The 57,671-nt window shown below is 38.8% G+C and carries 59 protein-coding genes and 1 pseudogene (2 of these 60 cut by a window edge); 20 read left to right on the top strand and 40 right to left on the bottom strand.

Translation table 11 applies throughout. From position 1 onward, the window contains the following. From ACEN4I_RS03360 to ACEN4I_RS03340, 5 genes are all read right to left on the bottom strand, one after another. Positions 1-655 carry the 5' portion of a DUF1186 domain-containing protein gene (locus ACEN4I_RS03360; RefSeq protein ID WP_407102119.1) on the bottom strand. 524 nt of this gene lie to the left of the window's left edge, so the window shows 655 of its 1,179 coding nt (coding positions 1-655); the start codon lies at positions 653-655; its stop codon lies off the left edge, out of view. An 85-nt stretch (positions 656-740) separates the two neighbouring features. Further along, positions 741-881 carry a hypothetical protein gene (locus tag ACEN4I_RS03355; protein ID WP_407102118.1) on the bottom strand — a complete coding sequence of 47 codons (141 nt, stop codon included), beginning with the start codon at positions 879-881 and terminating at the stop codon, positions 741-743. A 581-nt stretch (positions 882-1,462) separates the two neighbouring features. Beyond that, positions 1,463-1,747 carry a hypothetical protein gene (locus ACEN4I_RS03350; protein WP_407127516.1) on the bottom strand — a complete coding sequence of 95 codons (285 nt, stop codon included), beginning with the start codon at positions 1,745-1,747 and terminating at the stop codon, positions 1,463-1,465. 73 nt (positions 1,748-1,820) lie between these two features. Then, positions 1,821-2,096: a hypothetical protein gene (locus tag ACEN4I_RS03345; protein WP_407102115.1), complete on the bottom strand. Its 276-nt coding sequence runs from the start codon at positions 2,094-2,096 to the stop codon at positions 1,821-1,823. Between the two features lie 174 nt (positions 2,097-2,270). Continuing rightward, positions 2,271-2,849 (bottom strand): alpha/beta hydrolase, encoded by a 579-nt coding sequence (locus ACEN4I_RS03340; RefSeq protein ID WP_407102114.1) that lies wholly within the window; start codon positions 2,847-2,849, stop codon positions 2,271-2,273. 46 nt (positions 2,850-2,895) lie between these two features. Between ACEN4I_RS03340 and ACEN4I_RS03335 the strand changes: the two genes are divergently transcribed. Then, on the top strand, positions 2,896-3,861 hold the full coding sequence (locus tag ACEN4I_RS03335) for a VOC family protein (RefSeq protein WP_407102113.1): 966 nt from the start codon (positions 2,896-2,898) through the stop codon (positions 3,859-3,861). 78 nt (positions 3,862-3,939) lie between these two features. On the opposite strand, the gene ACEN4I_RS03330 is transcribed toward ACEN4I_RS03335, so the two are convergent. From ACEN4I_RS03330 to ACEN4I_RS03280, 11 genes are all read right to left on the bottom strand, one after another. Then, the gene (locus tag ACEN4I_RS03330) at positions 3,940-4,653 is read right to left on the bottom strand and encodes a B3/4 domain-containing protein (protein ID WP_407102112.1); all 714 of its coding nucleotides are present in this window, start codon (positions 4,651-4,653) and stop codon (positions 3,940-3,942) included. A gap of 2 nt (positions 4,654-4,655) precedes the next feature. Further along, the gene (locus tag ACEN4I_RS03325) at positions 4,656-5,186 is read right to left on the bottom strand and encodes a GNAT family N-acetyltransferase (protein ID WP_407102111.1); all 531 of its coding nucleotides are present in this window, start codon (positions 5,184-5,186) and stop codon (positions 4,656-4,658) included. A 26-nt stretch (positions 5,187-5,212) separates the two neighbouring features. Continuing rightward, on the bottom strand, positions 5,213-5,665 hold the full coding sequence (locus ACEN4I_RS03320; RefSeq protein WP_407096583.1) for a MarR family transcriptional regulator: 453 nt from the start codon (positions 5,663-5,665) through the stop codon (positions 5,213-5,215). A 252-nt stretch (positions 5,666-5,917) separates the two neighbouring features. Further along, the gene (locus ACEN4I_RS03315) at positions 5,918-6,178 is read right to left on the bottom strand and encodes a metal-sensitive transcriptional regulator (RefSeq protein ID WP_407102110.1); all 261 of its coding nucleotides are present in this window, start codon (positions 6,176-6,178) and stop codon (positions 5,918-5,920) included. Beyond that, positions 6,178-6,474 (bottom strand): rhodanese-like domain-containing protein, encoded by a 297-nt coding sequence (locus tag ACEN4I_RS03310; protein ID WP_079650573.1) that lies wholly within the window; start codon positions 6,472-6,474, stop codon positions 6,178-6,180. Before ACEN4I_RS03310 ends, ACEN4I_RS03315 begins: the two co-directional genes overlap by 1 nt. Then, on the bottom strand, positions 6,474-8,126 hold the full coding sequence (locus ACEN4I_RS03305) for an FAD-dependent oxidoreductase (protein WP_407102109.1): 1,653 nt from the start codon (positions 8,124-8,126) through the stop codon (positions 6,474-6,476). Before ACEN4I_RS03305 ends, ACEN4I_RS03310 begins: the two co-directional genes overlap by 1 nt. Beyond that, positions 8,126-8,431 carry a rhodanese-like domain-containing protein gene (locus ACEN4I_RS03300; RefSeq protein WP_407102108.1) on the bottom strand — a complete coding sequence of 102 codons (306 nt, stop codon included), beginning with the start codon at positions 8,429-8,431 and terminating at the stop codon, positions 8,126-8,128. The genes ACEN4I_RS03305 and ACEN4I_RS03300 overlap by 1 nt, the downstream gene beginning before the upstream one ends. A gap of 16 nt (positions 8,432-8,447) precedes the next feature. Beyond that, positions 8,448-8,768 (bottom strand): thioredoxin, encoded by a 321-nt coding sequence (trxA, locus tag ACEN4I_RS03295; RefSeq protein WP_407102107.1) that lies wholly within the window; start codon positions 8,766-8,768, stop codon positions 8,448-8,450. Positions 8,769-8,794: 26 nt separating this feature from the next. Beyond that, the gene (yidD, locus tag ACEN4I_RS03290; RefSeq protein WP_407102106.1) at positions 8,795-9,034 is read right to left on the bottom strand and encodes a membrane protein insertion efficiency factor YidD; all 240 of its coding nucleotides are present in this window, start codon (positions 9,032-9,034) and stop codon (positions 8,795-8,797) included. A gap of 159 nt (positions 9,035-9,193) precedes the next feature. After that, the gene (rpsN, locus tag ACEN4I_RS03285) at positions 9,194-9,463 is read right to left on the bottom strand and encodes a 30S ribosomal protein S14 (RefSeq protein WP_407096588.1); all 270 of its coding nucleotides are present in this window, start codon (positions 9,461-9,463) and stop codon (positions 9,194-9,196) included. Between the two features lie 220 nt (positions 9,464-9,683). Then, positions 9,684-11,279: a CTP synthase gene (locus ACEN4I_RS03280; RefSeq protein ID WP_407096589.1), complete on the bottom strand. Its 1,596-nt coding sequence runs from the start codon at positions 11,277-11,279 to the stop codon at positions 9,684-9,686. A gap of 301 nt (positions 11,280-11,580) precedes the next feature. On the opposite strand from ACEN4I_RS03280, the gene ACEN4I_RS03275 reads away from it, so the two are divergent. Next, on the top strand, positions 11,581-12,348 hold the full coding sequence (locus ACEN4I_RS03275) for a glucose 1-dehydrogenase (RefSeq protein ID WP_407102105.1): 768 nt from the start codon (positions 11,581-11,583) through the stop codon (positions 12,346-12,348). A 79-nt stretch (positions 12,349-12,427) separates the two neighbouring features. Here the strand turns inward: ACEN4I_RS03275 and ACEN4I_RS03270 are convergent, their stop codons facing one another. Then, the gene (locus tag ACEN4I_RS03270; protein ID WP_407127515.1) at positions 12,428-12,799 is read right to left on the bottom strand and encodes an iron chaperone; all 372 of its coding nucleotides are present in this window, start codon (positions 12,797-12,799) and stop codon (positions 12,428-12,430) included. Between the two features lie 68 nt (positions 12,800-12,867). After that, positions 12,868-13,611 (bottom strand): metalloregulator ArsR/SmtB family transcription factor, encoded by a 744-nt coding sequence (locus tag ACEN4I_RS03265; protein WP_407102104.1) that lies wholly within the window; start codon positions 13,609-13,611, stop codon positions 12,868-12,870. A gap of 208 nt (positions 13,612-13,819) precedes the next feature. On the opposite strand from ACEN4I_RS03265, the gene ACEN4I_RS03260 reads away from it, so the two are divergent. Beyond that, positions 13,820-14,251 carry a VOC family protein gene (locus ACEN4I_RS03260; RefSeq protein ID WP_079650724.1) on the top strand — a complete coding sequence of 144 codons (432 nt, stop codon included), beginning with the start codon at positions 13,820-13,822 and terminating at the stop codon, positions 14,249-14,251. A gap of 224 nt (positions 14,252-14,475) precedes the next feature. On the opposite strand, the gene ACEN4I_RS03255 is transcribed toward ACEN4I_RS03260, so the two are convergent. Continuing rightward, positions 14,476-15,420 carry a 2-keto-3-deoxygluconate permease gene (locus ACEN4I_RS03255; protein ID WP_407127513.1) on the bottom strand — a complete coding sequence of 315 codons (945 nt, stop codon included), beginning with the start codon at positions 15,418-15,420 and terminating at the stop codon, positions 14,476-14,478. Between the two features lie 285 nt (positions 15,421-15,705). Here ACEN4I_RS03255 and ACEN4I_RS03250 point away from each other — a divergent pair, with 285 nt between their 5' ends. The 4 genes and pseudogenes from ACEN4I_RS03250 to ACEN4I_RS03235 form a co-directional block, all read left to right on the top strand. Next, entirely contained in the window at positions 15,706-16,833 is a 1,128-nt protein-coding gene (locus ACEN4I_RS03250; RefSeq protein WP_407096594.1) for an ArgE/DapE family deacylase, read from the top strand. Between the two features lie 312 nt (positions 16,834-17,145). Continuing rightward, positions 17,146-18,171: a N(5)-(carboxyethyl)ornithine synthase gene (locus ACEN4I_RS03245; RefSeq protein WP_407096595.1), complete on the top strand. Its 1,026-nt coding sequence runs from the start codon at positions 17,146-17,148 to the stop codon at positions 18,169-18,171. A 179-nt stretch (positions 18,172-18,350) separates the two neighbouring features. Beyond that, positions 18,351-18,797: a HEAT repeat domain-containing protein gene (locus ACEN4I_RS03240; RefSeq protein WP_407096596.1), complete on the top strand. Its 447-nt coding sequence runs from the start codon at positions 18,351-18,353 to the stop codon at positions 18,795-18,797. A 442-nt stretch (positions 18,798-19,239) separates the two neighbouring features. Next, positions 19,240-20,007, top strand: a pseudogene (locus ACEN4I_RS03235) (nuclease-related domain-containing protein); the annotation flags it as partial. 213 nt (positions 20,008-20,220) lie between these two features. On the opposite strand, the gene helD reads toward ACEN4I_RS03235, so the two are convergent. Further along, positions 20,221-22,380, bottom strand: coding sequence for an RNA polymerase recycling motor HelD (gene helD, locus ACEN4I_RS03230; RefSeq protein ID WP_407102102.1), 2,160 nt, complete (start codon positions 22,378-22,380; stop codon positions 20,221-20,223). 349 nt (positions 22,381-22,729) lie between these two features. Here helD and deoC point away from each other — a divergent pair, with 349 nt between their 5' ends. Further along, on the top strand, positions 22,730-23,413 hold the full coding sequence (gene deoC / locus ACEN4I_RS03225; RefSeq protein WP_407096598.1) for a deoxyribose-phosphate aldolase: 684 nt from the start codon (positions 22,730-22,732) through the stop codon (positions 23,411-23,413). A gap of 105 nt (positions 23,414-23,518) precedes the next feature. Here the strand turns inward: deoC and fghA are convergent, their stop codons facing one another. The 5 genes from fghA to ACEN4I_RS03200 form a co-directional block, all read right to left on the bottom strand. Next, positions 23,519-24,358, bottom strand: a complete 840-nt coding sequence (gene fghA / locus ACEN4I_RS03220; RefSeq protein WP_407096599.1) for an S-formylglutathione hydrolase — start codon at positions 24,356-24,358, stop codon at positions 23,519-23,521. 38 nt (positions 24,359-24,396) lie between these two features. Further along, complete coding sequence (locus tag ACEN4I_RS03215) at positions 24,397-25,506, bottom strand: S-(hydroxymethyl)glutathione dehydrogenase/class III alcohol dehydrogenase (protein WP_407102101.1); 1,110 nt, start codon at positions 25,504-25,506, stop codon at positions 24,397-24,399. 974 nt (positions 25,507-26,480) lie between these two features. After that, entirely contained in the window at positions 26,481-27,926 is a 1,446-nt protein-coding gene (locus ACEN4I_RS03210) for a PH domain-containing protein (protein WP_407102100.1), read from the bottom strand. Then, entirely contained in the window at positions 27,919-28,416 is a 498-nt protein-coding gene (locus tag ACEN4I_RS03205; RefSeq protein WP_407102099.1) for a PH domain-containing protein, read from the bottom strand. Before ACEN4I_RS03205 ends, ACEN4I_RS03210 begins: the two co-directional genes overlap by 8 nt. Positions 28,417-28,451: 35 nt before the next feature. After that, the gene (locus tag ACEN4I_RS03200) at positions 28,452-28,586 is read right to left on the bottom strand and encodes a hypothetical protein (protein ID WP_407102098.1); all 135 of its coding nucleotides are present in this window, start codon (positions 28,584-28,586) and stop codon (positions 28,452-28,454) included. 183 nt (positions 28,587-28,769) lie between these two features. Here ACEN4I_RS03200 and ACEN4I_RS03195 point away from each other — a divergent pair, with 183 nt between their 5' ends. Further along, the gene (locus ACEN4I_RS03195; RefSeq protein WP_407102097.1) at positions 28,770-29,114 is read left to right on the top strand and encodes a PadR family transcriptional regulator; all 345 of its coding nucleotides are present in this window, start codon (positions 28,770-28,772) and stop codon (positions 29,112-29,114) included. Continuing rightward, on the top strand, positions 29,104-29,925 hold the full coding sequence (locus tag ACEN4I_RS03190) for a hypothetical protein (protein WP_407102096.1): 822 nt from the start codon (positions 29,104-29,106) through the stop codon (positions 29,923-29,925). Before ACEN4I_RS03195 ends, ACEN4I_RS03190 begins: the two co-directional genes overlap by 11 nt. Before the next feature lie 58 nt (positions 29,926-29,983). Here the strand turns inward: ACEN4I_RS03190 and ACEN4I_RS03185 are convergent, their stop codons facing one another. The 3 genes from ACEN4I_RS03185 to ACEN4I_RS03175 all read right to left on the bottom strand — a co-directional run bounded on the left by ACEN4I_RS03185 (position 29,984) and on the right by ACEN4I_RS03175 (position 33,777). Then, positions 29,984-31,282 (bottom strand): M20 family metallo-hydrolase, encoded by a 1,299-nt coding sequence (locus ACEN4I_RS03185; protein WP_407102095.1) that lies wholly within the window; start codon positions 31,280-31,282, stop codon positions 29,984-29,986. Between the two features lie 157 nt (positions 31,283-31,439). Next, positions 31,440-32,279: a Cof-type HAD-IIB family hydrolase gene (locus ACEN4I_RS03180; RefSeq protein WP_407102094.1), complete on the bottom strand. Its 840-nt coding sequence runs from the start codon at positions 32,277-32,279 to the stop codon at positions 31,440-31,442. Positions 32,280-32,340: 61 nt separating this feature from the next. Next, positions 32,341-33,777, bottom strand: coding sequence for a 6-phospho-beta-glucosidase (locus ACEN4I_RS03175; protein WP_407102093.1), 1,437 nt, complete (start codon positions 33,775-33,777; stop codon positions 32,341-32,343). Positions 33,778-33,964: 187 nt separating this feature from the next. Here ACEN4I_RS03175 and ACEN4I_RS03170 point away from each other — a divergent pair, with 187 nt between their 5' ends. The 3 genes from ACEN4I_RS03170 (at position 33,965) to ACEN4I_RS03160 (ending at position 36,322) form a co-directional block, all read left to right on the top strand. Then, a complete protein-coding gene (locus ACEN4I_RS03170; protein ID WP_407096608.1) occupies positions 33,965-34,843 on the top strand; it encodes a MurR/RpiR family transcriptional regulator in 879 nt (292 codons plus the stop codon). Positions 34,844-34,897: 54 nt separating this feature from the next. Next, positions 34,898-35,869: a nuclease-related domain-containing protein gene (locus tag ACEN4I_RS03165; protein WP_407102092.1), complete on the top strand. Its 972-nt coding sequence runs from the start codon at positions 34,898-34,900 to the stop codon at positions 35,867-35,869. Positions 35,870-36,199: 330 nt separating this feature from the next. After that, entirely contained in the window at positions 36,200-36,322 is a 123-nt protein-coding gene (locus tag ACEN4I_RS03160; protein ID WP_407102091.1) for a hypothetical protein, read from the top strand. A 336-nt stretch (positions 36,323-36,658) separates the two neighbouring features. Here ACEN4I_RS03160 and ACEN4I_RS03155 read toward each other — a convergent pair whose 3' ends face one another. The 6 genes from ACEN4I_RS03155 to codB all read right to left on the bottom strand — a co-directional run bounded on the left by ACEN4I_RS03155 (position 36,659) and on the right by codB (position 43,466). Beyond that, positions 36,659-37,759 carry a hypothetical protein gene (locus ACEN4I_RS03155; protein ID WP_407102090.1) on the bottom strand — a complete coding sequence of 367 codons (1,101 nt, stop codon included), beginning with the start codon at positions 37,757-37,759 and terminating at the stop codon, positions 36,659-36,661. Positions 37,760-37,879: 120 nt separating this feature from the next. Next, complete coding sequence (locus ACEN4I_RS03150; protein ID WP_407102089.1) at positions 37,880-38,839, bottom strand: glutathione S-transferase family protein; 960 nt, start codon at positions 38,837-38,839, stop codon at positions 37,880-37,882. 121 nt (positions 38,840-38,960) lie between these two features. Then, entirely contained in the window at positions 38,961-39,806 is an 846-nt protein-coding gene (locus tag ACEN4I_RS03145; protein WP_407102088.1) for an endo alpha-1,4 polygalactosaminidase, read from the bottom strand. Between the two features lie 209 nt (positions 39,807-40,015). Continuing rightward, positions 40,016-40,624, bottom strand: coding sequence for a DUF1819 family protein (locus ACEN4I_RS03140; protein WP_407096610.1), 609 nt, complete (start codon positions 40,622-40,624; stop codon positions 40,016-40,018). 307 nt (positions 40,625-40,931) lie between these two features. Further along, positions 40,932-42,203, bottom strand: coding sequence for a cytosine deaminase (locus tag ACEN4I_RS03135; protein WP_407096611.1), 1,272 nt, complete (start codon positions 42,201-42,203; stop codon positions 40,932-40,934). After that, the gene (gene codB / locus ACEN4I_RS03130) at positions 42,204-43,466 is read right to left on the bottom strand and encodes a cytosine permease (protein WP_407102087.1); all 1,263 of its coding nucleotides are present in this window, start codon (positions 43,464-43,466) and stop codon (positions 42,204-42,206) included. It lies immediately after the preceding gene. Positions 43,467-43,956: 490 nt separating this feature from the next. On the opposite strand from codB, the gene ACEN4I_RS03125 reads away from it, so the two are divergent. Both ACEN4I_RS03125 and ACEN4I_RS03120 read left to right on the top strand, forming a co-directional pair. Then, a complete protein-coding gene (locus ACEN4I_RS03125; protein WP_407096613.1) occupies positions 43,957-44,316 on the top strand; it encodes a YbaN family protein in 360 nt (119 codons plus the stop codon). 144 nt (positions 44,317-44,460) lie between these two features. Further along, positions 44,461-45,918: a PTS transporter subunit EIIC gene (locus tag ACEN4I_RS03120; protein ID WP_407096614.1), complete on the top strand. Its 1,458-nt coding sequence runs from the start codon at positions 44,461-44,463 to the stop codon at positions 45,916-45,918. Between the two features lie 237 nt (positions 45,919-46,155). On the opposite strand, the gene yeiL is transcribed toward ACEN4I_RS03120, so the two are convergent. Next, entirely contained in the window at positions 46,156-46,839 is a 684-nt protein-coding gene (yeiL, locus tag ACEN4I_RS03115; RefSeq protein WP_407102086.1) for a transcriptional regulator YeiL, read from the bottom strand. A 75-nt stretch (positions 46,840-46,914) separates the two neighbouring features. On the opposite strand from yeiL, the gene ACEN4I_RS03110 reads away from it, so the two are divergent. Then, positions 46,915-47,601 (top strand): YjjG family noncanonical pyrimidine nucleotidase, encoded by a 687-nt coding sequence (locus ACEN4I_RS03110; RefSeq protein ID WP_407102085.1) that lies wholly within the window; start codon positions 46,915-46,917, stop codon positions 47,599-47,601. Positions 47,602-48,516: 915 nt separating this feature from the next. Here the strand turns inward: ACEN4I_RS03110 and ACEN4I_RS03105 are convergent. Next, positions 48,517-51,312 (bottom strand): YhgE/Pip family protein, encoded by a 2,796-nt coding sequence (locus tag ACEN4I_RS03105; RefSeq protein WP_407102083.1) that lies wholly within the window; start codon positions 51,310-51,312, stop codon positions 48,517-48,519. A gap of 192 nt (positions 51,313-51,504) precedes the next feature. On the opposite strand from ACEN4I_RS03105, the gene ACEN4I_RS03100 reads away from it, so the two are divergent. Both ACEN4I_RS03100 and ACEN4I_RS03095 read left to right on the top strand, forming a co-directional pair. Beyond that, on the top strand, positions 51,505-52,089 hold the full coding sequence (locus ACEN4I_RS03100) for a TetR/AcrR family transcriptional regulator (RefSeq protein ID WP_407096618.1): 585 nt from the start codon (positions 51,505-51,507) through the stop codon (positions 52,087-52,089). A 415-nt stretch (positions 52,090-52,504) separates the two neighbouring features. Further along, the gene (locus ACEN4I_RS03095) at positions 52,505-53,539 is read left to right on the top strand and encodes a YdcF family protein (protein WP_407096619.1); all 1,035 of its coding nucleotides are present in this window, start codon (positions 52,505-52,507) and stop codon (positions 53,537-53,539) included. A gap of 114 nt (positions 53,540-53,653) precedes the next feature. Here the strand turns inward: ACEN4I_RS03095 and ACEN4I_RS03090 are convergent, their stop codons facing one another. The 4 genes from ACEN4I_RS03090 to aroE all read right to left on the bottom strand — a co-directional run bounded on the left by ACEN4I_RS03090 (position 53,654) and on the right by aroE (position 56,555). Next, positions 53,654-54,289: a pentapeptide repeat-containing protein gene (locus tag ACEN4I_RS03090; protein ID WP_407096620.1), complete on the bottom strand. Its 636-nt coding sequence runs from the start codon at positions 54,287-54,289 to the stop codon at positions 53,654-53,656. Between the two features lie 81 nt (positions 54,290-54,370). Then, entirely contained in the window at positions 54,371-55,213 is an 843-nt protein-coding gene (locus ACEN4I_RS03085; protein ID WP_407102082.1) for a prephenate dehydrogenase, read from the bottom strand. Beyond that, positions 55,210-55,743: a shikimate kinase gene (locus ACEN4I_RS03080; RefSeq protein WP_079650605.1), complete on the bottom strand. Its 534-nt coding sequence runs from the start codon at positions 55,741-55,743 to the stop codon at positions 55,210-55,212. Before ACEN4I_RS03080 ends, ACEN4I_RS03085 begins: the two co-directional genes overlap by 4 nt. Next, positions 55,740-56,555, bottom strand: a complete 816-nt coding sequence (aroE, locus tag ACEN4I_RS03075) for a shikimate dehydrogenase (RefSeq protein WP_407096622.1) — start codon at positions 56,553-56,555, stop codon at positions 55,740-55,742. Before aroE ends, ACEN4I_RS03080 begins: the two co-directional genes overlap by 4 nt. Before the next feature lie 473 nt (positions 56,556-57,028). Here aroE and ACEN4I_RS03070 point away from each other — a divergent pair, with 473 nt between their 5' ends. Both ACEN4I_RS03070 and aroF read left to right on the top strand, forming a co-directional pair. After that, the gene (locus ACEN4I_RS03070) at positions 57,029-57,565 is read left to right on the top strand and encodes a hypothetical protein (protein ID WP_407096623.1); all 537 of its coding nucleotides are present in this window, start codon (positions 57,029-57,031) and stop codon (positions 57,563-57,565) included. Between the two features lie 20 nt (positions 57,566-57,585). Beyond that, positions 57,586-57,671 carry the 5' end (the start) of a 3-deoxy-7-phosphoheptulonate synthase gene (gene aroF / locus ACEN4I_RS03065; protein WP_407102081.1) on the top strand. 955 nt of this gene lie beyond the right edge of the window, so the window shows 86 of its 1,041 coding nt (coding positions 1-86); the start codon lies at positions 57,586-57,588; its stop codon lies beyond the right edge, outside the window.

The raw sequence follows: 57,671 nt of genomic DNA, 5'->3' as shown, positions 1-57,671 counted from the left end.
TTTCATTTTCGATCAATTCTTTGATAGGTTCTAAATCATTTCCGCAAATGGAAGCTAAGATTCTGCCCCCATCCTCAACTATCGTATCTCCAAATAAATCGTGCGGTATTTCATCTGGCAGACTGAATAATTCAACCACAATTGGGTAAACTGCTGTTACTTTAAATTGAGCTAACAGATAAATAGCATAAATATGCCCCACATAGTCTTTATCAGAAGAATAGGTTTCTGGATCATTTGCTGCTCTCTTAAGGGTATCCATCAACACAGGAATGGCTTCTTCTTTTCTAGCAATTATTTCTTTCAGTTCTTCTTCAGGGAAAGCTCTGTCAGCAATATATTCAATTTGCTTTATTATTTCAGTGACTGCTTTTTTTGAAGATTCGGTAGGAGCTCGATTTGGTTTCTCTTTACCCTCTATACGGTTTAACTGATTTCTAAGCTTTTCTTCATCAAACTGCTCTTTCCCCCTTTTTAAATTAACGTATATTTCTTCTAGCAAAACCTCAGCAATCTGCTCTTTTGCTTCATGCTCGGTATATCCTGAAATAATAAGACGTTCGAAAGTTTCAGTTGTACACTTTGGTTCTTCCATCTTTAATTGATTGTCTACAACATCTAATATAATATCTTTCAGCCCTTCATTTGCTATCATAAGCACCTCTCTTTTGATATAGTATAGACTTTAAGTTATCAATAATTCTTTTCCAGCAGTTAGTTTACTGATACTGAAGCTTTTCCTAGTTATTTTGTTCTGGTTCTATTAGTCCTTCTTCTTCTGCTTGTTCCCAAGTTATCCCATACGGAATACCATTACTTGTATAACCGGCAATAAAATAAAAAATTTCATCTTGATCGTAATTAATTTCTTCTTTTTCCATGCTCTTTCTCTCCCTTTTATAAAAAAACAGTTGTTGCATAATGATTGATTTCAGCTTATCCAACTCTTTTTTCTCTATTAGAATTATAGCCTATTTTCGTATCTTTTTCTGCTAAAATAATATCAACTCAGTCTGAATTTTACTATATTAATTTGCTGATTTGTTCAGAAAAGACAGAAAAAAATCTATTTCTGCAATATAGTAAATATTCACCTCCAACTTCAGATTCCACCACATGATGGAATCAACCTGTAGATAGCTTCTATCCCTAAATAATCTCTTATGTGAACACAGCAAAAAAACCTCACCAGAAATTTATTTTGAGACAACTTTTTCAATTTGCCAATTTAGTCTTTCACAATCCTAAACTCATGCACTTTTTCCACTGCACGTTCTTCATCTTCTTGCAGATCACCATAGACTTGGTAAATTTCTACCGTCAGTTCATTTCCAGCTACATTGTATACGGCAAAGTTTTGGATCGTAGAATCACGATTATTGGAATGTGAATTTGCGAAAACAACATCTTTTTGCGGTTGAGTTCCGTAAGCAAATAAATTGTTGTAGTAGTCTAGATTTTCTTAAGTCATCCACTCTAAATTCGGTCTTACTTCATGGATATGCTCCAATGATTTGCCATAAAGCTCGTCATACGCTTTTGTTCCGCCTGTATTTGGCAAAACAAATACTGTTCCTGAAAGATTTCTGTAATATTCAACATTGCTTTCATTTAATACAACTTCCGCTTGATCCACAGTCGCATTGGAGAAGTTTTCTTCTGTCGGCACAAAATTCAGTGATTTCGTTCTGGAAACTACATGGTCATGGCCTTGCAACGCTAAATCCACATCTAATTCGTCAATCATTTGCATAAATTCTTCTCTGACTTTTTGAACATCTTCATCTTGCAGTGAGTGATACGATTTAGAATACAAAGGCTTATGATATGTTAAAGCCTATTTGTGTTTGAGGATTTCCATTAAGTGTCGTAATGATACGATTGGGTACATTATTGGTTTCAACTTCAGCTACTTCAGGTTTACTATCCAGCAGTTCACCGTTCGTATTGGTTGACTCTGTCACAGCAGATGAAGAGGATTCCGCTGAATCTGCCGATGAAGTGGCTTCACATCCAAATAAGACCATTGGTACCAGCATCATCATGGTTGCAATTTTTGAAGATGAATATTTCTTATACTTTTTAAGTATAGACATTATTTCCCTCCCAAAAATAGATTCTTTGCAGCTCTGCAACGAACTACCGTACATCTCTACTCTATACAACCAATGTATATTTTTCGCAAAAATGAACTGAAGTTTGAGTAAACCGGGTAAAAGGTTTGAAAATACAAAAAAACTTCTCTTAAACCGCAGAAGTTTTTTGTGTATTTATTCTTTTTTCAGATACTCTGCTGCAGCACGGACTTCAATAGGCGTTACTTCATGCCCACTATCCAACATTTTCAGCTCCGTTGACGGAAATTGTTCAGTCAACTGTTTCGCTAATTTCATCACATCTCCAGGTACAGACAAGGGATCATTTGCGCCAACCGTTAGAAAAATACGGCAGTTTGAGCCCTTTTCAAAAGTGTATTCTAAATTCGATGGGTGTAATAAGACAATGTTTTCCGCAATGTCCGGACGTTTTTCTAGCAACCCTAAAACAAAGTTGGCTCCATTTGAATAGCCGATAAAAGTAATTTTAGCATCAGTCGGTTTTACTGTATCCCAAAGCGTTAAAAAAGCAGCGACTTTTTTGTTGAAATCATCGCGTTGCAGTTGTCTATTGACTAGAGGTTTGAAAAATCTTCTAGTTTCTCCAGCCCCTTCTTCACCAAGAAAACTGATGACAGAAGCATTGGGATCGATATCTCCAGTGACAGTTAATAAACTGTATTCATTTCCTCCAGTTCCATGAAACAACACAAAAAATTCATTTGCTGAAGCGGGTATGTTAATATATTCCATAAGAAGTTCTCTCCAATCATTCATTTAAAGGATGTGCTAAATTACCATGATGAATCATTCTACTATCCATCATGTTTCGGTTATAAACAGAGACATTGAGAAATCCTTCCAATTTTATCATAAACTACTTGGATTAGATTTGCTATTAAAAACAGTAAACCAAGATGATATAGAAATGTACCATTTATTTTTTGCGGATACTACAGGCAGACCAGGTACCGAATTCACGATTTTCCAAATGACCAGCGGTGCGGATAAAGCATTCGGCACTAATTCAATCGAACGAACTGTTTTTGCAGTTCCTTCTGTTGAGGCTCTTTACTTTTGGGAAAAGCGCTTGAATGACTATGGTTTATTCAATTGCGAAATTGAAGATTACAACGACTCTAAGATCCTGCGTTTTGAAGATTATGATGGCGTGCAATTAGGTCTGGTACCTCTAAAAGGGTCTGGTTCTCCGAGTGATTATTTTGGTAGAGAGACAGCTGATATCTCCCTTGAAAATGCCATCGTCGGAATCGATTCGATTCATTTGAGAGTGCGTTATTCTTTGGCAACAACAACTATTCTAGAACAATTCTTTCATCTATCTGTCACGAAGCACCTGATGCAAGGTGATTTACCAGTAACCGTGTTATCAAAAGCAGATAGCTTCTTGAACCAAGAAATCCACGTGATAGAAGATAAACAGAATCCTTTGGAAATTCTTGGGATCGGAGGAGCTCATCATGTCGCTTTATCCGTGAAAAACAAAGACGCTTTGCAAGCAGTCGAAACATTAGTAGCCGACAAGAACTTTATCAATTCTGGGATCAAGAATCGTGAATTTTTCTATTCACTTTACTTTAGAGAACCCAATAATCTCTTGATTGAAGTAGCTACTGAAGAAGACGCTTTGGATAAAAGCGCCCCTGAATCTTATGATGATGCGGAATTTGACGATGTACCGTTAACCCTTCCCGACTTTTTAGAGCCGCGGAGAGCATTTATTGAGCACAATTTGTTCAAATAAAATCAATTTAGGCAAAATAAAGAAGCTTTGTTTAAAACAAGGCTTCTTTATTTTGTCTATCTGTTCAATGGAAATCATTCAGTAGATCGAAACTGAAGGATTTTCTCTCGTTAAAGTTAAAACGCGGCTTTCAATTTTAAAATAAGTATCCACCAGATCTTTTAAATCAGCAATAGCTTCATTTGCGCGCTGAACTTGGACAGAATTAATAGCCTCCATCACCAGTATCGCATCAGTTGTATGTTCTGTCAGCATTGTCCGTTGAGCTTCTCTCCAATTAAAACACCGGCAAATAGCCCCTGCATCATCGTAATAGATGATTTCTTCGGGCAATGCGGGTGAATCTGCTTCAGCTCCTAAAGGTCGGAACCCTTCTCCGCCTTGGGCTTTTCCAAGATGCAGGTTGCCTTGGATAGAATGCACATCTTCTCCACCACAAGGCAGTCCATAAGTTAGCGAGATACTATTGTAACTATCCACTAATGGATTAATCGGAGTAAAATCTCTATCTTGGCTTACCCTTTTTAACAAAGCTTCGATCGAAGAACGAGCTCCTTTTTTCGTTTTAAACTGACTAAATGCTTTTCGCCATTCAGCTACTACTGGATTGAGGCTAAACGTCTCTTCAGTCAGGTATTTCTGAGCTTCTTTTTTACCATTTTTTAGCAGCTCAGTAAAATAAGCTCGACTTTCTTCACTGTTCTGATTATGGACATTTTTTACCGTCAACACCTTGATTTGAGCATCTGGAAACAATGCCCAAAAATCAGATTCTACTGTTATTTTTTTCATCGTTATCCCTCCACTCTATAGATCCTTTTGGTCATAATATAGTCTACTTGCTCATCGTTCCCCATGAAAAATGAGTGCGCACCCGTTTGAACAAATCCAAGGTTTTGATAAAACGCTATCGCTCCAAGATTTTCCTCCCATACTCCCAGCCAGATAGTTGTCTTTTGATATTCTTCTGCTAGTTCGAGAGCTTTATAAATCAGTTTTTTACCTAATCCTTTTCTCTTAAAGTTGGATTTAATGTAAATTCGTTCGACTTCTAAAGCATTTTCTTGTATGGTTTCAGTTTGCGCTTGGCCTGTGTTGATTTTTAAGTAACCCGCAAGTTCTGTTCCATCGTATAAGAAGTAGAACTCTGAACGTGGATTTTCTAATTCTCTTTTTAATTGATCGCTATTGTAAGCTTTGTTTAAATAATCCTGCAGATTTTGAGCTTCGTTCTGATCCAGAAAGGTATCGCTAAACGTTTCGATACTAATCTTTTGTAACTCTGCTAAATCCTCTAGTGTACATCGCTTGATTTCATCAGTCATCTCTCGTGTCCTTTCATATCTCTATTTTAATACTGTCTCTTATGTCCCTTTTTCACAGAGTCCCAATCGGTTTCTACATTCTTTCGAACTCTTTCCAAAAGAAACGAGATAGTTTCAGATTCTTCTTTTGAGAATCCCTTTAAAGCAACCTTGTTTGAGTAGCTGTTTTCTTTAAGAATTATAGTCGCAGTTTCTTTCCCTTTTTTAGTGGGGTAGAGCTTTTTGATTTTTTTGTTCTCAAGGTCTGGCATTTTTTCGATGAACCCATTGTCTTCTAGTTTTTTAACGGCTCTTGCTGCTGTTGTTCGGTCTACTTTGATCATTTCAGCCATTTTTTCTTGAATGATACCTGGATTTTCAACAATTCGCACTAGATACAAATATTGACCACGCGTCAAATCGTATTCTTTAAACTCAATATTCGCAATTGAATCCAATGCTCTGGCGATCACTCCGATATCCCTTAAAATTTCCGTCATATTTCTATCTCCTAAATTTTTCGTCTTCTGTTTTTATCTTAACCTTGTTTTGTTGTATTTGCAACAAAAAAATAATGATGCCGTATTTTATCCAATATTTTTATTCAAAAAAAAGACTCGGCTTCTCAAATGAGAAGCCAAGTCTTTATTCTAGTTTATTTTCCACTTATCAAGAACCAGCAACACCTAGTTTAAATAAAGCTTTATTGCCGCACCGGATTTTGTAGATTCCTATAAATGAGTGGTTTCGGCTTATCTGCTCTTCATCAATAACTGAATCGCTTGTTGGATACTTTCTTCACCTGTATGGCCATCTTTGATATTCACTTGAACACATTCTACTAAGTTTTCTGCTACGATCAGACTGATGGCGCGGTCAATACTCGAACGGACAGCAGACAATTGGGTCACGATATCTGCACAATCCTTTTCTTCTTCAATCATTTTTAACACTCCATGCAATTGACCATCGGAGCGTTTTAAACGATTGACAATTTTTGCATCGTATTCCATTACACTCTTTCTCCTCTCCAAGCAGAAATTCCTCCCATTACGTTTGTAACTTTGTAGCCTTCTTTAGCTAATTGTTGGCAAGCCATGGAAGAACGCGCTCCTGAGTGACACATTACATAATACTCTTGATTTCTATCTAATGTTTCTTTTGCAGTTGATAGATTGCTTAAAGGAACATGGACAGCTCCATCTAAATGTCCATTTTCCCATTCGTCCATTTCTCTCACATCTACTACAGGAAGGTTCTCTTTTTTCCATTTTTGTTCAAATTCCGGCATTGATATTGAATTATACATTAGTTTACCACCTTTTCTGGTCTAACTGTAGAGTAAAGCGCGAACGCTCCATCTAAATTTTTCACTTTATAGCCGTTTTGCTTTAATATGCGCTCCGCAAGATAACTGCGCAACCCGCTGTGACAACTCACAATAATCGGCTGGTTTTTAGGAACTTCTGACAGTCGTTCTCTTAAACTATCTAAAGGAATATTAACCGATCCTTTTAAGCGGCCATTCTTTTCAAGCTCACTTTCATTTCGAACATCCAACAACAAATACCCTTCTTGTTGTTTGTCTTCTAATTCATGCCATTGTACAGAATCGCTTAACCCTTCCATCAGGTTCAATGCAGCGTATCCCGCCATGTTCACGGGATCTTTTGCTGAACCAAAAGGAGGTGCATACGTAAATTCTAATTCCGGCAAATCTTCGACAGTCATTCCTGCTTTGATAGCCGTTGCCAAGATATCAATCCGTTTGTCTACCCCGTCTTCTCCAACAGCTTGGGCGCCAAAAATCTTTCCGGTAGTAGGGTGAAACAACAATTTCAATACAATTGTTCCCGCATTTGGGTAATAACCGGCATGGCTTTTTCCTTGGATATGCACTACTTCATAGGTTTCATCGTTCATTTGCAATTGTCTTTCATTCAGACCTGTTGAAGCTGCTGCCAAATGAAACACTCGAACGATGGCTGTTCCAATACTGCCTTTATTTTTCCGTTCCAAGTCGCTGATCACATCCGCCACTTGTCTACCTTGGCGATTTGCCGGAGAAGCTAGCGCAATCATCGTATCTTCGCCATTGATTTGTTGTCTGACCACAATAGCATCTCCAACAGCGTAAATGTCTTTTAAATTCGTTTCATAGTGTTCATTGACAACTATCCCGCCACGTACTCCAGTTTCAATACCAGCTGCTACAGCAAGTGTCGTTTCTGGTTTGACACCTACAGACATGAGCGTAAGATCACTTTCTAATCGCTCTCCGTTTTCCAGCACAATTACTTTACCAGCTTCTTCAAATGATTCAGCTGCCAGTCCTGTATACAGCTTGATGCCATTCGCTTCTAATTCTTTAGTAATATAAGCTGCCATTTCTTCATCAAATGGCGGCAATACTTGTGGAGCCTTTTCAACAATGATGACTTCTAATCCCCGGTGTGCCAAACTTTCAGCCATTTCCAAACCGATAAATCCAGCTCCAATCACTACCGCTTTTTTAGGTTGATGAGCATCTATAAATTCAGTAATAGCGTCCACATCCGGTACTGAACGCAATGTGAAGATATTTTGGGCTTCTTCTAGTCCTTCAGCTGGTGGTACAAACGGTTTAGCTCCAGGAGAAAGAATCAATTTATCATAGGATAATGCATATTCAGCTTCTCCTGATTGAACAGTGACCTCTTTTTGTTCTGAATCTATTGCGATTGCTTCGCTGTTAGGACGGACATCCAGTTCAAAACGCGCCTGCAGAGCTTCTGGCGTTTGGACCAGCAAGTCGCTTCGGTTTTCGATTTCACCAGCAACGTAATATGGCAACCCACAGTTAGCAAAGGATACATAAGGTCCTTTTTCCAACACAATGATTTCTGCCGTTTCATTCAAGCGTCTTAACCGAGTAGCTGCAGACATTCCTCCTGCTACTCCTCCAATAATCACGACTCTCACTAGCTTTTGCCTCCTCTTTTAGCTCCAGTCCACGACATCATTCCTCCGCGAACATTGACTACATCATGCCCTTGTTTCAATAATACTTTTGCAGCTCTTTTACTGCGCATACCTGATTGACAGATGACATATGTTTTTCCTTTTGGAGTATAGCGATCTACTTTTCCTAATGGGACGTTTTTCGCTCCCGGGATATGTCCAGCCCGAAACTCACTTGGTTCACGTACATCAATAATCTGTGGTTTCTCAGATAATTGATGTTCTAATTCGTTAGTCGAAATGGTAGGTGTTCTTTTGAAAAACATAGTTCTCCTCCTTTGATTAATTGGCTGCTATTTTTTCTGACAAATATTCTTTTAACACTTCTTTTGGTTGATAGCCGACGATTTTTTCAATCGGCTGGCCATCTTGATATAACACCATTGTAGGAATACTCATGATTCCCAATTGGCTGGCCACTTCATTGTTTTCATCAATATTCAATTTAGCAATTTTGATGTTTGGTGTAAATTCTTCTTCCAGTTCTTCTAAAACTGGTCCCAGCATTTTACACGGTCCACACCAAGGAGCCCAAAAATCAACTAACGTAATGCCTTTCTTCACTTCTGATGCCAAACTTGTATCGGTTACTTTTACAGTCATATCATTCTTTCCTCTCTATGTGTGTTTTAGTGATGGTTTCTTTTTAATGAAAAATGATTTGGAACAGGATCATGCCCGCCTTTTACAAAAGGATGGCACCGCAAAATACGCGATGCTCCCATCAAAGTTCCTTTAGCTGCTCCATGTTTTTCTATCGCTTCAACAGCATAATGAGAACAAGTTGGATAGTAACGGCAGCTTGGTGCAAATAAAGGTGAAATCCCCTTTTGATATCCTTTTATGCTTTTTATAAGAAGTTTTTTCATTTTTATACCCCCGCCCGTATTACAAATTATACCCCTGGCGGTATAATTTGTAAAGTAAGATAGTTAATTATTTTTTGTTCAAATCTCTTCGTAAGGAAAACAAAAATACTCCCCCTTTAAGAAAAAATCTAAAGGAGGAGTATTTTAATAGAGTTTTTTTTACCAGCTGGCTTTTTTAACGCCAGGAATTTTACCATCATGAGCTAAATCTCTAAAAGTAATTCTGGATACGCCGAATTTACGCATGTAGCCTCTTGGTCGACCATCTACTGCATCACGGTTCTTTAAGCGTGTTGGTGAAGCATCACGTGGTAATTTTTGTAATCCAGCGTAGTCGCCGGCAGCTTTTAATTCTTTGCGCAACTCTGCATATTTTTCAACTGTTGCTTGTTGTCGTTTGCTTTTTGCAATTTTACTTTTCTTTGCCATTATTTTATCCTCTTTTCTTGTGTTAAATCGTAATTGTTTCGTTCCATCAGTTTATCCACTTACTTTATCATAGTAAATAAATTTCGTCAATACGCAATGTGCAGTTCAACCAAAATAAAGCCAATCTCCTATTCTCATGAGAGAATGACTTTATTTTTAATGATTGATTTTAGAAATCCTAGCAACTTTACTTAATGGAACTTTCACATATTACAGCTTTTTATTTTTTTACGGCAGCTCTAAGCAATCCTGCAAACAACGGATGCGGTGCGTTTGGCCGTGAAAGAAACTCAGGATGGTATTGGCTGGCAATAAAATAAGGATGATCTTTCAATTCTATCACTTCGACCAAGCGTTTATCAGGTGATAATCCTGAAAAGACTATGCCATGTTTCTCTAAACTTTCGCGATAAGCATTATTGAATTCATAGCGGTGACGGTGACGTTCATCAATAGATTCTTTTTGATACAACGAACGTGCCAAAGAGTCTTCTTCAAGCTCACATGGATACAATCCCAATCGCTGCGTACCGCCTAAATCTCCCAGCTCATCTTGGTCAGCCATTAAACTGATTATTGGATGTTTAGTTTCTGGATGTGTTTCCGTAGAATCAGCCTCTTTCAAGCCAACCACGTTCCGTGCAAATTCAATACACGCCAGTTGCATTCCCAAACAAATACCTAAAAATGGCACTTTATTTTCCCGTGCATATTGGATAGCAAACATTTTACCGTCCAATCCGCGACTCCCAAATCCGCCCGGAACCAGTATCCCGTCAGCATCTTTCAAAATATCAGCCACATTTTCCGCAGTAACCTCTTCCGAATTGATCCAGTCAATGTCTACTTTCCGATTCACTTGGTAACCAGCATGTTTCAAGGCTTCAACGACTGACAGATAAGCATCTGGCAGTGCGACATATTTTCCGACCAAGGCGATCCGGACTGTTTTTTGAAGCTGTTGGGTCTTAGTGACCAGCTCTTTCCAACTTGTCATATCGGGTTGTGGAGCTTGGATATTCAATTTGTCCAAAATGATGTCGTCCATTTTTTGTTCTTTTAACAATAGAGGGATTTCATAGATTGACGTTACATCTTGGTTTTCGATAATGGCTTCTTTTTCCACATCACAAAAGTTGGCGAGTTTAGTTTTTACGGAGTCAGGTAATTCGGTCTCTGTTCGAACCACTAACAGGTTTGGTTGGATTCCTAAGCTGCGCAGTTCTTTCACACTGTGTTGAGTAGGCTTTGTTTTCAATTCTTCAGCAGCTTTCAAATAAGGGACCAGTGTTACATGGATATAAAGAACATTCTCACTTCCGGCATCTTTTCTCATTTGACGTAACGCTTCTAAAAATGGAAGAGATTCAATATCTCCTACTGTTCCGCCGACCTCAGTAATCACGATATCTGAATCAGTGGATTCACCGGCGCGGACGATTTTGTTTTTGATTTCATTGGTGATGTGAGGAATCACTTGGACTGTTGCGCCCAAATAGTCCCCTTTGCGCTCCTTTTGGATAACATTGGAATAAATTTTACCTGTCGTCAAATTGGAGTATTGGTTCAAGCGAATGTCAATAAACCGCTCATAATGCCCTAGATCCAAATCTGTTTCCGTACCGTCATCCGTCACAAAAACTTCTCCATGTTGATAAGGACTCATTGTTCCAGGATCTACATTGATATACGGATCAAATTTTTGGATCGTCACCTTTAATCCGCGCTCTTTTAATAATTTTCCTAGCGATGCTGCTACAATACCTTTCCCGATTGAAGACACTACGCCTCCTGTAACAAATAAATATTTTGTCATGATAAATCCCCCTATTTCGATGTCGAGGGCAATAAAACAAAAAAATCCCCATTCCTTTCAGAACGGGGGGATTTGTTTATTTTATTGTGCTCACCTGTTTATTGGGAGCCCTTTTAAATATTACTTTTTTTCACCCTTCACGTCAACAAAAAAATTATTATTTTCCATTTGAGCATACTCACTTAGCTTTAATAGCAGTAAAATAGGATAAAGTCACAAAAAAATCATAGTAATAAAATCTAAATAGCGGTATACTACTTCGCGAAAAGAAAACGATTTACATAGCTGAGGAGGATATATAATGGGAAAACTTGAAGGGAAAGTCGCACTAGTTACCGGAGTTGCATCTGGAATGGGAAAATCGATTGCAGAATTGTATGCTGGAGAAGGTGCAAAAGTTGTCTTGACCGACTTTAACTTTGAAGAATTAGAATCTGTCACTAAAGACATTGTTTCTAACGGTGGCGATGCAATTGCTGTTCGAGCAGACATGTCTGAAGCAACTGATATTGAAAATATGATTGATACAGCTATCACAGAATACGGAACGTTGGATATCTTAGTCAACAACGCTGGAATTATGGATGGATTTGAATCAGTAGGCGAAATTACGGATGAAAAATGGGATCGTATCTTCGATGTAAATACTAAAGGTGTCATGCGCTCTATGCGTAAATCAATCAATTACTGGTTGGAAAATGATAAACAAGGAAATATCATCAACGTCATTTCTACAGGCGGGTTGAACGGTGCTCATGCTGGCGTAGCTTATGGGGCTTCAAAACATGCTGTTGTAGCGTTAACCAAAAATTCAGCTTACATGTATGCACAAAGCAACATCCGCGTGAACGGTATCGCACCAGGTGCTGTAGCTACTAATATTGGAAACAGTATGACGAATGTCAGTGAATTTGGTGCAGCAAGAACTAAAGTTGTTCAAGGTGTCATTCCTAGCGTCGGAAAACCGGAAGATATTGAAGCCGTAGCACTTTTCTTGGGTACTGAAGAATCTAAATTTGTAAATGGTACGATTATTACAGCAGATGGCGGCTGGACAGCTGCGTTTTAATTTGAATTTACTATTAACTTAATAAATCAGCCCTCTATATAACCATTTATTTTGGTAGCTAGAGGGCTATTTTTTTGTACTATCGCCAAAATTTAGTATAGTTCGCCTTATCCATCATATTGAACTCAATCATCTTCTCCAGTAATGAGTAATCCATTGGCTTGTTCCATGGGATACGCACTATTCCTTTTGTATAGTCATAGCCGGCTTGCTTGATGGCTTCCTCGCAGTGGGTGATTCCTGCATTTTCAGGAGACACTGCCAAATGTTGCTTGGACACACTAAAGCCGATAATAAACGTACCATGATCCGTAAACATCGGTTGATTCCACTTGATGACAGTCGCTAATTGTGGATACTGCTCGGATACCCGCTGCAGTATTTCTTGTGTGCGTTCCCGGTGATCTGGATGATCGATTCCCGTTAAAAATTCTTCAAACTTTTCCATCATTTTCCCTCCAAATGAGAAAAACAGAAGTCTTTCCGGTTTAAGAAAAAATCTTCTGTTTTTGAGTCAAGTTATTTTGTTGATTCCAATAGCACTGTTAATTTCTTGCCGAATTCCATCCAGCTGTATTTAGCCCCTTCGATAGCCCCTTTAGCAGCTTTTGTTTCTTCACTGAAGCCCGTTTGTTCAAAGTGAAGAGCTGTTCCTTCCTCATTCGCTGTCAATGTCCATGTAACAGTGGTTGTTTCGCCAGCACTTGCCCAAGTATAAGATAATTTATGAGGCTCGTTTACTTCAATAACTTCTCCATTTACAATGCCATCCCAATACTCATTCGGTTCTGAACGAAATTGAAACTCTTGTCCTTCAACAGGTTTAAAATTATTGTCCCAGATCCATTGGGCAAGCATATCCGAATTGGTTAAGGCGCTCCAGACTACTTCGATTGGACTAGTTAATTGAAAATCTAACGTTACATCTGCTGTCATTTTTTGTTCCTCCAATAATTGATTTAATTTACTGATTCTTTCTTTCCAAAAATCTTCGTAGAAAGATACCCAATCTTTAATTTCTTTTAAGGGTGAAGCATTTAACCGATACCTAGTTTCTCTACCTACTTTTCTGCTAGTAACCAGATCAGCTTCTTTTAGAATATTCAAATGTTTAGAAATAGCTGTGCGTCCTATCTCAAATTGAGCCGTTAAGTCGTAAAGCGGCAACTCATCAGCATCTGCCAAGATGCGAAGCAACTTCCGTCTGTTAGCATCAGAAACAGCTTCAAAGACACTTCTCTCTGCAGCTTTTTCGGTCAACATCATCCTCTCCTCACTACGTCTATCATTATACGACACTAAAAGGTGTCCTTTTCAATAACTATCATACGTCACACTGGATACTCTGTCAAATTCGAACTACCGGCTTTTTTAGTCTGTGGATTTTTAGAACAACTCTCTTCTCGAAGTATGATTAGCAACTCTTAGGGGGCTTCTGTTATACTAAAAATAAAAAGCGAGGATGAATACAATGGAAGCTGTTGAATTTGATTTTGTGGTGAAAGATAGTCTCAAGGCGATTGAATTATATGAAAAGATTTTTGCGGTTGAGCGTGTAGAAGTAACGGATTTTAAGACAGGTTCTAACGAGGCAGTTTTCACTATTTTTGGCACTCGTTTCCACATGCTGGATGAAAATCCTGAATACCAATTGGTGGCCCCTAAAGAAGGCGCGCCACAATCGTTTTGGTTCAATGTTATGGTCAACGATATTAATGAAACCTACCATAAAGCGATTGAACAAGGTTGTACAGAAATTCAAGGTGTCACTAAAATGGAAAACATGGGCATATCTAACGGAATTTTTTTAGATCCATTCGGTTATGTCTGGATGTTGCACGAAATCCATGAAGAAGTTAGTTTTGAAAAACGTATAGAGATCTTAAGCGAAGATTTTGAATAGACTGTAAGCTCTTCAATATTTGAGTCACAACTAACTGATAAAATTTTATGCATAGAGCACAAGACATAAATCTTTGTGACCACTGAATACAAATAGAACTTCTCTGCTGAGGAAAAGCTCCTCAACAGGGAAGTTCTATTTGTAGGCATGTGATCAAACTCTTGAAACGCATTTAACAGTATTTATTCTATAACTTTTTAATTGTTTCAACCTATTATTTATCTCTATACAGCTCTAAAAAATGATAAATTTTTCTTAAGATGTACTTTTTGATAGATTTTTTTAGTGATTACCGGTGTCACAATGACCATCACAATTGAGGCGGTCAAGACTTGTGCAGATGCGTCTGATACATAGGCATCTAAGCCTGGATTTGCGGCAGCTATAACCACTGGGAATGCAGCAGACACACCTGCTACAGCATTCATAGACATAGCAGAAACCCCATCACTTTTTGCAAGTGTTTTATCCGCTATTACTAACAGACTCATCAAAATGTAAAATACAACCACCAGTAAGATTCCAGATAAACCAGCTTGAAACGCATCAATCAAATTCATCCCTTGACCGGTTTTCCATCCAAGAAACGGTATTAAAATACTTGTCCCACTACCAAAAAAGACTCTAGAATCATGATCAAGATTCCCTAAAATAATTCCCAGTAGTAACGGAATCAGTGTGGAGATGATCGGCATCCAACTTACTGTTCCTCCTCCAGAAACGGCGTAAACAAGTAAAGGCAGTGCAGGGATAGCAAATAAACTAACTACCCCAAAAGCACCTCTGTCCACCTCATCACCATAGTCACTAACCAGTGAAAGATAGAGGGCTGGATTTATACTGCTCAAAGCCACAACAAAAGCTAAAGCACTAATTCCAAATATTCCTTCTTGTCCAAAGAAGTTCATATAAAGTAAACCCGCTGCAATCGTTAGGATTATTTTTACTAATAAGACAACTCCATGATGTTTTAGAAGTTTTGAAACACTCTTAATATCTATCCCAACTCCCGAACAAAAAGTGATCATCCCAATAATAAAGTTGATACTGCTTCCCCCAAGGAAATCTTGCGTAATACCGCCTATATTGAATAAGTTCGGCCAAAAAGTATAGATAAACGCGCTAACCAGCATGGGAATAAGAAATGTCCCTGCTGGTACTTTTTTCATGAGCTTCATCATTATACTCACCTTTCTTGTTTGTTTTAGTCTTATTATATAGAACTGCTTTCAATTGTCCCAATATTACTGCTTTGTTAAAGAGGTTTACTGTTTATATTTCGCAATCCGTCATATAAATATACTAATTCTCTATCCCCTGAAACATTGAAATCTAGATGACAGATTAAAAGGTGTTTTAGGTTAGGTAAAGTCAATGGACCCTATCGACGCCTTTTAATGTCTTATTTAATTGCGAAGTTGTATGATGAAGACAGATGAAAGGGGACATGTATGATGAATAAAGAAGCACGTATTAAAATTCTACAAGATATTGTGAAAATTAAATCTGTCAATGATAATGAAAAAGATGTCGCTGATTATCTAGAAAAACTATTTACCGCTAACAGCATTAAATCGAAGCATGTCGCTTATAACGAAACCCGTCATAACTTAGTTGCCGAATACTCTAATGGCGAAGGGAAGGTTTTAGGAATCAGCGGGCACGAAGATGTAGTAGCGCCTGGAGAGGAAAGCGAATGGAAATTCCCACCCTTCTCGGGACAGATTGATGGCGACAAATTATATGGTCGCGGTTCGACGGATATGAAATCTGGATTAGCTGCTTTAGCCATCGCAATGATTGAACTGAAAAATGAAGAGACTGATTTTAATGGGACGATTCGTTTCATGGCTACTGTAGGCGAAGAAGTCGGAGCTTTAGGTTCTACTTTATTAGCTGAAGAAGGCTATGCTGACGATCTTGATGGTTTATTAATTGGCGAACCTGTAGATGTTGCAGCCTATACCCATAAAGGTTCTTTAAACTATTCCATTGTGTCTCACGGTAAATCTTCTCATAGTTCTATGCCAGATGAAGGAATCAATTCCATTACAAATATGAGTAAATTTATCCAACGTTTCAATAAAGAATTTAATAAAGTTACTAATGATTATAGTAATGATGTACTAGGGACTGTAGCAGCAAGTGTGACCATTATTAATGGCGGAGATCAAGTAAACAGTATTCCCGCTACGACAACAGTACAAGGGAATATCCGTACCATTCCTGAATTCGATAATACAAAAGTGAAAGAATTGTTGAAGGAAATCGTGGATGAACTGAACCAAGAAAATAATGTAGACCTTGAGTTGAAAATTGACTATGACTTGAATTCAGTGGAATCGGATAAAAATTCTGATTTAGCGAAAGCTGTTTTAGCCCATACAAATGCTAAAACTGGTGGTATCTCTCCTGTAACAGATGCTGCTGCCTTTACTCAAACGGATAATCAATTTGATGTGGTGATTTATGGCCCTGGAGTAACCACCCTGCCGCACCAGTTAGATGAGTATGTGTCGATTGAAGATTATTTATCTAAGATTGAAGAATACAAAGCGATTATCAAAGAATATTTAAAATAGGCTAGTATGATGACAACAATTGCGCATATTTACAACCACCTAACTTCATATATATGTTATTGGTAAGTATCATCGACTTTTTTACTAAACAAAGGTAACTAACTATTTTTAGCAACCATGTGAATTATCATCTTATGGTTGCTTTTCTTATCTATGCTCCAAGGACGAATGTTATCCCAACTAAGCGATATCAAAAAGTGATCGTCTCATTGTTTCTCTCTCATTTGTAACCTGTCCTCGTTCATGAGATAATAAGATATTATGTTAGGCTTTTTTGGAGTACATAATGACTAAAATTAGGGGGTCAGGGATATGTTACAAAAACTGAGTACTATCGGATTCGTCAACAGTCATAAAACTGGGGAGAAACGGATTGCCTTGCTGCCTAAAGATATTGTACAACTGCAACATCGAGAAGCACTTTTTTTTGAAAAAGGTTATGGAAGCGCTTTGAATATATCAGATACTGAATATACCGCTTTAGGTTGTCAGATTGTCTCGAGAGAAACGGCGTTGGCTCAAGATATCGTTTGCGATCCAAAAATTGGAGACGCTGACTTTTTAGAAGATTTACAGCCAGGTCAAACCATTTTTGGTTGGGTACATGCGGTACAAAATAAAGAGGTGACCGATCTACTCATCGCAAATAAAATCTCTGCGTATGCTTGGGAAGATATGTATGAGGACAACAGACATTCTTACTGGCGCAATAATGAACTGGCTGGCGAAGCAGCTGTCATGCATGCCTATCAATTAAGCGGACTTATGCCGTATGATACCAAAGTAGCACTTATCGGACGCGGAAATACGGCTCGTGGTGCTCAACGTATTTTGATTGGTTTAGGTGCTGACGTCCGCGTTTATAATCGCCGTCAAGAAAGCTTGTTCCGAAAAGAAATGACTGAATTTGATGTCATTGTGAATGCTGTTCTTTGGGATACTGCCCGTGAAGATCATCTTGTGTATCAAACTGATTTACAATACCTCAAACCAGGTACGATGATTATCGATGTTAGCTGTGATGAACATGGTGCCATCGAGACCACTATACCTACTACTTTAAGCAGTCCTACTTACGAAATCGACCATGTGCTTCACTATGCTGTCGATCATACACCAACGATTTTTTACCGTTCTTCTTCAAACGCGATTTCAAATGAAACCGCTAAATATATTGATGACTTAGTTGAGAGTCGTTCTAACACCATTTTAGAAGATGCGCTGATTATTGAGCGAGGACATATTTTGGACGAACACATTAACGAGTTTCAAAATAGATCTACCACAGATACAATCATCGAAATTATAGACAGAGAAAATCCTGCAGCAACCATTTAAGTATTAAAGAGCTGATATGAATTCGGACTGCTACCGAATTCATGGCAGCTCTTTTTTCGCCGTTTAAACGTCAAGTTTTAAATGAGCAAACACTTTTTTAATCCAAATAACCTTGTAATCGTAAATCGAACGCTATAATATGAACGTTAAGTCCAGAAACAGAAAGAGGCAGCGTTACTATGAAAATTATTAAAGAAGAACCAGCCAATATAGAAGAATTAAAAATAAAAGCCAACACAAAAGATAGTTGGGAAACTAGAATGGAAGCCGTAAAAGAATTGGCTAAATATGATTGTCAAAAATCAAGATACATCTTAACCAAACTAGCAACAAGCGACCGAGTGTTTGCCGTTAAAGAAGCTGCTTTTTATGCCGCACGATTTATGGGTGTGACTGAAAAAGGTGTACCCTTAAAAACGCCAAGAAAAAAACTGGGTTACGACGGAAAAGCTTATACGAAGATTTTCAGCCGTGTGAAAAGAGATACACAGATGGAAGAATTTGATTTAGCTGTTTTTAAAAAGCAATTCCAAGTTGTCTCTCCTGAAATGTATGATGTGATGCAATACGAAAAACAAGAAGACTTTGATTTGTGGATTGCTGATTCTTATGCGAATCTAGGTTAAACTTTACTATAAAAAAGGCATTTCCACCGGATATTTAGAGTCGGTGGAAATGCCTTTTTTACTTCACTTGTATGCCTAAGCTGCTATTTTCAGTTTATTCTTCAAGTGAGTTTTATTTTATATGTCACTTGATGAGTAAAGTGGATTTATTCCTCAAGTAAGTCTTTTCTTATGCACCACTTGATGAGTAAAGCTACAATATTCTTCAAGTGAACGTTTAAAAAGACTTCACTTGAAGAATAAAATCTAATCCATTTAACAATTTAACCCTTTTTTCGCGAATAGTATACAGTAATAACTATTTTGTGAGAGGAGTTTTTTTATGATTATTAAGAAACGTTCTAAACCGTTGACACTTAGAGTTTTAGAATCTTTAAATTATCGAACTGACCTCAAATCTTCTGAGAAAAAAGAGTATTTCAACCATTAAAAGGGGTTCGAAGGTGAAGTGGATTTTGATGTTTTACCTGAAACCTTTCCAGATGAAAGTCTCGTCATCAACGATTTGTTAATTAAGGATAACGGACAACTCTTTCAAATCGATTGCCTGATTTTAAAGGGGAATCAGCTTTCTCTTTATGAAATAAAAAACTATTCTGGCAGTTATGATTACAAAAATGGTGTTCTTCACGGACGATCTGATTTCATTATCTCGAATCCTCTAACTCAAGTTTACCGAAGTCAGCCGCTTCTCCATAATTTACTTCACAAATTAGGCTTCCAAATGGACGTAAACCCGCACATCGTCTTTATCAATCCTGACTTTTATTTGTACGAACTTCCGAGGGATAAACCATTCATATTTGCAAACCAACTACCTAGCCACTTTGAGCAACTTGCAAATCAATTATGCGCATTGCATATTGAAAACTATCGTTCCCCTGATTTGCCACAGTATGACTTTTCTGTGTTAAAGAAAGGAATACTTTGTCCCAAATGCTTTTCATTTGAGCACATAAGTACACGTCAGAATCGCATTTGTGCAGCTTGCGGGTATAAAGAAACTGCCTCAGAAGCTATCAACCGATCGGCAGGCGAATGTCATCTGCTTTATCCGGAATTGAACGTCACTAAATGTCTCATCTATCTCTGGTGTGGGGAAGAATACGACGAACAGCGCGTTCAGCGGGTATTAGCGAGTCATTATCAAACACACGGCCACTACAAAAGCACTTTTTACGAACTCCATTCTCCTTTATTGGTCAAGTGAGGTGTGAAAAAAAGTTCACTTGATAAGTAAAGTCAGTTTATTAGTCAAGTGAGCTGTAATTTTTAATCCACTCGATAAATAAAACTACTTTATTCTTCAAGTGACCGTTTTTGGAGCCCCCACTTGACTAATAAAACCATCGCAACACGTAAAACAACAAAAAAACGTGCACAAAATCAACTGTCAACGTTGATTTCGTGCGCGTCTTTTAGATTATTTCAAGAACTTGCTTACCTTTCCTGTATAAGTCATAAACAAATTTTGCATCCCTCTGGATACTGCTGTATAGAGAATACGCTGATCGCGCTCATCCGCATAATTAGCTTCGGACACATCATGCACAAGCACATTATCAAATTCTAGCCCTTTAGATAAACTGATGGGGATAACGTTAATCGAATACACGAACGGGAGAGTCTCCATCAGGTAATCCGACAACTCTTCTGCAGCTTGTTCACTCTTGGTGATGACCGTTAACGATTTGCCGTCTAGTTCAGCCACTACTTGTTCAAATACAGCTTTTAAGTCATTCCTATCAGACACTTCAAACCATTTTGGTTCATTCCCTTGAGGTCGAACAGGAACTATCTCAATTTTTTGATTTTCCCCTACCAACTGACTAAAGACTTTCGTAATGGCACCACTAGAGCGGTAGCTGTTCACTAAGTCATAACGCTGGATACTCTTTTGTTTGTTCTCAAAAATACCTGCAATCTCTGCAAATGTAATCGAAGAATTGAAAATGGCTTGGTTTTCATCTCCGACCATTGTAAAGTCGCTTTTCATAAATAAATCCGACAGCAAACTCATTTGCGCTGGAGTGTAATCTTGCACTTCATCAATCAGCACAAAGCGCATTAACGGAAACGAGATTCTTTCCACGAAAGTATTCATCAGCAGCAAGTAAATGACGGCTTCATCTACTGTTAAAGATTCTTTAGAATGAACATACGCTTCCTTTTGATGATGAAAATACAATGTATCAAAGATGTGAGTCAAATCTATCCATTCATTTTGGTTGATTTTTTTCGTGATCCCGCGGTATTTCTTGCGCAGTAACTGTTCTCCATACTGAATAATTTCATCTTCTTTATCATCTGCAATCAGTTTTCCAAAATGCTTCAATTGCATTTTTTCTGACATTTCCAAAATTTGGTCTTGTATGCCATGACTTTTAGCCTGAGTAAGAAGACGTCTTTCCCAATAACTAGAAAGACGCTGTTTGGTAGCTTGGATTCTGTCGATTACAGGATTCTCAGCTGGAGTCGTCTCATAAATTTTCTTCATTTTTTCTTTTGAAATGAGGACTTTCCCTCTATACATCAAGTCTTTAAATAAACCATCTGTATTGGCTATCACTTCATCAGCACCTTTTAAAAAGTCCACATATTCCAGACTTCTTAAAAGGGCTGTTTGATGGTCTATATCAGTTTGGCTAATGCGTGAAAAGTACTCTTCTTCTGTTTCCATAGCCCAATTAGAACGCTGTCCCAAAAATTGCAGCAATGTCATATTCAACGGATTCTTTTCTCCTAAAGAAGGCAAAACATTTGAGATGTAGTTAATAAATTGATTGTTGGGGGACAATATCAATACATTATCCGACGTAATTTCTTTGCGTAAAGAGTACAGCAAATAAGCAATGCGTTGCATAACAGTAGATGTTTTCCCACTACCTGCCACTCCATTTACCAACAAAATAGGATGTTTTGTGTCTCTAATGATGACGTTTTGCTCGTTTTGAATGGTTGCTGTAATGTCTTTCATTTGCTGGGTAGTGTCTTGCTCCAAAGCTTCCAAGAGCACATCGTCTTGGATGGCTACTGTCGTGTCAAAGTAGTTCAACAACTGGTCTTTTTCAATAATCAATTGCCGGCGACTGTTGATTTCCACGTCTATTGGCAGCTCGTGCGCAACATAAGAAGATTTCCCGAGAGTATTGTTGTAAAACAATTCCGCAATCGGCGAACGCCAATCGTACACCAGATTTTCTCCATCTTCATCCGCAAAACCATTGATACCGATGTAAAACGGTTCTTCTGGCTCCTCGTCCAAAAAATCCACCATAACTTTCCCAAAATAAGGAGCTTTTAGGAGACGCTCCACTTTTTCCAACAACGCTTGGTTTGCTTGCATTTTGATATTCATTTGGTCGATTTCTCGGCTTTTCATTTCGATGCCTAAAAAAGTATCCAAATTGTCCAACACGCTGTCAAAGTTCAAACTGCCTTCACTCGACATGTGTTTCAATTCAGCAATGCCTTCTTCCCTGTTCCGTTTGATAGCATCCTGCAGCATTTCTTCCGCTGCCAGCAGTTTTCCGTACACCAACTCAAGGTACTCTTTTTCTTTTCTCAATTCTGTATCAACCAATGTACATTGCCCCCTTATCCGTATCAAAGCGAACCATAATTGTACTGCCTTTCTGCCAAGGAATCAATAGATTTCTACCAAATTAGGCTGCCAACAGAATCGGTTCATTAGCTTATTCATCAATTGAGCTGTGAATAATGGTCCACTTGATGAATAAAGTGGATTTATTAATCAAGTGAACAGTTTTGGAGGCCTCACTTGAATAATAACCTCTCTTTATTACTCAAGTGACCATTGTCTTCCTTCTCACTTGATCAATAAACCATTCTCCAAAATGAATTTCTCTTTTTAATCCGTACGCTAAAGTGTAAACTAGAACTATCCTACCATTTGAAAAGAGGCCGACAATATGATATCTGTAACTGATTTAGCCCATTTAATAGACCATACTCTACTGCGTGCAGATGCAACTGAGGAAGAGTTCAAGCAGCTCTGTAAAGAAGCCGATGAGTATGGCTTTAAAATGGTCGCCATCAATTCTTTCCCCGTCCAAATGTGCCGCGAATTTTTACAAGACAGTCCCGTTCATGTGGGAGCAGCGATCGGGTTTCCATTAGGCCAAACTACGATAAAAGCAAAAGTAGTTGAAGTAGAAGATGCTATTCAAAACGGCGCAGACGAAATCGACTATGTCATTAATGTCAGCAAATTAAAAGATGGTGATGTGGAATACATTCGCCGAGAAATGGAAGCAATCGTAGCCGTTTGTCGAAAAGAAGAAATTCTCAGCAAAGTTATTTTAGAAAACTGCTATTTGACAGATGTAGAAAAAATCGCTGTGTGTGAAATCGCCAAAGAAGTGAAACCGGACTTCGTCAAAACTTCCACTGGTTTTGGACCAAGCGGAGCGACTGTAGAAGATGTGGCGTTGATGAAACAAATCGTTGGGGACCAAGTCAAAGTAAAAGCTGCTGGTGGAATTCGTGATTTGGACACGGCTTTAAAAATGATTGAAGCTGGTGCCGAGCGTTTAGGTATGAGTGCGGGAATCAAAGTGATCGAAGAATACAGAAAAGTGGAGAAAAATTCTTAAAAGTTCGTTTTATTGATACAAAGAAAAAGACAGCAATACCGTTGTGTGGGTATTGCTGTCTATTTTCAACCCATTATTTTAAAGAAAAACTCAGCTTATCAATAATCAGCCGATTTGAGATAAATGAAACTCCAAATGTTCTTCAATAAAACTCGCGATCGTGTAATAACTATGGTCGTGTCCTGGCAGCATACGAACCGTCAATGGGTAATTTTTTTCTTCTGCAATCGCCGCTATTTTAGAAGGCTGCAATTGTTTATCGTAAAAAGGATCTGCATCTCCTTGATCAATCAAGACCGGAATATTTTTGCCCGTGTATTGCTTAAGCAATTCGGTTGCATCCCATTCACGCCATTTTTCTTGATTACTGCCAAGATACGCGCTGAAAGCTTTTATTCCCCAAGGAACTTCCATCGGGTTCACAATGGGCGCAAAAGCAGAAATGGAAGTAAATCGTTCTGCATTACGCAGTCCAATCACCAATGCTCCATGTCCTCCCATAGAATGTCCGGAAATAAATTCTGGTCCAGTCAGTTGAAATTGGTCATGAGCGATAGCGGATAACTCTTTAGTGATGTAATCGTACATCTTATACTGAGCTGCCCAAGGTTGTTCGGTAGCATTGAGATAGAACCCTGCTCCTTGACCTAAATCCCAATCCTCTGAATCGGCTATCTCTTCTCCTCGAGGACTAGTGTCCGGCATAATCATCGCTATCCCTAAACGAGCAGCAGCTTTTTGTGCGCCAGCTTTGTGCGTGAAATTATCATCGGTAGACGTTAAGCCAGATAACCACCACAATAAAGGTGGTTGCGCGAACGTTTCTTTATTTGGTAAAAATAAGCTGAAAGTCATTGGGCAACCTAAAGTGTGTGAATCATGACGGTATTTGTATTGTGTTCCGTCAAAAACAACGTGTTCTTCAAGCAATTCTAATGTTGACATCCTTACCCTCCTCATTTGAAATAGGTTGAAACAACTGATTAGTAAGAAAGAACTGTACGAATCGATTTTCCTTCATGCAATAAGTCAAACGCTTCATTGATTTTTTCGAAAGGCAGCGTGTGTGTGATGAATGGATCCAATTGAATCTCACCGCTCATCGCTTTTTCAACCATGCCCGGCAATTCTGTACGTCCTTTAACTCCGCCAAAAGCAGATCCGCGCCAAACGCGTCCCGTTACCAATTGGAATGGGCGAGTGCTGATTTCTTCTCCAGCTCCGGCTACTCCGATCACAACACTTTCTCCCCAGCCTTTGTGGCAGCATTCTAAAGCTGAACGCATGACATCGACGTTTCCGATACATTCAAAACTATACTCCACACCGCCATTTGTTAACTCAACAATAACTTCTTGGATCGGACGGTCATATTCTTTAGGGTTCAAGAAATCTGTCGCTCCCATTTCTTTCGCCAGTGCAAATTTATCCGGATTGGTATCAATCGCAATAATTCGTCCCGCTTTTGCTTGAACAGCACCTTGAATAACCGCTAAACCGATAGCCCCTAAACCAAAAACAGCGATAGTATCGCCTTCTGTTACTTTCGCTGCATTGCTTACAGCACCAATTCCTGTGGTTACGCCACAACCCAATAAACACACTTTTTCTAGAGGTGCTTCTTGATTCACTTTAGCCAATGAAATTTCAGAAACTACGGTATATTCACTAAACGTGCTTGTTCCCATGTAATGGTAAATAGGTTCTCCTTTGTAAGAAAAACGCGTCGTTCCATCCGGCATTAATCCTTTACCTTGTGTTTCACGAACCGCTTGGCACAAATTCGTTTTGCCTGAAGTACAGTACTCACATTTGCCACATTCAGGTGTGTACAAAGGAATCACATGATCCCCTGCTTGAACGGAAGTAACTCCTTCGCCGACTTCTACGACAACCCCGCCGCCTTCGTGTCCTAGTACTGCCGGAAAAACACCTTCAGGATCCACACCAGACAATGTATACGCATCTGTATGACAAACCGCTGTATCTGTAATTTTAACTAATACTTCCCCTTTTTTAGGTCCTGCTACATCAATTTCTACTATTTCAAGAGGTTGACCTGGTCCAAATGCTACTGCTGCGCGTGATTTCATGTTATTGATCTCCTTTTCACTATCCAATTAATCCAAAATTGAGGGGGGATAACCCTTATTGTTTCACTATTATTTCCCCTAAAAATGCATCTTAGCCAAATGATAACATGGTTATTCTTTTGCTACAACTTGTCTCATTTGCACGATAGACATTTTCTATCAGACTTCAACCCAATAAAAATGATTAACTTACGTTCCACGGAAGAATAGACGGTGTTTCTTATTGGAAAGAGTAGCTCTTCATCTTCTAGCATTGGTAAAGAAATTTCCTCCGGCCTATGAGGTTCCTTATGGAAATCCATGGGACCGCCTTGGTAGCGACCCAAAAAAGTTAGAGTAAAAAACTAGTTTTTTGGTGGGCATTTTTTTACGGCAAAGTATAGTGAAGTGAAGATATGATTTGAACATCAAGAGTAAACTCACCTTGATGAAGAATGCGGTTTGAACATCAAGGGTAAACTCGCCTTGATGAAGAATGCGGTTTGAACATCAAGGGTAAGCTCGCCTTGATGAAGAATGCGGTTTGAACATCAAGGGTAAGCTCGCCTTGATGAAGAATGCGGTTTGAACATCAAGAGTAAATTCGCCTTGATGAAGAATAAGGTTTGAACATCAAGAGTAAATTCGCCTTGATGAAGAATGAGGTTTAAACATCAAGGGTAAATTCGCCTTGATGAAGAATGCGGTTTGAACATCAAGAGTAAATTCGCCTTGATGAAGAATAAGGTATGAACATCAAGAGTAAATTCGCCTTGATGAAGAATGCGGTTTGAACATCAAGAGTAAATTCGCCTTGATGAAGAATAACCTAAGCAGTCCCATATCCCTCCAGGAATTTCTAAGAATGAGTTTCTAAAAGATTCTATTTAAAAAGACAGTGATTTTTACTTACCAACGTCAAATGTTGTAGAATCAAAAGAGTGCTGTTTCCTCCCGATTGAATAGGAAGGAAACAGCACTCTTTTGTTAGTCAACTATAATTTAGTTTGGTAAAAGTTTTTCAGTTTTTGTACATGAGAAAAATCCATGAAACGCAGATTAAGCACTTCGATAGCGAGACCGGCTTTCAAGGTCATACTGACGTGTCCAATTTGCTTAGGAAACAACCATCTAGAGGTTTCTTCTGAAAAAGATTGGACTTTTTGGCGTTCTACAAAAGTATGCACTTTAGTAAACCACTCTGCGTCTTGTATGCAGACTCGATTAGCCGATTGAATGTGGTAGCCTTGAGTTCGGCAGTTGAACCATGAAAGAAGCAGTGACAAAAGCAAAATAATTACCACAGCTAACGCTATCCAACGATTCAAAAATGCCACGCCCACAGCAACTGGAATCAGCAGCAGCTTCCATCGCCAGAAGTACAAAAGTTTTTGGCGCGACACATAACCAATTTCAGGACGCTTAAAGTTCCATTCGGGCATCAACTGATTTAGCACCGTGTACAGTTCAGTATCAGAAATGATCGGTAAAATATAAAGTTTTTTTACTTCTCCATTTTCCCCTTCGCTTTCTTGGCCTCCTGCTAAAAGCAGTTCGACAGAAGAAATCCCTAAAATTTTTCGCAGAGGCTGTTGCCGAACTTTCAAACCTTGGATTTTTTCCAAGGGAATCTTTTGGATTTTCCGCTCAAATAGCCCACTTTCGATAGTCAGTGTATGGTTCGTGCGCTTAACTTGAAAGTTGTAGTATTGGATAAATGTTTTAACTAAAGATAGCAGCATTACAATAATTAACGTCACAACAAGAATTGCTATTGTTACTAACCAACCTGTTCTCCAGACATTTTCTGCAAGTGAAGTGGCTGTCGTGATCCAGTTTTCCGGAATAAACTCTGTCACGAAAAAAATCAGAGCGATAAAGGATGCGATAATGCTCAAATCAGTCACAGCAAATAAAATAATTTGACTATTCGTTACTCGATAATCCGATGCAACTGCGGCAGGCTTTTCCACACTATCCTCTAGTACCTGATGATCGCTTTCTGGCTGTTCACCTTGACGGTAACTTTCTATCAGCTCCAACAGTTCAAAATTTACCGCTGGCATAGACGCTTCAGCTTTAGTGCTGTCTCCTCCAGCCGTTTCGATCAATAATTGAATCGTATTAAATGGTTTAAAGAAAAACCATTGGCGTTGTTTGATCGTTTGAATGCGTTCATAGGGAATATCTGTTTCTCGCTTACGAAATACTCCTTGATAAAGAATAATTTTCTCAGAGGAAATTTGATAGGACTGAGAAAAATATTTCCACAATGATTGAGCTGTTACAAATAAAAAGACCGCTAGTAAAACTAGTATTCCAAAAGTAGTCGTCAATTCTCCGTTAACGATCAGTAAAAAAATAACAAATAAAAGTCTTTTCAACCCATTAAACCCATAAATCGCAAGGGCGAGAGGATGAAATCTTTTTCGTTCAGACATCCTCTTTCGCCACCTTTACCATTTGGATAATTTGTTGTCGCAGGCTAACAGCCTCCTCCACATCTAAACCGGAGATGTTGTGACTAGATGCCGCTGTATGGATGACGATTTCCATCAAGTTTTCTTTGCGCAGGAAAGGTCCTTGTTCTGTTTCGATATGTTGAATACGATTGATTGGAACATGAGTGATGGTTCTGAATATGTACCCTTCTTGAAAAGACAAATCTTCAGAAGTAATTTCGTATCGGTGGTATTGATAGCGATAAGGAATCAACAGTATGTCAATGACAAACACAACAAGAACCACCGCAAAATAACTGCCTATAATCCATAACCATATCCCATTTAAAACATCAAACCAATTGAGTAAAGCTGTCACCCCAATTCCAATGAGTACAAAAATTCCTGTTGTCACCATACTGCTTTTCTTCCACACCGATTTGATGCGGTCCGGCATTTGTTTTGGTAATAATGGATACTCCAATTTCATTCTCCTCTATGTTCTTTTTAGTTTATTATACACTTCTACAGGATGGAACCACTATGAAAATTAAGAATTGTTCCTAAAAAAAACGATCCAAAACCTAAAATAAAAAGCACTCCTAAATTCAGGATTCTTTCCTTAGCGCGTCCACTTAAAGGATAATCAAGCATTTCCATCGTTGACGCCTCCTTTTAAGGCTAGTATAACAAAAACCAAACCAACAATTTATAGGTTAGCCAACTATATATTCTGTATTTCTCAAATTGAAGATTAATAACTTCGACTATCATGTATTGCAATATAGATTAGTAAAAGCTATACTATTAGGTAATACATGATAGTTAGTTAGGAGGGGTGTTTTGTCACAATCTAATTTATCCACACAGATGCTAAAAGGAATTTTATCTGGTTGTATTTTAATATTACTAGAAAATGAATCCTTATATGGTTACCGTTTAAATGATCGATTAAAAGAATTTGGTTTTGATGTTCCCATGGGAACTATCTACCCCTTGCTGTTATCTTTAGAAAAAAAGGAGTTCATCAAAGGAGTGAAAAAACCTTCTAAAGATGGACCTGATCGAAAATACTATCACTTAACAGCAACAGGTCTCGAGGAAAAAGAACAGTTTATTTTACAATGGAATTCATTAAAAAGTACTGTTGAACATTTAATTAAAGGAGCTGACCAAAATGGCGGTTAAAGAAGCTGAAGCTTTGACGCAAAAAAATGCAACGTTACAGCAACAACTGATTAAAGAAAATGAAACTTACTATAGTGATTTACTAGTTTATATTAGAACGAAAACTTTTTTCAGAGATGAACTAAAAACAGAAGAATTACTGATCGAAGTCCTGCAAGATATATTAGAGGCGCAAGATAATGGAATAAGTGCTGCAGATTACTTTGGCAACAGCCCTAAAGAAACGGCCAATCAAATTATTGAACAGATTCCTTTTAATTTTAAGAATGTTCTCTCTACATTTATCTATGCATTCTTAGCTTATGCAGCTTTCAGTATTTTACCTAGTTTGATTTTTCCTGAGACCGCTTTTGATGCTGGAGTTTTTCTACTTTCTGGTATTTATTATTTTTTCCTTGCTACTATACTTATTTGGGGAGTTGGACAAACAATTTATCGTACTATACCTAAAGTCATTGAAATCACAGTTTTTTTAGTCTTTATTTTGCTTTCATCAGCTCCGTTTGTATTGAATTCTGTCCTTCATTTTGAGACTCCATTAACTTTTTCGTTAGATGGTACATTAGGGATACTATTGATTCTATTCATTGCTGCAATTGTCATTTATAAAGCAAGCCATGAAACTCTTTTCGCCACGTTTATCCCTATAATATTTATAAGTGCCTTGCTAGGAGTATTATATCGACTCGAACTTACGCAGCACTATTTAGTATCTGGTGCTGGTAAAATAACTACAAGTATCATTATGATTATCAGCGTGCTTGTTTCAGTCTATTTAACTCATCGTTTATCAAAACATAATAGCCATTAATCATTATGAGCCGTCTTTCTAAAGTTGAACTTTTAGAAAGACGGCTCATAAGATTTAATTAACTTTGCAAGCTTTCAACATAGCTCTTCAACACATGAACAGCTTGTACACAGTCATCCAAGCTGCTCCATTCTGCTGGGTTGTGACTGATCCCATCTTTGCTCTGCACAAATAGCATGGCAACTGGGAGCTCGCTTCCCACCACTTGACTGTCATGTCCAGCTCCGCTCGGTAACGTGTAAGGACGAATATTATTTGCTTCAAGTGCTTTTTTCATTTGATCTTGCCGTTCTTCTGAAATAGGTACTGGCGGAGTAATTAATAAATCTTCGTATTGCACTTGGACCGAATGTTTTTGGGAAAGCTCTTCACTAAGTCGCAATATCCGAGCAACAACTTCCTTGCGTGTCTCCTCTTGAATGTCTCTCACATCTACATATAAAGTCACTTTTCCAGGAATCACATTGACGCCGTTTGGTTCCACAAATAATTTACCTACAGTGGCTACAGCAGACTCATTGACTTGACGAGGAATAGTATTCAACGTGAAAATAAATTCGCTCGCAGCTACCAATGCATCTTGCCGATCATCCATCGGCGTATTCCCGGCATGGCCCGCTTGCCCTTCAAATGTGAACTTCAACCAGTGAGGGCCGGCAATTCCGGTAACGATTCCGCAAGACAGGCCTTCCTTTTCCAGACGCTTGCCTTGTTCGATGTGCACTTCTACAAAACTGTCTATTTCATTAAGATTCCGTTTAGCAGATACATAACTGTCCAAGCTCAATCCAACATCTTGAAGCACCTCTTCAAAAAACAGGCCATTTGCATCTTGGCGCTTTTTCTTAGCTTCCAGATCCGCTTTGCCCATCATCGCTTCACTTCCACTCAAGCCTTCTTGGAAACGAGAACCTTCTTCATCTGTAAAGATAACTACTTCAAAAGGCTTTTCTGGTTGGTATCCTGTTTCTTTCCAAGATTCAGCCACTTCTAAAGCTGCCAACACACCCAACGGCCCATCAAAGTGTCCACCATTGGGTACCGAGTCCACGTGCGAACCACTCAAAATTGCAGGTGCATCTCCATTCTTTCCTGCTAAACGCCCAAATACATTTCCTGCTCCATCCATTCGGGCAGTCAATCCAGCCTCTTTCATCCATTGCATGATCAATTCTTTGGCTGCTTTTTCTTCATGAGAAAAGCCAGGCCGGTCCGAGCCGTTGCTTTCTGTTCGGCCAATTCGAGATAAGGCATCCAGCCTCTCAGCCAATCGTTTTCCTGATATCCCGTTCTTATCTAATTTATTATCATACTTTTCTAGTAAGCGTCCTCGCAAATGCAATGTGTCTTTTTTCATCCTTATTCCCCCTATCTCTCTATACTAGCAAAAAAGACCCTAGTTGAAAATCGATTTTCCCGATTCAGGAGGCTCAGGTACTTTGAATTAAAATCTCAGACTAAAAAGACGCCTCTACTGTAAGAAGCGTCTTAAATCTTCTATTTGGCCCTTCGGCTTAATCAATTAATCCAAAATGCTGAAACGCTTTTTGTAATCCATCTTCGTCAACCGTATCCGTCACATAGTCTGCCATGGCTTTGATTTCTTCTCCTCCATTGCCCATCGCTATACCGATTTTACAATATTCCAACATTGGAATATCTACTTTGGCATCACCAAATGCAATGGTATCGTTTTTGTCCGCTCCATAATGATTCAACAATGTCTCAATCGCAGTTTGCTTATTGATATTGTCTAAAGCAATGTCACCAAACAGTGCTTTCTCGCCAACACCGCCCCAAGTTCCTACTTTCAACTCAGGAAATGTTTCCATAGCGTCTAAATAATCTTGGTACTCTTCCAGAATAAAACTGATTTTGTTCACATCATCGCGGTATAACTCGCCATCAAAAATCATTTCGGGGAATACTTTTCGCACGGTTATCGAGTCTGCACCCGGCTTTTCCTTGTAAGCCATGTAATCTTTAACCGTCTGCTCACCTCTTGTTTCAAATTGCTCACTCGCAAATAAACCATTGTTCGATTCCAAATAAAACTCCAGCTTGCGCTCATGCAGCCAATCTACGATACTTCGTTCTTGTTCTTCAGTCATCAATTGGTGCAACAGAACCTCGCCGTCGCTTTCTACATAGTTTCCATTGCCGCCGATGTAACCGTCAAACCCGATATTCAGTATGTTGTCATACATTTCTGCTTTACTGCGTCCTGTCACGGTGTACACTTTGTGCCCATTCGCTTGTGCTGCTTTGATGGCTTTAACCGCTGAATTCGGCAATTTATTCGAGTAATTGACCAGCGTTCCGTCCACATCTAGAAAAATATATGTTGTCTTCATTGCATTCATCCTTTTCTTAAAAGACCATGCTGAAGTGTCCAGCATGGTCTTAATCACTTCATTATTCTTTTGTGGAACTCAAGTCTTCTCCGTTAGAAGCGATGACTTGTTTGTACCAATCAAACGATTTTTTCTTCGAGCGTTTCATTGATCCATTTCCTTCATTGTCACGATCGACATAGATAAAGCCGTAGCGTTTTTTCATTTCGCCGGTAGACGCTGACACAATATCGATACAGCCCCAAGGAGTATAGCCTAAAACGTCCACACCATCTTTTTCCACAGCATCTTTCATCGCTTCAATGTGTTGTTGCAAGTAATCGATGCGGTAGTCATCTGCTACATAGCCATTTTCGTCTGGAGTATCCACTGCACCCAACCCATTTTCGACTACGAACAACGGTTTTTGGTAGCGGTCGTACAACTCGTTCATGGTAATACGGAATCCAAGCGGGTCAATTTGCCAGCCCCATTCACTTTCTTCCAGGTAAGGATTCTTGATTGAATCGAAGATATTCCCACCTGTTTTTTCTTGGTCTTTTTGAGCAGCTGAAACGCGTGAAGAATAATAAGAGAACGTAATGTAATCCACAGTGTGCTCTTTCAGCAATTCTTTATCGCCTTCTTCAAATGGAATCTCAATGCCTTCGTGTTTCAAACGAGCCAATGCATAATTCGGGTATTCCCCGCGAGATTGCACATCAATAAAGAAATAATTCTCTTGATTGTCCAGTTGCGCTTGACGAACATCGGCTGGGTTCGGCGTATTCGGGTAATATTGCCCCGCTGCCACCATACAACCAACCATATTTTCAGGATCTACTTCATGAGCGATTTTAGTCGCTAACGCACTTGCCACTAACTCGTGGTGAGCAGCAGTATACTTCACTTGCTCCGCATTCTCGCCTTCTTCAAATACCAGCCCAGCCCCCATAAACGGCGCGTGCAAAATCATATTGATTTCATTAAACGTAATCCAGTATTTCACTTTTCCTTTGTAATGGTTGAACAACGCGGTAACCAAGTTTCCATAAAAGTCGACTACTTTACGATTGCGCCAACCGCCGTATTCTTTGATCAAATGAATCGGCATATCGAAATGCGTAATCGTCACGACAGGTTCAATGCCGTATTTAAGGCACTCATCAATCAAGTTATCGTAAAATTTCAAGCCTGCTTCATTTGGCTCCGACTCGTCCCCATTTGGAAAAATACGCGTCCATGCAATACTGAAGCGGTAAGATTTAAAGCCCATTTCTGCAAATAAAGCGATGTCCTCTTTATAGTTGTGGTACATATCAATCGCTTCTTTGGCTGGGTAAAAATGATTGTCATCAAAATCTAAATGTTTCATTTGACCGGTAATGATCGGATAGCGATCTTCCCCAATTGGAACGACATCCACATTCGCTACTCCACGTCCATCTTCGTTGTATCCACCTTCACTTTGGTTAGCCGCAGTTGCGCCGCCCCACAGAAAATCTTTTCTAAAACTCATTCTTTTTCCTCCTAATACTATTGTCTTTGACTTCATTTTATCGAAACGGTTTCATTTACTCAATCCTTCCTAACAAATTAGTACAACTCAACACAGGTTTCTTAAATTTGGCCGTATATCTTGTAAATGTTGTACACAAAATTCTATAATAGTTGTGTACAAAGGTTTGCCGAAAAGGGGAATGAAGATGCTGCTCATTGAACAAATAAAAGAACAAGAATTTTCAGATGCAGAACAAGTATTGGCTGATTACATTCTTGACCATCCAGAACAATTGCCGGATTTGACCACTAAAAAGCTGGCCGCTATTACTCACACCAATCCTACCAGTTTGATTCGTGTAGCGAAGAAACTGGGATTTAATGGCTGGACAGATTTGAAAGAAGCCTACTTAGAGGAATGGCAGTATTTGAACAGCCATTTTACGACTGTTGATGCCAACTTACCATTTGATCAAAAAGATCATTTGATTTCCATTGCGAATAAAGTCAGTGCGTTGCAGCAAAATACTCTGCAAGATACGTTGTCGTTAGTCGATCCAGAAAGCCTGCAACTAGCACAAAAACTGCTGCTGGAAGCCGAGGAGATCAAGATTTTCGCGAGTCAAACCAACGCCCTCATTGCTCAAGATTTTGTCACAAAAATGCGTCGCATCAATAAGAAAGTCACGATTTCCTCTACTTATGATTACAGCACTTATGAAGCTTTTAATAGCGATGCAAAAACATGCGCCATTATTATCTCTTACACAGGAGAAAACGAGGCCTATGTAAATTGTCTGGACATTTTGAAAAAACAAGAAGTACCGATCATCGGACTAACCAGTATCGGCGATAACCCGATTTCAACTCAAAGCGATTGTTCCCTGAAAATAACCACTCGAGAAAAGCTGTACTCTAAAATCGGTAACTTTACTTCGAACACTTCTGTCATTTACTTATTGAATCTACTCTATTCAATCGTCTTCACCGCTGATTATGAAGCCAACCTTAACCGCTTGATTCAAATGGGGCGCGCGTCAGACACTCGCACAACAACTTTGGACATCATTAAAGAAAATCATTAGACAAAAAGAAAGCTCCTCCCTTTTGCGTATCTATATGTAAAGGGAGGTTTTAAGATGAAACGTAATCTAACCATGGAACACGCCTTGCTGCTGACTCTTTCCAAGCGCAGCAAATTAACCACTGATCAAAAGCGGCAGTTAGACAGAGATGATAAAGGACACAACGGTGAAATAGATTATGACCAAATCGTTGAAGAAAATAGCAGCCCGTCATGGTACCATTTTAAAAATATTTGGATTGATTACCTTGGCCGTACACAACTTGATTCTTTACTGGTTACTGAAAATGGCGTTTTTTTAACAGACATCAAGAATTATACCAATCACTATACTTATACAAATTTCATGTGGACCTATCAAAATAAGCCGCTATCAAAAAATATCAATCAACAACTATTAGACAACATTGTCAAATGCCAATCCCTTGGCAAAGTGATTCCTGCGATGAAGGATACTCAAGGTACCATTGTCTTTATAAACGAACGCGCTGTACCAAATATCATGGATCAAATGCCTGTAAATTATTTGTTGCGCTATCAAATCTACGATTGGATTGACAGCCTAAAGCAGCCTGTTCCAGGCAACAGCATACCAATTCACAAAACGGTTGAACAAATCAAACAATTTATTATTCCCAACCCATATGACCACAACTATATATGCTCAGATGAAGAGTTTAAAAAATTAAAAAAAGGAATTTATTGCTTCAAATGTGGTAGCTTTCATTTGGAGATTGGATCACGCTTCGTAAACTGCAGTTGTGGTTGTAAAGAAAGAAAAGAGCGAGCCGTACTCCGTTCTATTTGTGAGTACGGAGTGTTGCAAAATAACAAAAATCTCTCAGTAGATAAGATTTTTGAATTTTTAGACCAACAAATTCCAAAACAATTTATTTACCGAAAACTACAACTTTTTTTCCTCCCTCTTACTGGAAAAATTCGAACTAGCTCTTATAAGAATCCAAAGATGCTTTATGAGTTTGTGTTTGAAGAAACAAACGAAAATAAGATTCAGAGAATCAAATAGAAGAGTTCTAACTTTCAAGAGGCACAAGGATTTAGCTTGCGCCTTCTTTTTGTGTGTAACTTTATCAAAGGGAGAGGATGTTTGATGTTAAAACCGCTAACTTCATCAAAATCAGGGGATAGTTGATGTTAAAGCCGCTAACTTCATCAAAAGGAGAGGTTGTTTAATGTTAAAACCATTAGCTTCATCAAAATCAGGGGCTATTTGATGTTAAAACTACTAACTTCATCAAAGTGAGAGGTTATTTGATGTTAAAATCGCTAGCTTCATCAAAATCAGGGGCTATTTGATGTTAAAGCCGCTAACTTCATCAAAAGGAGAGGATGTTTGATGTTAAAACCATTAGCTTCATCAAATCAGGGGATAGTTGATGTTAAAACTACTAACTTCATCAAAGTGAGAGGTTATTTGATGTTAAAATCGCTAACTTCATCAAAATCAGGGGATAGTTGATGTTAAAATCGCTAACATCATCAAAGCAAGAGGTTATTTGATGTTAAAATCGCTAACTTCATCAAAATCAGGGGATAGTTGATGTTAAAATCGCTAACATCATCAAAGTGAGAGGTTATTTGATGTTAAAATCGCTAACTTCATCAAAAAGAGGAGATCTTTGATATTAAAACCACTATCTTCATCAAAGCAAGAGGTTATTTGATGTTAAATTCGCTAGCTTCATCAAAGTGAGGAGATCTTTGATGTTAAAACCACTAATCTCATCAAACCACTAACTATAAAAAAGTTCTTTTGCAGGCAGCTAACAGCTTGCAAAAGAACTTTTCTCATTTTTTACTTTCCTTCTTCATTAGGAAACTGAATTACTTCGCCAATAGTAGTGTTTTGTTGCTGCTGAAGTAGTATACGTTTTATTTCATAGGGTTTATGCCCTTTACAACGCCAGTTTCGGGAGTCATTCAACACTATTTTGTAGTAGAAGTCGAATTTGTTAATAAATGTAGTATTTGCTGAATCTAAGAGTCCTACCCCCACCAATTCTTCAATGACTTCATTAGCAAATAATCCAATGCGTGCATAGTCTACGACTGCCATCAATATTTGCTCTGCTTGGCTAGGATTCCATCTTTTGACGTACTTTTCCAGTTGGTGAAATTGGACAGTAACGGGATCAGACTTATAAGCAAGCGGCCATATTTCTTTCGAATTAGGGAGATAATATGGCACACTCGCCACATCGCTCACCAAATTTTCTGCAATTTCAGCAACAAAGATTCCCTCACTGTAGATAAGGTCACCCGAACTTTCAAAAACGGATTGGCGTTCGCTAACTTTTCTAACATATTGTTTTATTTGCTCTAACGTAAATGGATTATTTAGATGATGTTGATTCCACATATCTACTAAGTGTTCCACTTCAAAGGCTCCGTATAAGTGCACAAATGCTTCAATGTATTCCGATAGTTCATAGTACTTTTGTTGTTGGATGAAAGTATCGCCTTCAAAAAAAGTGTTTTCTACAATTTTTTTCAATTCTTCCGGTAATACAAAGCAGACTTCATCCCCCATCACAAAACAATAGATCCACCCCACATCAATCAAAGAAAAAACGGTCTCCAATCCATAGGCATCTGAGAGAACATCTACGTAAGACTTTTGCGCGCATTCTATCAAGAAATAAGCTTGTCTTTTTGTCAAATATAACAGCTGATGTTTCATATCATTTTGGATAGCAGAATCTAGTCTCTTAATCCGTTCTTCTTTACTTTCCTCTCCCTTTGGTTCTTCTACTTCAAGCATCTCTTCCAAGCTGTACAACATGCTTTTACTATAAGCTTGCAAACAACCTTTCAGTGAATAGATAGGGGTTCCATTGATGGATCTTCTACCCCACATGATGTTAAACTCTAGCATTGTTTCTTGTTGTATATTCATATGTATTCCTTCTTTCACAGTTAGTTACTGATTAATATACGCAAAGATTCTTTTTTTTCTTTTTTTTACTAAAAAAAAAGAAAAAACCGCTGATGAAACAGCAGTTTTTTGTAGGGTATTCTAATCTAACGTAAAATTCAATTCTGGTCCAACAGGCACAATTCCTGTTGGATTGATGTTTTTATGGCTGCGGTAATAGTGCTCTTTTATGTGATCAAAATTCACTGTTTCAGCGACTCCTGGCCAGTTGTACAATTCTCTGGTGTAACGCCACAAGTTCTTGTAATCTCTGATTTGACGGATATTGCATTTGAAATGACCATAATAGACACTGTCAAAGCGAATCAATGTCGTAAATAAGCGCCAATCGGCTTCTGTAACTTGGTCGCCAACTAAAAAGCGTTGATTTTCTAGTCGTGACTCTAACTGGTCCAATGTTTCAAACAACTTAGTCACTTCTTCTTGATAAACGTCTTCTTTAGTTGCAAAACCAGCTTTGTAAACGCCGTTGTTGACATTTTGATACACGACTTCGTTGATCGTATCGATTTCTTCACGCAAATCTTCTGGATAAAAATCGCCTTCTTTAGCTCCCACGCCGTAAAAAGCCGTATTCAACATGCGCATAATTTCAGAAGACTCATTATTCACGATTTTATTTTGTTTCATATCATATAGCATCGGAACTGTTACGCGACCGCTGTAATTGGGATCAACATGTGTATAAATCTCGTATATATATTTGGCATTGATCACAGGATCAGGAATCACACCTTCCCCCGGCTCAAATGTCCAACCATTTTCAGCCATCAAAGGATTCACAACAGATATTGAGATCATATCTTCCAGTCCTTTTAATTTGCGCATGATTAGGGTACGGTTTGCCCATGGACAAGCCATCGCTACATATAAGTGGTAGCGATTCGGTTCAGCTTTAAATCCGCCTTCTCCCGTCGGACCGGGACTGCCGTCTGGAGTGATCCAATTGCGGTATTGGGCTTCCGTACGAATAAAACGCCCTCCGTTGCCTTCTGTGTCATACCATTTGTCATGCCATTTACCATCTACTAATAAACCCATCTGTTTCTCCTTCCAAAAATCCATTCTATTATTTTGTCTGTTTGCTTACTATATATCTATTATAAAGACCGCTAGAGAATTTAACAAATAGGACAGCTATTGAGTTGACTATTCTTTTAGGTCACCCATCCAACTCGATTGAATCAGAAATATAATAACGCCAGCCATTTTTATTTGCGTACCCATCGATTCTTCTTATCAACTGATCATCTACCGTATATTCCAGCAAAAAAACATCTTTTCCAGCTTCGTCCACTAAGTCCACGTAATCCAAAAAATACTGTTGAGCGTCTGCTAATTGCGTCATAAACGAATTGGTGTCGAAATTAACCGATGAAAATACCATCTCTTGATTTACTCCTGTCAAAATATCATCCAACTGCTGATTTCGATCCCAATAAGTACGCACGAACTCATCACCGCCATTGATAACAACAGGTTTTCCATAGCTTATCAATGTATTTAAGATGGATTCTACTCCCTCATAGATTTTTTCACCAGCAAATTGACCGTAGACATCTGCGTTATCGACCCAAAACCCATCGACCCCTTTTTCAAGAAACTCTTTTGCTAATGTCACAGCGACAAATTCTTGCCATTCCTCAGCTTTTACGTCTACCCAATACTCGCCTTCCCAATCTTTATAAGGATTCAATGCTAAATGTTGAAACTCTTTGATATGTGATTGAAACTTTTCGATCGATCCGATATTCAAATAACTGTATACAGTCTGTCCTCTAGATTTCATCTCATCAATTTCCTCTGCAGATAAAAATTGGGCATCAATAATTACTATTTCATAACCTTCAGCAATTTTCACAGCTTCTTGTCCCTGGAGACTCAAAAAAACACCGTAATCGTATTCTTCTTTTACTTCATCTTGACTACTACCTATTGAATCCGTGCATCCCACTAAACATAAAGCCAGAAACATTTCTAATAAAACTTTTACTAAGGTCATTTCCATCAGTCGCTCCTCTTCCCCGCCTCGTTGCTTTCCTGTTATCACTAGTATAGTACTTATTTTTAGCAAATAAAAAAGGCAGGCTTTTGTGCATCAATGAATCTAACTAAATGACAATTCATCAGGCAAATAAAATACACTACCGTTAATAAGCCCTATTCATTAACGGTAGTGTATTTTGTTAACCATTTATTAAAACTCTTCACAGTAAATTAATCTATCAATTCGCCTAGAACGACTTCTACTATGTCAGTTTCTTTTCGTTCGATTAAATAATTTCGAATATCATAATTAACGACCAATCGCTGTAACCGGATATCATCTTCCTCTGTATAAGCCATTCCAACTTCGTGCAATAACCGATGATAGGAATCCATTAATAAGCTTTTCGTTTCAGGAGTCCACTGTCTTACTGTTGGATTTTCCATTGACTTCTGTTCAAAAAAAGCCTCAGTTTCTTCTCTGTTTAACTGCCAGTCCAACACCAAAAATTTGTCCCATACGACTTCACGCATCCATTCATACATTAATTGATCTTTTTTCAACAAGGCGTAAAACAGAATTGCTTTGCTTGTTGGAATATCGGTTGCTAAAAACTGATTAAATAAATAGATGTCTAATTCTTCTAACCGTTTTTGGATTTCGCTATAAAACCTGCTTGATCTATCTTCACTGGCGAGTTGAAAACTATTTTCCTGTACAATTGTTTCCGCTATTTCATCATATGTTTTCCCTTGATGCAAAAAGGCAGCAACTTGCTTTGATTCTGCATACAAAAATGGTCGGGTATTCAATGTGGTTAAGTATTTTTTAGCAGCCATATATCCTCACTCTTCTCATTAGAATTGTCTAGTATAAGTATACCATTTATTCAAAAAGACAACTATTTAAGTCGCTAAATTCAATTGAATAATAACTTGACTGAACCTAGGGATGAGATTGGAAAAAACTCATCCCTCATTTTGATGGTCATGACAACTTTCATCAAAATTAAAGAATGAGTTTTTTGATTTTATATTTGCTTTATAATAATTTAATCTTTGCTGAATGCAACAGTGTACAACAATCAATAAAACTTTTTTCAAGCCTATTTATTATCTAAGAGACTTTCTTATACTCCTACTTACTTCAGCGGCTAAATTGCACGGGATCCTCAAATCCATCTATCAAGGTCCTTGTTTCGCTTAATTTAGTTTCTGCAATTTTTTCACCATGTCTGTAAGAGTAGCGGACCGGTACTTGTCTGCGGATCGCTTCATATTCATTCTCAGTTGGCAGCACAATAAAATCAGCCGGCTTACCTTCTTCGATTCCATAACGTTCTTCAATGTGCAGTGTTTTTGCGCTGTTGATCGTGATCAAGTCCATAGCACTCATGATTTCTTCGTAGCCTGTCAACTGAGTAGCATGCAGCCCCATCAATAGAACCTGCAGCATATTTCCTGTTCCCAACGGGTACCAAGGATCATAGATATCATCATGGCCGAAACAAACGGTTAAATCAGCTTCTAATAATTCTTTGACTCGTGTCAGCCCTCGCCGTTTCGGATAGGTATCAAACCGTCCTTGCAGATGCATATTGACTAGCGGATTGGAAACAAAACGAATATCAGATAACTTCAGTAAACGGAACAGCTTAGACGTATACGCATTGTTGTACGATCCCATCGCTGTTGTATGGCTAGCTGTTGTTCGCGAACCCATTCCTCTTTCGTATGCTTCTTTTGCCACAACTTCAACAAAACGTGATTGTTCGTCATCGATCTCATCACAGTGGATGTCCACTAGACGATCGTATTTTTCCGCTAAGTCAAAAGCAATCTTAAGAGATTCTACACCATATTCCCTAGTGAATTCATAGTGTGGAATGCCGCCTACTACATCAGCTCCCATTTTCAAGGCTTCTTCCATTAGTTCTTTTCCATTTGGATAAGATAAAATGCCTTCCTGCGGGAAAGCAACCAGTTGAATATCGACATAAGGTGCCATCTCTTCTTTCACTTCCAACATAGCTTTTAACGCTGTCAAATGAGGATCAGTCACATCCACATGTGTGCGCACATATTGTATTCCTTGAGCTATCTGCCATTGCAAAGCTTTTTTTGCTCGTGTTTTAACATCTTCATGCGTTAAAGAAGCTTTGCGTTCAGACCAGCGCTGGATGCCTTCGAACAATGTTCCGCTTTGATTCCAATTTGGTTCACCCGCAGTCAATGTTGTGTCTAAATGAATATGTGGTTCAATAAAAGGAGGCAGCACTAATGAGCCCCTGACATCCAATACACCCGTTCCTTTTTCTATGGATTCTGGCTGTGGTTCAATACTCGTAAACATTCCATTTTCGATCTTAATTTGCCAAAGACCTTTTTTTCCTCTTAATGCTGCATTTTGAATAATCATCTATTCTACACTTCCTTTAGTGTTTTTTTCAATTCCCATTGTCTTAGTGATTGGTAATTTCATCAGCCCTGTATACACCACGGCTGTGCCTACTAGTGCATTAAGCGGGGAGATTCCAGGTGCAAATTGAGCCAAAATGACACCGATGACCCACGCCAGAAGCGCTGTCCAGTTGACGGATACGAAAGTTGCTTCTTCAAATTTGGTATAGTTGCAGCGTTTCACGAAAAAGTAGTCAGCAATAATGATTGCTCCAATCGAAGGAATAGCCGCACTTAGCAGATTCAAAAAGCCGACAAAATTAGTGTACATCCACATAGCCAATACAGTTCCAATAATTCCATTCGCAAAAACCCAGAATTTCTTAGAGATTTTTGTAATGTTGGCAAATCCTAATCCAGAAGCGTAAAGCGCATTATCATTGGTTGTCCAAATGTTCAGTGCCAATACTAATATTGCTGGTATCGTTAGGCCTTGCAAGAATAGGACTTCTGAGATATCTGAAAGCCCGTAAACCATAGCCCCCACTGCTCCGAATAAGAACATTAGCGAATTACCTAAGAAAAAAGCTGTTGAAGTAGCCCCGACAGCAGAACGCGAAGTTTTTGCAAAACGGGCAAAGTCAGCTGTCAATGTCCCACCGCTGATAAAAGATCCGATACAAATCGTCAAAGCAGCTGATAACGCAAGACTTGTTTCTGGTTCATAATCAAAAAGACCACGTAACCCACCTATAACTTCAGTTGCTTCAATAACTGAATAACTTCCTAGGACGGTAATCAAAGGAACAGCGATAAAACTTAGAATAACTAGCGACTTCATCCCGTATAGAGAAGCCAGTGTGATCGCAACCCCAAAGACAAAAATCAGTAAGTAACTATTCCAGCCCATTTCTTTTGCGATCGGAACAGCGAACATTGCCACACCAACTCCAAACCAGCCGACCTGAGTAAAGCCTAACAAGAATGAGGGGAAATAGGATCCTTTTTCCCCAAATGAGTACTTGGCCAGCAAGTGAGTAGACAATCCCATTTTTGCTGCAATATGCGCCAGTGCGCCAGTATAAAGGCAGAGCGCGAAGTTCCCCAGCAAAACAACAAGTAAAAATTGCGAGAATGTTAAATTTAATCCCAACTGACCTCCCGCTAACATACTGGCTGAAAAGAAGGTGAAACCTAGCATCACTGCCATTGTTTTTGCAAAAGAATTCCGGTTCGATTGCGGTACCGTTTGTAACGAAAACTCTGTATCTGTTTTCTTCATTTTATTTCCTCCCATTTCTATGGGTACCGAAAAGCACAAAAAGAGACGGATCATCAGTTTTCACCTGACAATCAGCCTCTTTTTTAAATACAGGAAAACACAGCATATACAATTGCTTGCCTACACTTCTTCCCTATTTTCATCCGCTTCCTTGTCAGTCTCTCTGGACTGATTTAAAGGTACCTGTTATTTGATTACACTTATTATTCCAGAAAACCCTTTGTCTGTCAAACAGAAAAAATACTATCCATCATTTTTGCGTTTCATTTATAAAAGAAATACGATATCTTATGGAAAAGCGTCTTTATTCACAAACTTTTTTGTGGTACTATAGGGTTATCTTAATAGTGAAATTTTGTAATAACAAGTTTTAACATAGGGATTTGCTTCAGAGCAAGTTCACCTTTGAGCATTTAAAACTAAAGTAACAATGACTTATAATTTAGTAAGCAGTCTTTTTCTAACAGCTATTCAGAAATGAGGAGAAACAGTGAAACGAATTGCATTAATAACGGTCGGATTTATGTCATTTGGTTTAGGTTCAATCGGAGTCTTATTGCCGATTTTGCCTACTACACCTTTTTTGTTGTTAAGTGCATTTTGTTTTACTAGAAGCTCTGACCGTTTTGATGTCTGGATCAGACAAACTCGTCTCTATCGTCTCTATGTCGCTGACTACATGGAAACACGCACTATTCCTATGGATCGCAAATGGAAAATTCTGCTCAATATTTATCTCTTGATGGGTTTTTCGATATTTTGTGCACCTATACTCCCAGTAAAAATAGGATTAGCCTTGTTGACGGTCGGCATCACGTTTTTCTTGTTTGTACTCATTCCCAGCAGCTAAAAAAAAAGACGGCTTTCTAAATCATGATCACCCTCCAACAGTTCGATGGATTCGTCGAACTGTTGGAGGGCTTTTTCTTGCTGGATTCTCATTCATTATGGGATGATACTCTTAGCGATCATTGAAAATAAGGAGAAAACCAACATGAAAAATAAAAAAGAGGAATACCGAATTTTAGCAACTCATATTATCCAGCTTGTAGGCGGAAAAAACAATATTGATAATGTTATCCATTGCGTAACACGTCTTCGCTTTTATTTGAAAGATGATACACTGCCTGATGAGGAGAAATTAACCGATTTAAAAGGTGTTATGGGGGTAGTGAAGGCAGGAGGGCAGTACCAAGTAGTGGTCGGTCAAGCTGTCGATGATATCCATAAAGAGGTCTTGGCACAATTAAATCTATCCGATGACGAGCCGCACCATGAAGCAGCAACTCTTTCTGAGAACAGTACTACCTTTGAAAAGATCAAACACGGCGGAAACCAGCTTATCGGTGTCATCACAGGCTCAGTGATGCCAATCATCAATATCTTGGCTGCTTCAGGTATCATAAAAAGTCTGCTAGCTGTATTGACCGCATCCAATCTGATTGCTGAAACAAGCAGCGCTTATTTGATCATCAGCGCAATGGCGGATGCCGTCTTCTATTTCTTGCCTATTCTGATTGGATTCAATGCTGCCAAAAGATTGGGCGGAAATCCTTTATTAACAGCCGTAATTGGTGGTGTCATCATTCACCCAACCGTTCTTGAAGCAGCAAACAATGGACTGAATATTTTATCTGTTGGTACCTTTGACTTTCCTTACGTAGCTTATACCTATTCTATTTTTCCCATGATATTAGCTGCTTGGATGGTAAAAAAACTAGAAGCAGGGTTAAAAAATTGGATTCCTACCTATATTCAAGCTATTTTGGTTCCGATTCTTATCATTGGAATTGTAGCTTCCATTACCTTTTTACTTACCGGCCCTGTCATCACATGGCTCTCTCTAGGTTTAGCACATGTACTTCAAGCCTTATTGAGCTTGAATGCGCCTATTTTTGGAGCCGTTATTAACGGCTTTTATCAACTATTGGTTATCTTTGGTTTGCATTGGGGAATCATCCCTATTTACGTCAATGACTTTGCCACATTAGGGTATAGTTACTTGTCAGCCATGGTAAGTATGACCATCGTCGCCCAAGGTGGTGCGGCTTTAGCGGTAGCGGTCAAATCAAAAAAAGACGACATTAAAGAACTAGGATACGCGGGAACGATCTCTGCTTTTTGCGGAATCACTGAACCGGCAATCTATGGAATCAATCTGCGCTTCCGTAAACCCTTTATCTGCGCTAGTATTGCCAGTGCGATTGGTGGCTTCCTTGCTGGAGTTTTCCAAGTCAATATGTGGAGCATTATTGGCTCTATTATTGGACTGCCTTCTTTTATCGATCCAGAAAATGGTATAACAGCTAACTTTTGGTACGCTCTCCTTGTAACAGCAGTTACTCTGTTTTCTGCGTTTGTACTTACTTATATCTGGGGCTACAATGACAATATGAAAATGCATGAGAAACGTGAGAAACCTAAAAACCCAGCTAAACAAACAATGGCTTAAACAGTACAGTCTGTTAAAAATATTCGAAAGAAAAAGGAGCTGACTCAAAATTCGAGTAGTGTTATTCGATTTTGGGAAAGCTTCTTTTTTATTGTCTGAACAAGTTACTGATTTCTTGGCAAGAGGTAAGAGCCATCCAACTACTTTTACTACCTTCGAATAGCTGCTAATCGCCTAATCACAGCCATTCGATTGCTTTTTCTAATCTCAAAAGAACTATCCCGTTCTATTTAACGCTTAGAAAAAATTCTTTATCTCTAATTTCTTCAGTTTATCTTTATGAATGCGATAATTTTTCCCTTCTTTTATCAACAACCCCATTTGCTGAAATTGTTTTAAGGTATGGAACAAATGTCGGTAACTAACGCCTAAGAATTCTGCAGTCTCTGTTTGTTTCTCCATGTAAATCCCATCAACTTCTACTTTTAAAATATATGTAGCCAATCTATACTTCAACTCATAATTCTGGCTATTCGTAAAATGATTGACTCGAATCAACAATTTTTTGGCTAAATAGGTAGATAAATAATTCATGAATTGGTTGTCCTTCAACAAGACAGCTTTGGCTACTGACAACGGTATCACTAGACAAGTCAGTTTATTGACTGCCATGATATCTTTTGTCTGTTTTTCGACCTCCAGCAAAGATAACTCACCGATCATATCTCCACTATCAATGAATTGCAGTAATGACCGTTTCCCGTTCTCATGGATCATATAGATTTTAGCCCGACCTTGAAGAATAAAATAGAGATACTCCGAATCTTCACCCAAATTCAAAACCATTTCCTTTGGTTCAAATTCAACTATTACGGCTTGGCTGGCTATTGCAGCTGGAGTTTCCAACATCATTTCTTCAATTGCTTGGATCTTTTCTAGAATATCAATTTGGTCCACATCTTTTAGGACTATTTTTTTCAACTAATCACCTCAAATAGGATATATCTCCTATTAATATACTGCATTTGAGTGTAAATTAGTAGCGAGGTGAAAGAAATGAAACAGTACAAACACTTGATTTTCGACTTGGATAACACATTACTGGATTTTAACGATACAGAAGAACAAGCGCTTAAAAGCGTGTTTGAAGAATTTAAAGTTCCTGAAACCATTGAAACCTTTGACACATATAAAATGATCAACAAAGGTTTGTGGACTTCTTTAGAACAAGGTGCGATCACGCGAGAAGAAATTTTTAATAGCCGATTCACTTTATTTTTTAACGAATACAGCTTGAAAGTGGATGGGGTAAAAGCAGAACAACTATACCGCAACTTTTTAAATGAAGGCTGCAAGACTATCGAAAATGCCGGTTTGCTTTTGAGCAAATTAAAGAAAAAAAACTACCGTATCTATGCGGGTACCAATGGAATGGGCATTACACAAAGAAAACGATTGCTGGATTCACACTTGCTGCCATATTTTGATGAATTGTTTATTTCCGAAGAAATAGGCTATGAAAAACCAGATACCCGCTTTTTTGATACCATCTTTGAGACATTACAGATTACGGAGAAAGACTCCTGTTTAATGATTGGAGACAGTCTGTCTTCCGATATTTTAGGAGCTCAGAATGCTCAAATCGATAGTATTTTGTATACTTCGGAGAAAAATATGACGTCTTCAACTGCAACTTACACCGTAAATGAGTTGCTCCACATTTATTCCTTGCTGGAAGACTAGGGTTTGAACATCATGGGAGTATACTCCTTGATGAAGATCAGCATTTGAACATCAGGGAAGTAAGCTCCTTGATGAAGATCAGCGTTTGAACATCAGGGAAGTAAGCTCCTTGATGAAGATTAGTGTTTGAACATCATGGAAGAAAGCTCCTTGATGAAGATCAGCGTTTGAACATCAGGGAAGAAAGCTCCTTGATGAAGATCAGCGTTTGAACATCAGGGAAGTAAGCTCCTTGATGAAGAATGGCATTTGAACATCATGGAAGTACACTCCTTGATGAAGATCAGCATTTGAACATCATGAAAGAAAGCTCCTTGATGAAGATCAGCGTTTGAACATCAGAGAAGTAGACTCCTTGATGAAGAATGGCGTTTGAACATCAGGGAAGTAGACTCCTTGATGAAGATTAGCGTTTGAACATCAGGGAAATAGGCTCCTTGATGAAGATCAGCATTTGAACATCATGAAAGAAAGCTCCTTGATGAAGATCAGCGTTTGAACATCAGAGAAGTAGACTCCTTGATGAAGAATGGCGTTTGAACATCAGGGAAGTAAGCTCCTTGATGAAGATCAGCGTTTGAACATCAGGGAAGAAAGCTCCTTGATGAAGATCAGCGTTTGAACATCAGGGAAGTAAGCTCCTTGATGAAGATCAGCATTTGAACATCAAAGGTAAAACCGCTTTGATAAAGAATGTGGTCTAGATTGTCTTCTGCTCCAGCCATTCGTTTTCTCCCCTTAAACAATTTAACTCTATACAAAAAAAACCTTACTATAGACACAATACAACCTTGTCTATAGTAAAGGATTCTTTTCTGGTAAGGCATATGATACGTTCTGTAGTTTACTACACCAGCTGAATAATCAGTTTAGCGTAGGAGCGAACTATCTTCTACCTTCCTTTTGATAAAATCATTAATTGATTTCTGCCACTTCCTCATCATCAAATAAATAACTCTTCTTCTTAATCCCAAAATAAACGACCATCAACCCATTGCTTACAACCAACAAGACCACAAACAACCAAACAGCTGTCGACATCGATCCGCCGATCGAAATGGCATTTCTCAAAGCCTCGATCGCATACGTCATTGGTAAATAAGGGTAAATACTTTGGTAGATTCCATTTGATAAAACGATTGGGTATGTTCCGCCAGAACCGGCTAGTTGCAAGATCATAAAGATCAACATCAAGAAGGCCCCCACTTTGCCAAAGACGACATTGAATAAAGTCACCATCGACATAAAGGCCATCGATTCAAGAATCAAGAATCCCACTACTTTTCCTGGATAAATCGGCTCCATACCTAAGCCATAAATCAATACAACGAACACGATTATAGCTTGTAAAACACTCACTATGCCAAGGATCGACATCTTACTTGCCCACCAAGCGATACCTGAAGTAGGTTGGGTTTTTGGTTTGTAAGCATCAAACATCATATTAGCTGTCAATGTTCCTACAAACAACGCTACTGACATCATATAAGGAGCCATGGAAGTCCCGTTGTTCGCCACTTTATCTTCATCTGTGTGGTCCAAAGATACCGGTGCAGAAATCGCTTCTGCAGAATCTTTTCCTGTATTGACTTCACGAATTTTGTCAGCTCCTGCCGTCAAACTATCGGTCAGTGTCAACAAACCATCATCAACTTGTTTTAATGAACCAGCAACTTTTGCTTCCCCTTCAGCCAATTGTCCACTTCCAGAGGAGATTTGTTGCGCGCCATTCGTCAATTGCCCTGCGCCTTCTACTAATTTACTACTGTTCCCGGCTAATTGTGAAGTCCCGTCCGCTAAAGTTTGCGAGCCTGAAAGTAAAGCTGTGACACCATTGCTGAGGGCCGGAATTTTACTTGCAACAGTCGTCAAACCGTCTGCTAAAGATTCAGCACCGTTCGTTAATGCTGGAGCATTGCTGTCCAATTGCTCCGCCCCATCGGCGATTTGACTAGCTCCATCGGCTAATTGGTCCACGCCGGATACCAATGCTGGTGTTTTTCCATCTACGGTTGCTAACCCTTCAGAAAGCTGAATAACGCCATTGTTCAGTGTATCTGCTTTACCAACCAATTCTTTCGTACCGTCTAAAATCGACTGGCTGCCTGCTTGCAATTGTTGCAAAGAGCCTGTCAGCACAGGCATTGATTGGTTCAATTGACTGGTTGCATCAGCAATGCCTTGTGCAGCTGGCCCTGCTGATTGAGAAAGTTGGTATACACTGTCAACGAATGCTTCTAAGACTGGCATTTGTGCCTCAGTCACTTTAGCCAATTGCTCTGTCTTTGTTTTCAAATCAATTTCTGCTTGGCTGACACCAGCTGGATCTGCCGCTTCTGTTTGACCGCTTTGATTTTGCATCGTCCCCAACACCAAAGCCTCTTGTTCTTCGGTCAATTCAACTCCACTATCTGCTAAGGCCTGTGTCACAGCATCCGCTGTAGCTGTCAAATCCGTTTGGCTTGACTCTTCAACTGCAGATGAAGAATCTGAGGCAGCTAACACGTCAGATACTTGTTGAATATACGCTTGTACTCCCATTAAATAGTTTTCCAGCTGCTCTTTATTTTCCGCACTCAAGTTTAGCCCTTGCAGGCTGTTCGCCAACTGAGTCGCGCCATCATTCAATTGTTGAACTTGTGTCGGTAGGTTTTCGGTCTGTTCGACTAATTGCGTCAATCCTCCATCCAATTGACCGACACCATCGTTGACTGCGCTCACGCCGGATGTGTATTGTTCAATACCGGTCATCAACGTTGAAGCTCCATTTGCCAAATGACTGATCCCCGTTGTCAATGCTGGCAATTGTTCAGAAAGACCGATAATTCCAGTGTTCAATTGAGAAGCAGCTGAAGATAATGTTCCGACACCTGTTGTGTATTGTTGGACCCCATTTGCCAAAGAACCGGCGCCGTCATTCAATTGGTTGATTCCTGTCGTCAATGTTGGTATGTTTCCAGACAGCGTATCGATGCCTATTGCCAATTGGCCCGCACCATTATTGACTTGGTCTACACCAGCTACGTAATCTTTCAGACCGACACTCAATGTTTGACTGCCTTCTGCAAATTCAAGCGAACTAGACGCTAATGTTTCCAGATTGGTTTGGATCAATTCACTAGCGTCCACCAATTGAGTCGTTCCATCTTCCAGTTTTTGACTTCCCTCTGCTGCTTCTTCCATACCTGAACCTACATTGCCAAATTGTTCCAAAATCGTTTCCGTATACATTCCCGTTACTTGATTGGAAACTTCACTTTTCAACTCTGTAATAGCCGATGACGCCATTTTGGAAGCTGTCAAATTTCTCCCTTGAGTCGTTTGGTAATCGATCGTCATCTGTTCTGGTTCGTCAGTCAAGAGCGTCGTCGCATTCTCTGAAAAGCTTTCTGGAATAGTGATCTTCAAATAATAATCCCCGGCAGCTAGTCCCTCATCAGCGTCTTTTTCCGACACAAAATGAAAGTCTAAACTGTTGCCCTCTTTCAAATTATCTACCAGTTCATCCCCTATTTTTAAAGTCTTCCCTTGAAAATTTACCGCTGTGTCTTTATTAACTACCGCGACCGGCAGCTGGTCCACATTCCCATATGGATCCCATAAAGCTCCCAGGAAAATCAGATTGTATAAAGCCGGTATTAGAATAATAGCCCCTAATACAATTAAAAGAAACTTATGCTTGAACATAAATCCCCACTCTTTTTTCATCATTAAAACCGTTCCTTCTTTCTTTTTTTGCTCTCGCGCATCCTTTAAACTATTTTTTCAACAGAATAGTTTTGGACACTTGTCAAACTACTAGAACCATGATAAATTCTATTTGACTCTAAGACAAGAAACAGATTTTGTTATCTGTTTAAACTTAGACAGAATTGCAAATCTGAAAAAGAAGTGAGTGAGATCATGAAATATGACTTGTCTAAAAAACCGACTCGTGGCGCTCAACGGACCCTCGAAGCTTTCTCGAAGACCATGTTCATTCTGCTGGCCAAAAAGCCCTTTGAAAACATCAGTGTAAACGAGATCTGTGAGATCAGCAATTTCCCTAGAGCTACTTTTTACAACTATTTTGATGACAAATACGACCTATTGAATTACTGCTGGCACTTACTAAGCAGTCAAATCTACCTTAATGAGCAGCAACACGTTGACTCAGAGAAAATATTGGCGACACTATTTGACCGGACCTATTATTTATTGTCCTCTCACAACGAATTATTGAACGACATTTTAAAACACAATCCTCTCAACAGTTCACTGATTGCTAATTTTAGTATTTATTTGAAACGTGTTATTCAAGATGTGTTTCATGAATATCTGCACTTCGATAACAAAGAAGTTCCCATAGAGTTAGTTGTCGATCACTTCAGCAATACGGTGATGTTGATTTTAGAGGCTATTTTCTTAAAACGACAACCGATTACTCTTGAAGAAGCACACACTTATTTGAACTTCCTGCTGGGCCATTTAGTGGAAAAACCCCACTAACGTTCATTTCCAGCTGCTTGCCTGGGTTAGCTCAATCGCTAGACATCATCATTCTGGGCTGCTAAATAACGTTAAAGTGCCAGACTTTATCATTCAGATCCGCTAGTTGATGTTCCGCAAGCCAGGCGGTGTAAAAAAAGAGTCTCAGAACCAATGAGAGCGCTTTTAAATTATCCAACTGCATTTAATTGTTTTAAAAAATGTGGTGGTCACAATTGAACGGTGCCTACAGTTTTTTTGTCTAGACGACAATCTGTCCAGGCCAAATGCCTGATGTATTTCGCTGTTTTATAGTACTATAAGAGTAGGTAGAGCTTTTAGTTAAACTACGTCTCCTTCCCAATTAGTTGTATCATATAAGAAGCGAGCAGCTGACCAGAAGTTGTCTGATTTTTATTTGCAGAAAGGAGAAGAAATGGTACATATTGTGACGGGTGTTTTATTGCTGATTTTTTTACTGGTTTATCTCCAAGATCGGCGAAAAGTGAGCAATGGATTCTTTTTATCCTTGTTTCTATTGAGCCTGTATCTATCGATCACTTATGAAGCTTTAACCACACGCCCACCTGTTATTTTTTGGTTATTTATTATTATCACGATCCTTGGGCTGGCATTTCTTTTACTAGGTGGTTTCGCATTGATGGTTTTCCTGCTCATTAATGCTAGAATATTGTTTAAAAGAGAAGGCTCACGCTTACGAAACTCGCTGACGTTAGCCACCGGCTTAGGTATTTTAAGTTTATTTGTATTATCGTTTTTTCCAATCCAAGATTATTTTCCTGAACAACTGCACTTTCTTTTTACGTTTTCGATTTTTTGTATTCAATACATCGCCTTTTTCTTTATTGAATTTTTTATTTCTTCCATGCTGTACCAAGTTTATTTTCCCAAATACAACAAAGATTTTATTATTGTTTTGGGAAGCGGGCTGATAAATGGAAACCAAGTTCCTCCATTATTGCAAAGCAGAATCAATAAAGCTTTATCTTTCTACCACAAACAAAGAGAAAAAACGGACAAGAGAGCTAAAATCATTTTTTCAGGTGGACAAGGACCCAATGAAACCACCTCGGAAGCTGAAGCTATGGCACAATTTGCTTTGATCAACGGTTTGCCGCCAGAAGATGCTATTCTTGAAGATCAGTCGGTCAATACCGAAGAGAATATGCGCTTTTCAAAACAAAAAATGGAAGAACGGAAAATGGATGATTATCAGGCTGTGTATGTCACCAACAACTTTCATTTATTGAGAGCTGGGATGTACGCTAAACGCGCTGGACTAAAAGCACAAGGAATCGGTTCAAAAACAGCTTTCTATTTTTGGCCCAATGCTTTCATCCGCGAATTTATTGCTTATATCGTATTGTATCGCAAAATCCATTTCGCCATTCTTAGTCTCGTATTTCTCATTTTGCTGGCTTCTACGATATTCTTGCAATGGATCAACTGATTTTTATGCAAATTGGTTTAAAAGAATCCGGGCTATCAAAAAAGCTCATTCCTCTTTTTGATGAACTATCATCAATATGGGGAATGAGTTTTTAATTTGCCCAGTCCATTCTACTTAGTCAACCACCGTAATGCCTAAAAAGGATTGGATGAAATAATTGGCTTGGCGAGAATTGATTTTACAGCCTTTTAAATTCTCTGATTGGATGGAAAGCTGATTAAAATCACACGAGCTCAAGTCCATCTTCTTCAAATGAGTTCCTGAAAAGTTAACCTGATCGATATCACACTGAGAAAAAGCAGTTGTTTGAAACAGACACTCAATAAAATCAGCGCTATTCAGCAGACATCCTTCAAACCGAGCCGCTTTAATTTTCGAGTCGCTGAAATTAGCGAAATTCATTTTGCAGTCTTGAAAATCAACATCACCGATATAATTTTCACTGAACAAAGTCCCCACCATTTTGCAATTGAAAAAATGTGTCCGGTGAATCGATCCCTTGGACAAATCACAATTAGATAAGTCGCAATTTCTAAATATACAGTTACTGATCTCAATACCAATGAAATCATTGGCTGCGAATATGACGTGTTCAAATACACACCGCTCAATAACAGGATGCTGAATAGCTTGTTGTTCAATCACTTCTTTAGATATATTGACATTCTCGATCAAAAAATCTTCGTCTTCAAAAATCTGAAAAAAAGATCCTTCTGCATTCGTTTTTTCATTTACGTTAGGCTGTAACATGAAGCGCCTCCTCAATCAGTTTCTCCCTTATCATACACAAATTTCGCGCAACAACCTAGCCTGTAAATTCGATTAAAAGAATCATTCAATATACCATTCTCTTCGCTGCTGAACAGCTTTATTGAAGATTTCTTTCAATTCTTCTTCATCATTTCCTTCCAACGTCTGTTTCAGAGCCTTCAATTCCACCTCAAACTGTTCAATCGATTTTAACAAGGCTGTTCGGTTGTTTAAAAACAATTCACTCCACAAGTCAGCGTTGATATCCGCAATTCTGGTCAGTTCTTGAAAACTATTTCCCGCAAACGTCAGAGTTTCTTTTGAAGCCTGTGCACTATTGACGACTGCCACGGATAAAGCATGCATCAATTGACTGACGTACGCAATCTGTTCATCGTGCTGTTCCGGAGAAACCCTTGTCACTTCCGCAAATCCAATCTCCTTGTACAGCTTTTCAATGGTATGTAAAGAAGCCTCTTTATTTGTCGAGGTAGGAGTAAGTAAAACATTGGCCCCTATGAAACGCGTATGATCTGCTCCAGAGATGCCCTTTTTTTCGCTGCCTCGCATCGGATGCGCAAAAACAAAATCCACAGTTGAAGGCAGTACTTTAGTCACTTCTTCAATAATCGCTGTCTTAACGCCTGTCACATCAGTCAGAATAGCTCCTTTTTTTAAGTTGTTTTTGTGCTGTTCGACAAAAGGTGCCACCTGACTTGGGTAAAGAGAAATCAAAACGACATCCATCTCTTGTAAAATACCGTCAGCTTTTACAAATCCTTTTTGGATCATTCCTTGTTCTACCGCAGTTTGCAGCGTTGATTCATTGACATCTATTCCGTACACTTGTTTATACCCGGCCGCTTGAAGCCCCATAGCAAATGATCCGCCAATAACACCTAATCCAACAATCGCAATGTTCATTTTTTACTCCCCTCCTTCCATACAGAAGCTATCGTTTCTGGAAGCTGCTCCTTGATCTGATTTAATACGTCGTCCAAAGTAGTCTGATTTTCTACTCTGAAGTCAGCTGCTGATCGATACAAATCGATCCGTTCTTCATACAATTGGTATAGCTTATTTACCCCTTCTTTTAATAAAGGCCGGTGCCCGATGATGATATCTTCGATAATGTGTTCAACCGGCCGATCAATAAATACGATCCAGCCTGTTTCACTTAGAGCCTGTATATTTTCTGGCTGGAGAACAACTCCCCCACCACATGAAATGACCGTGTGAGTTTCTTTTGCAGCCAGTGTTTTACAAGCTTTCGTCTCTATGGCTCTAAAGTGAGCTTCACTCACTTCAAATAATTCTGGAATGGATTGAAGAGTGATTTGTTCAATAAACAAATCCATATCTCTAAACGGTAAAGTTAACTGTTGGCTCAGCAGTTCTCCAATACTGGTTTTCCCACTGCCCGTCATCCCGATCAACACAATATTTGTTTTCATAGCCCCTCACCTTGTCGTCCTTTCCATTCAGAGATCAATTGTTCCGTGACCTGCTCATCAATGGAACACTTTTCCCAAATCTCGACTGCCCGAACAGCCTGACCAATCAACATATCTAAGCCGTTAGCAGTTTGTTTGTTCTGTTCCCGCCCCAGCCTTAAGAAAGTTGTTTCGCCAGGGTTATAGATTAAGTCGATCAGGTAATCAAATCGTTGGATGATCGTTTTACTTATCGGAGTGCCGTTGACGTTAGGATACATCCCAACAGGAGTCGTATTGATCAAAAAATCGCCAGCAAGTGTCCCCGCTTCTTCATAATTGGTATACGTCTTCCTTTTTGTGTTTTCAAATCGCTCAGGAGCCCGAGAAATAATGTACAGGTGCTTAATTCCATGATCTATTAAATATGCTTCAACCGTTTTAGATGCACCTCCGGACCCTAAAACGACAGCTGTTTTGTTTTTAACATCCCAACCTCTGCGGTCCAAAATCAGCCCAAATCCGCTATAATCCGTGTTGTGCCCTGTCAATCTTCCACTGACGTTTTCAATCGTATTCACTGCTCCCAATTTCTCAGCAAATGAATCGATCTCATCCAAATATGGGAGAACGGCTTCTTTATAAGGAATCGTAACATTAACTCCATTGATGGACAGCGCTCGAATCCCATCCATCGCATGTTGCAACTGTGTTGGAGGGAACGGAAAAAGTTTATACGCAGCATCCAATCCTATTTTTTGATAAATGAGCTGATGCAAATCTGGCGACAAACTATGTGTTAGTTTTTCTCCGAATAATCCATAGAATTTCATGACGAACTCCTTTCAAAATTTGATATTGTTTGAAGTATAGACAAAAGAACGCTAAAAAACAACGGTAAATTTCATACTGCTGTTACCAGCCCCTTAGGTCATTTTAATATTTTTTTAATTAATCTGTTGACAACCCATTTTTTAATTGTTAGTATTGGTCTCACAGTTGAACAACAGCTGAAATAACTATTTGAGGAGAGACCAACATGAACTTACAACTTCAAACTAAAATGGCCCCACAATTGAATAGTTATTTCTTTAGCTTCTTTAGGAACACATCTATAGAGGCTAGAGATTTTTAAGCTGCTGACAACAGGTGCCCTATAGATTTTGAAAGAAATCGAATGGGGCAACGAACTAAACTAACATCAATTTATTAGTGAACTTACCCAACGCTACATTCGATACTCTTTCACAAGACTATCGGGTGTGGCGTTTTTTCGTTTTCAATAATTTTTGTGGAGGAAGAATAGATGATTATTCATACGTTAGGTCCAAGCAGCACCGATAGTTATGCCGTCGCAGAATCTTTACTGCAATCCCAAGACGATGGGATTGTGGAGTATCCGTCTTTTGATAGCTTGCTGCACAGCATTGATTCCCTTTCTGAACAGTACGTGTTGTTTCCTGTAGCTTTCAAAAGCGCTCGAAAAGATTACGGCTGGAAAGAATTCAACTATGATTACTGGGACAAAGTAGATTTGGTAGACGTTTTCCAACTTAAAACCAAGCCCATGGTCTTAGTGAAGAATAAATATTATGCGGAAGACCGAGCGATGATCCATCCGGCCACCACGATTTTTTTGAAAAAATACTTAACTGCCCAACAAGAGCAGACAGCCATTGAATTTGCAGACAGTAAATACAAAGCTTGGATAGCCTTCTGCAAGAAAAATTTGAAATACACAATCATCAGTGAGGATGTGTTTGAAAGAGAAAAGAAAGCAGATTACACGATAGAAGCTCGATATGAACCAGTAATGGTGTGGTGTTTGTACAAAATAAACTAACAATACAGAGGAGAATGACTATGATTATCGTATTAAAACAAGGAACTAATGCAAACTCGATTAAAGATTTATCAGCTAAATTAGAAGCAAAAGGAGTGGCTGTGAG

This window comes from Desemzia sp. FAM 23990 (assembly GCF_045528485.1).
Taxonomy (GTDB): Bacteria; Bacillota; Bacilli; order Lactobacillales; family Carnobacteriaceae; genus Desemzia.
This window is presented reverse-complemented; position numbering and strand designations above follow the sequence as displayed.

Bases quoted from the DNA above. Each gene is read 5' to 3' on its own strand.
- ACEN4I_RS03355 (WP_407102118.1), bottom strand. From the start codon at position 881: ATGGAAAAAGAAGAAATTAATTACGATCAAGATGAAATTTTTTATTTT.
- ACEN4I_RS03350 (WP_407127516.1), bottom strand. From the start codon at position 1,747: ATGATTGACGAATTAGATGTGGATTTAGCGTTGCAAGGCCATGACCAT.
- ACEN4I_RS03345 (WP_407102115.1), bottom strand. From the start codon at position 2,096: ATGTCTATACTTAAAAAGTATAAGAAATATTCATCTTCAAAAATTGCA.
- ACEN4I_RS03340 (WP_407102114.1), bottom strand. From the start codon at position 2,849: ATGGAATATATTAACATACCCGCTTCAGCAAATGAATTTTTTGTGTTG.
- ACEN4I_RS03335 (WP_407102113.1), top strand. From the start codon at position 2,896: ATGATGAATCATTCTACTATCCATCATGTTTCGGTTATAAACAGAGAC.
- ACEN4I_RS03330 (WP_407102112.1), bottom strand. From the start codon at position 4,653: ATGAAAAAAATAACAGTAGAATCTGATTTTTGGGCATTGTTTCCAGAT.
- ACEN4I_RS03325 (WP_407102111.1), bottom strand. From the start codon at position 5,186: ATGACTGATGAAATCAAGCGATGTACACTAGAGGATTTAGCAGAGTTA.
- ACEN4I_RS03320 (WP_407096583.1), bottom strand. From the start codon at position 5,665: ATGACGGAAATTTTAAGGGATATCGGAGTGATCGCCAGAGCATTGGAT.
- ACEN4I_RS03315 (WP_407102110.1), bottom strand. From the start codon at position 6,178: ATGGAATACGATGCAAAAATTGTCAATCGTTTAAAACGCTCCGATGGT.
- ACEN4I_RS03310 (WP_079650573.1), bottom strand. From the start codon at position 6,474: ATGTATAATTCAATATCAATGCCGGAATTTGAACAAAAATGGAAAAAA.
- ACEN4I_RS03300 (WP_407102108.1), bottom strand. From the start codon at position 8,431: ATGTTTTTCAAAAGAACACCTACCATTTCGACTAACGAATTAGAACAT.
- trxA (WP_407102107.1), bottom strand. From the start codon at position 8,768: ATGACTGTAAAAGTAACCGATACAAGTTTGGCATCAGAAGTGAAGAAA.
- yidD (WP_407102106.1), bottom strand. From the start codon at position 9,034: ATGAAAAAACTTCTTATAAAAAGCATAAAAGGATATCAAAAGGGGATT.
- rpsN (WP_407096588.1), bottom strand. From the start codon at position 9,463: ATGGCAAAGAAAAGTAAAATTGCAAAAAGCAAACGACAACAAGCAACA.
- ACEN4I_RS03280 (WP_407096589.1), bottom strand. From the start codon at position 11,279: ATGACAAAATATTTATTTGTTACAGGAGGCGTAGTGTCTTCAATCGGG.
- ACEN4I_RS03275 (WP_407102105.1), top strand. From the start codon at position 11,581: ATGGGAAAACTTGAAGGGAAAGTCGCACTAGTTACCGGAGTTGCATCT.
- ACEN4I_RS03270 (WP_407127515.1), bottom strand. From the start codon at position 12,799: ATGATGGAAAAGTTTGAAGAATTTTTAACGGGAATCGATCATCCAGAT.
- ACEN4I_RS03265 (WP_407102104.1), bottom strand. From the start codon at position 13,611: ATGTTGACCGAAAAAGCTGCAGAGAGAAGTGTCTTTGAAGCTGTTTCT.
- ACEN4I_RS03260 (WP_079650724.1), top strand. From the start codon at position 13,820: ATGGAAGCTGTTGAATTTGATTTTGTGGTGAAAGATAGTCTCAAGGCG.
- ACEN4I_RS03255 (WP_407127513.1), bottom strand. From the start codon at position 15,420: ATGAAAAAAGTACCAGCAGGGACATTTCTTATTCCCATGCTGGTTAGC.
- ACEN4I_RS03250 (WP_407096594.1), top strand. From the start codon at position 15,706: ATGAATAAAGAAGCACGTATTAAAATTCTACAAGATATTGTGAAAATT.
- ACEN4I_RS03245 (WP_407096595.1), top strand. From the start codon at position 17,146: ATGTTACAAAAACTGAGTACTATCGGATTCGTCAACAGTCATAAAACT.
- ACEN4I_RS03240 (WP_407096596.1), top strand. From the start codon at position 18,351: ATGAAAATTATTAAAGAAGAACCAGCCAATATAGAAGAATTAAAAATA.
- deoC (WP_407096598.1), top strand. From the start codon at position 22,730: ATGATATCTGTAACTGATTTAGCCCATTTAATAGACCATACTCTACTG.
- fghA (WP_407096599.1), bottom strand. From the start codon at position 24,358: ATGTCAACATTAGAATTGCTTGAAGAACACGTTGTTTTTGACGGAACA.
- ACEN4I_RS03215 (WP_407102101.1), bottom strand. From the start codon at position 25,506: ATGAAATCACGCGCAGCAGTAGCATTTGGACCAGGTCAACCTCTTGAA.
- ACEN4I_RS03210 (WP_407102100.1), bottom strand. From the start codon at position 27,926: ATGTCTGAACGAAAAAGATTTCATCCTCTCGCCCTTGCGATTTATGGG.
- ACEN4I_RS03205 (WP_407102099.1), bottom strand. From the start codon at position 28,416: ATGAAATTGGAGTATCCATTATTACCAAAACAAATGCCGGACCGCATC.
- ACEN4I_RS03200 (WP_407102098.1), bottom strand. From the start codon at position 28,586: ATGGAAATGCTTGATTATCCTTTAAGTGGACGCGCTAAGGAAAGAATC.
- ACEN4I_RS03190 (WP_407102096.1), top strand. From the start codon at position 29,104: ATGGCGGTTAAAGAAGCTGAAGCTTTGACGCAAAAAAATGCAACGTTA.
- ACEN4I_RS03185 (WP_407102095.1), bottom strand. From the start codon at position 31,282: ATGAAAAAAGACACATTGCATTTGCGAGGACGCTTACTAGAAAAGTAT.
- ACEN4I_RS03180 (WP_407102094.1), bottom strand. From the start codon at position 32,279: ATGAAGACAACATATATTTTTCTAGATGTGGACGGAACGCTGGTCAAT.
- ACEN4I_RS03175 (WP_407102093.1), bottom strand. From the start codon at position 33,777: ATGAGTTTTAGAAAAGATTTTCTGTGGGGCGGCGCAACTGCGGCTAAC.
- ACEN4I_RS03170 (WP_407096608.1), top strand. From the start codon at position 33,965: ATGCTGCTCATTGAACAAATAAAAGAACAAGAATTTTCAGATGCAGAA.
- ACEN4I_RS03165 (WP_407102092.1), top strand. From the start codon at position 34,898: ATGAAACGTAATCTAACCATGGAACACGCCTTGCTGCTGACTCTTTCC.
- ACEN4I_RS03160 (WP_407102091.1), top strand. From the start codon at position 36,200: ATGTTAAAACCATTAGCTTCATCAAATCAGGGGATAGTTGATGTTAAA.
- ACEN4I_RS03155 (WP_407102090.1), bottom strand. From the start codon at position 37,759: ATGAATATACAACAAGAAACAATGCTAGAGTTTAACATCATGTGGGGT.
- ACEN4I_RS03150 (WP_407102089.1), bottom strand. From the start codon at position 38,839: ATGGGTTTATTAGTAGATGGTAAATGGCATGACAAATGGTATGACACA.
- ACEN4I_RS03145 (WP_407102088.1), bottom strand. From the start codon at position 39,806: ATGGAAATGACCTTAGTAAAAGTTTTATTAGAAATGTTTCTGGCTTTA.
- ACEN4I_RS03140 (WP_407096610.1), bottom strand. From the start codon at position 40,624: ATGGCTGCTAAAAAATACTTAACCACATTGAATACCCGACCATTTTTG.
- ACEN4I_RS03135 (WP_407096611.1), bottom strand. From the start codon at position 42,203: ATGATTATTCAAAATGCAGCATTAAGAGGAAAAAAAGGTCTTTGGCAA.
- codB (WP_407102087.1), bottom strand. From the start codon at position 43,466: ATGAAGAAAACAGATACAGAGTTTTCGTTACAAACGGTACCGCAATCG.
- ACEN4I_RS03120 (WP_407096614.1), top strand. From the start codon at position 44,461: ATGAAAAATAAAAAAGAGGAATACCGAATTTTAGCAACTCATATTATC.
- ACEN4I_RS03110 (WP_407102085.1), top strand. From the start codon at position 46,915: ATGAAACAGTACAAACACTTGATTTTCGACTTGGATAACACATTACTG.
- ACEN4I_RS03105 (WP_407102083.1), bottom strand. From the start codon at position 51,312: ATGATGAAAAAAGAGTGGGGATTTATGTTCAAGCATAAGTTTCTTTTA.
- ACEN4I_RS03100 (WP_407096618.1), top strand. From the start codon at position 51,505: ATGAAATATGACTTGTCTAAAAAACCGACTCGTGGCGCTCAACGGACC.
- ACEN4I_RS03095 (WP_407096619.1), top strand. From the start codon at position 52,505: ATGGTACATATTGTGACGGGTGTTTTATTGCTGATTTTTTTACTGGTT.
- ACEN4I_RS03090 (WP_407096620.1), bottom strand. From the start codon at position 54,289: ATGTTACAGCCTAACGTAAATGAAAAAACGAATGCAGAAGGATCTTTT.
- ACEN4I_RS03085 (WP_407102082.1), bottom strand. From the start codon at position 55,213: ATGAACATTGCGATTGTTGGATTAGGTGTTATTGGCGGATCATTTGCT.
- ACEN4I_RS03080 (WP_079650605.1), bottom strand. From the start codon at position 55,743: ATGAAAACAAATATTGTGTTGATCGGGATGACGGGCAGTGGGAAAACC.
- aroE (WP_407096622.1), bottom strand. From the start codon at position 56,555: ATGAAATTCTATGGATTATTCGGAGAAAAACTAACACATAGTTTGTCG.
- ACEN4I_RS03070 (WP_407096623.1), top strand. From the start codon at position 57,029: ATGATTATTCATACGTTAGGTCCAAGCAGCACCGATAGTTATGCCGTC.